The 57671-nt window shown below is 66.0% G+C and carries 40 protein-coding genes, 1 other RNA gene and 1 pseudogene (1 of these 42 running past the window's edge); 20 read left to right on the top strand and 22 right to left on the bottom strand.

What is annotated here, in order from left to right; genetic code table 11:
- Nucleotides 1–10 precede the first annotated feature (10 nt).
- The 9 genes from ACO0LU_RS11725 to ACO0LU_RS11765 all read right to left on the bottom strand — a co-directional run bounded on the left by ACO0LU_RS11725 (nucleotide 11) and on the right by ACO0LU_RS11765 (nucleotide 12298).
- Complete coding sequence (locus ACO0LU_RS11725) at nucleotides 11–1681, bottom strand: dipeptide ABC transporter ATP-binding protein (RefSeq protein ID WP_424791542.1); 1671 nt, start codon at nucleotides 1679–1681, stop codon at nucleotides 11–13.
- Nucleotides 1678–2520 carry an ABC transporter permease gene (locus ACO0LU_RS11730; protein ID WP_424791845.1) on the bottom strand — a complete coding sequence of 281 codons (843 nt, stop codon included), beginning with the start codon at nucleotides 2518–2520 and terminating at the stop codon, nucleotides 1678–1680. The genes ACO0LU_RS11725 and ACO0LU_RS11730 overlap by 4 nt, the downstream gene beginning before the upstream one ends.
- Nucleotides 2492–3550, bottom strand: coding sequence for an ABC transporter permease (locus tag ACO0LU_RS11735; RefSeq protein WP_424791543.1), 1059 nt, complete (start codon nucleotides 3548–3550; stop codon nucleotides 2492–2494). The genes ACO0LU_RS11730 and ACO0LU_RS11735 overlap by 29 nt, the downstream gene beginning before the upstream one ends.
- Before the next feature lie 82 nt (nucleotides 3551–3632).
- The gene (locus tag ACO0LU_RS11740; RefSeq protein ID WP_424791544.1) at nucleotides 3633–5450 is read right to left on the bottom strand and encodes a peptide ABC transporter substrate-binding protein; all 1818 of its coding nucleotides are present in this window, start codon (nucleotides 5448–5450) and stop codon (nucleotides 3633–3635) included.
- Between the two features lie 103 nt (nucleotides 5451–5553).
- A complete protein-coding gene (locus tag ACO0LU_RS11745; protein ID WP_424791545.1) occupies nucleotides 5554–6855 on the bottom strand; it encodes a neutral/alkaline non-lysosomal ceramidase N-terminal domain-containing protein in 1302 nt (433 codons plus the stop codon).
- Nucleotides 6852–8606 (bottom strand): hypothetical protein, encoded by a 1755-nt coding sequence (locus tag ACO0LU_RS11750; RefSeq protein ID WP_424791546.1) that lies wholly within the window; start codon nucleotides 8604–8606, stop codon nucleotides 6852–6854. The genes ACO0LU_RS11745 and ACO0LU_RS11750 overlap by 4 nt, the downstream gene beginning before the upstream one ends.
- A gap of 70 nt (nucleotides 8607–8676) precedes the next feature.
- Entirely contained in the window at nucleotides 8677–10008 is a 1332-nt protein-coding gene (locus tag ACO0LU_RS11755; RefSeq protein WP_424791547.1) for a hypothetical protein, read from the bottom strand.
- A gap of 194 nt (nucleotides 10009–10202) precedes the next feature.
- On the bottom strand, nucleotides 10203–11240 hold the full coding sequence (locus ACO0LU_RS11760) for a dihydrodipicolinate synthase family protein (RefSeq protein ID WP_424791548.1): 1038 nt from the start codon (nucleotides 11238–11240) through the stop codon (nucleotides 10203–10205).
- The gene (locus ACO0LU_RS11765) at nucleotides 11240–12298 is read right to left on the bottom strand and encodes an NAD-dependent epimerase/dehydratase family protein (protein WP_424791549.1); all 1059 of its coding nucleotides are present in this window, start codon (nucleotides 12296–12298) and stop codon (nucleotides 11240–11242) included. The genes ACO0LU_RS11760 and ACO0LU_RS11765 overlap by 1 nt, the downstream gene beginning before the upstream one ends.
- A 264-nt stretch (nucleotides 12299–12562) precedes the next feature.
- On the opposite strand from ACO0LU_RS11765, the gene ACO0LU_RS11770 reads away from it, so the two are divergent.
- On the top strand, nucleotides 12563–14908 hold the full coding sequence (locus ACO0LU_RS11770; RefSeq protein WP_424791550.1) for a hypothetical protein: 2346 nt from the start codon (nucleotides 12563–12565) through the stop codon (nucleotides 14906–14908).
- 281 nt (nucleotides 14909–15189) lie between these two features.
- Here ACO0LU_RS11770 and ACO0LU_RS11775 read toward each other — a convergent pair.
- Nucleotides 15190–15351, bottom strand: a pseudogene (locus tag ACO0LU_RS11775) (IS1634 family transposase); the annotation flags it as partial.
- Between the two features lie 376 nt (nucleotides 15352–15727).
- Here ACO0LU_RS11775 and ACO0LU_RS11780 point away from each other — a divergent pair.
- Nucleotides 15728–16750: a LacI family DNA-binding transcriptional regulator gene (locus ACO0LU_RS11780; RefSeq protein WP_424791551.1), complete on the top strand. Its 1023-nt coding sequence runs from the start codon at nucleotides 15728–15730 to the stop codon at nucleotides 16748–16750.
- Nucleotides 16751–16843: 93 nt separating this feature from the next.
- Here the strand turns inward: ACO0LU_RS11780 and ACO0LU_RS11785 are convergent, their stop codons facing one another.
- Both ACO0LU_RS11785 and ACO0LU_RS11790 read right to left on the bottom strand, forming a co-directional pair.
- Entirely contained in the window at nucleotides 16844–17890 is a 1047-nt protein-coding gene (locus ACO0LU_RS11785) for a Gfo/Idh/MocA family protein (RefSeq protein ID WP_424791552.1), read from the bottom strand.
- The gene (locus tag ACO0LU_RS11790) at nucleotides 17887–18750 is read right to left on the bottom strand and encodes a Gfo/Idh/MocA family protein (protein WP_424791553.1); all 864 of its coding nucleotides are present in this window, start codon (nucleotides 18748–18750) and stop codon (nucleotides 17887–17889) included. The genes ACO0LU_RS11785 and ACO0LU_RS11790 overlap by 4 nt, the downstream gene beginning before the upstream one ends.
- 483 nt (nucleotides 18751–19233) lie before the next feature.
- On the opposite strand from ACO0LU_RS11790, the gene ACO0LU_RS11795 reads away from it, so the two are divergent.
- The 3 genes from ACO0LU_RS11795 (at nucleotide 19234) to ACO0LU_RS11805 (ending at nucleotide 22694) form a co-directional block, all read left to right on the top strand.
- On the top strand, nucleotides 19234–20241 hold the full coding sequence (locus tag ACO0LU_RS11795) for a hydroxyacid dehydrogenase (protein WP_424791554.1): 1008 nt from the start codon (nucleotides 19234–19236) through the stop codon (nucleotides 20239–20241).
- On the top strand, nucleotides 20241–21569 hold the full coding sequence (locus ACO0LU_RS11800; protein WP_424791555.1) for an enolase C-terminal domain-like protein: 1329 nt from the start codon (nucleotides 20241–20243) through the stop codon (nucleotides 21567–21569). Before ACO0LU_RS11795 ends, ACO0LU_RS11800 begins: the two co-directional genes overlap by 1 nt.
- A 177-nt stretch (nucleotides 21570–21746) precedes the next feature.
- Complete coding sequence (locus ACO0LU_RS11805) at nucleotides 21747–22694, top strand: nuclease-related domain-containing protein (protein WP_424791556.1); 948 nt, start codon at nucleotides 21747–21749, stop codon at nucleotides 22692–22694.
- 26 nt (nucleotides 22695–22720) lie between these two features.
- Here the strand turns inward: ACO0LU_RS11805 and ACO0LU_RS11810 are convergent, their stop codons facing one another.
- From ACO0LU_RS11810 to ACO0LU_RS11820, 3 genes are all read right to left on the bottom strand, one after another.
- Nucleotides 22721–24100 carry an FAD-dependent oxidoreductase gene (locus ACO0LU_RS11810; RefSeq protein WP_424791557.1) on the bottom strand — a complete coding sequence of 460 codons (1380 nt, stop codon included), beginning with the start codon at nucleotides 24098–24100 and terminating at the stop codon, nucleotides 22721–22723.
- Between the two features lie 282 nt (nucleotides 24101–24382).
- On the bottom strand, nucleotides 24383–26809 hold the full coding sequence (locus ACO0LU_RS11815; RefSeq protein ID WP_424791558.1) for a hypothetical protein: 2427 nt from the start codon (nucleotides 26807–26809) through the stop codon (nucleotides 24383–24385).
- A 100-nt stretch (nucleotides 26810–26909) separates the two neighbouring features.
- Nucleotides 26910–29684 (bottom strand): FIMAH domain-containing protein, encoded by a 2775-nt coding sequence (locus ACO0LU_RS11820; protein ID WP_424791559.1) that lies wholly within the window; start codon nucleotides 29682–29684, stop codon nucleotides 26910–26912.
- Between the two features lie 419 nt (nucleotides 29685–30103).
- Between ACO0LU_RS11820 and ACO0LU_RS11825 the strand changes: the two genes are divergently transcribed.
- On the top strand, nucleotides 30104–32527 hold the full coding sequence (locus tag ACO0LU_RS11825; protein WP_424791560.1) for a hypothetical protein: 2424 nt from the start codon (nucleotides 30104–30106) through the stop codon (nucleotides 32525–32527).
- A gap of 107 nt (nucleotides 32528–32634) precedes the next feature.
- On the opposite strand, the gene ACO0LU_RS11830 is transcribed toward ACO0LU_RS11825, so the two are convergent.
- Nucleotides 32635–32865, bottom strand: coding sequence for a hypothetical protein (locus tag ACO0LU_RS11830; protein WP_424791561.1), 231 nt, complete (start codon nucleotides 32863–32865; stop codon nucleotides 32635–32637).
- Between the two features lie 9 nt (nucleotides 32866–32874).
- Here ACO0LU_RS11830 and ACO0LU_RS11835 point away from each other — a divergent pair, with 9 nt between their 5' ends.
- On the top strand, nucleotides 32875–35553 hold the full coding sequence (locus tag ACO0LU_RS11835; protein ID WP_424791562.1) for a hypothetical protein: 2679 nt from the start codon (nucleotides 32875–32877) through the stop codon (nucleotides 35551–35553).
- A 298-nt stretch (nucleotides 35554–35851) separates the two neighbouring features.
- On the opposite strand, the gene ACO0LU_RS11840 is transcribed toward ACO0LU_RS11835, so the two are convergent.
- From ACO0LU_RS11840 to ACO0LU_RS11855, 4 genes are all read right to left on the bottom strand, one after another.
- Nucleotides 35852–36784, bottom strand: coding sequence for a hypothetical protein (locus ACO0LU_RS11840; protein WP_424791563.1), 933 nt, complete (start codon nucleotides 36782–36784; stop codon nucleotides 35852–35854).
- Nucleotide 36785: 1 nt separating this feature from the next.
- On the bottom strand, nucleotides 36786–37652 hold the full coding sequence (locus ACO0LU_RS11845) for a carbohydrate ABC transporter permease (RefSeq protein WP_424791564.1): 867 nt from the start codon (nucleotides 37650–37652) through the stop codon (nucleotides 36786–36788).
- Nucleotides 37652–38581 (bottom strand): carbohydrate ABC transporter permease, encoded by a 930-nt coding sequence (locus tag ACO0LU_RS11850; protein ID WP_424791565.1) that lies wholly within the window; start codon nucleotides 38579–38581, stop codon nucleotides 37652–37654. Before ACO0LU_RS11850 ends, ACO0LU_RS11845 begins: the two co-directional genes overlap by 1 nt.
- Before the next feature lie 88 nt (nucleotides 38582–38669).
- Nucleotides 38670–39944, bottom strand: a complete 1275-nt coding sequence (locus tag ACO0LU_RS11855; protein ID WP_424791566.1) for an ABC transporter substrate-binding protein — start codon at nucleotides 39942–39944, stop codon at nucleotides 38670–38672.
- A gap of 458 nt (nucleotides 39945–40402) precedes the next feature.
- On the opposite strand from ACO0LU_RS11855, the gene ACO0LU_RS11860 reads away from it, so the two are divergent.
- Complete coding sequence (locus ACO0LU_RS11860) at nucleotides 40403–41383, top strand: LacI family DNA-binding transcriptional regulator (protein ID WP_424791567.1); 981 nt, start codon at nucleotides 40403–40405, stop codon at nucleotides 41381–41383.
- 27 nt (nucleotides 41384–41410) lie between these two features.
- On the opposite strand, the gene ACO0LU_RS11865 is transcribed toward ACO0LU_RS11860, so the two are convergent.
- Nucleotides 41411–42637, bottom strand: a complete 1227-nt coding sequence (locus ACO0LU_RS11865) for an AGE family epimerase/isomerase (protein WP_424791568.1) — start codon at nucleotides 42635–42637, stop codon at nucleotides 41411–41413.
- Nucleotides 42638–42797: 160 nt separating this feature from the next.
- Between ACO0LU_RS11865 and ACO0LU_RS11870 the strand changes: the two genes are divergently transcribed.
- Both ACO0LU_RS11870 and ACO0LU_RS11875 read left to right on the top strand, forming a co-directional pair.
- Nucleotides 42798–43592, top strand: coding sequence for a 6-phosphogluconolactonase (locus ACO0LU_RS11870; RefSeq protein ID WP_424791569.1), 795 nt, complete (start codon nucleotides 42798–42800; stop codon nucleotides 43590–43592).
- Nucleotides 43593–43620: 28 nt separating this feature from the next.
- On the top strand, nucleotides 43621–44643 hold the full coding sequence (locus ACO0LU_RS11875; RefSeq protein WP_424791570.1) for an N-acetylglucosamine-6-phosphate deacetylase: 1023 nt from the start codon (nucleotides 43621–43623) through the stop codon (nucleotides 44641–44643).
- 126 nt (nucleotides 44644–44769) lie between these two features.
- On the opposite strand, the gene ACO0LU_RS11880 is transcribed toward ACO0LU_RS11875, so the two are convergent.
- A complete protein-coding gene (locus tag ACO0LU_RS11880) occupies nucleotides 44770–45543 on the bottom strand; it encodes an SDR family NAD(P)-dependent oxidoreductase (RefSeq protein ID WP_424791571.1) in 774 nt (257 codons plus the stop codon).
- Nucleotides 45544–45670: 127 nt separating this feature from the next.
- Between ACO0LU_RS11880 and ACO0LU_RS11885 the strand changes: the two genes are divergently transcribed.
- From ACO0LU_RS11885 to ACO0LU_RS11930, 10 genes are all read left to right on the top strand, one after another.
- Complete coding sequence (locus ACO0LU_RS11885) at nucleotides 45671–47164, top strand: aldehyde dehydrogenase family protein (RefSeq protein WP_424791572.1); 1494 nt, start codon at nucleotides 45671–45673, stop codon at nucleotides 47162–47164.
- Between the two features lie 78 nt (nucleotides 47165–47242).
- The gene (locus ACO0LU_RS11890) at nucleotides 47243–48970 is read left to right on the top strand and encodes a DUF4091 domain-containing protein (RefSeq protein WP_424791573.1); all 1728 of its coding nucleotides are present in this window, start codon (nucleotides 47243–47245) and stop codon (nucleotides 48968–48970) included.
- Nucleotides 48971–49060: 90 nt separating this feature from the next.
- Entirely contained in the window at nucleotides 49061–50191 is a 1131-nt protein-coding gene (prfB, locus tag ACO0LU_RS11895) for a peptide chain release factor 2 (protein WP_424791574.1), read from the top strand.
- Between the two features lie 362 nt (nucleotides 50192–50553).
- Nucleotides 50554–51243, top strand: coding sequence for a cell division ATP-binding protein FtsE (ftsE, locus tag ACO0LU_RS11900; RefSeq protein WP_424791575.1), 690 nt, complete (start codon nucleotides 50554–50556; stop codon nucleotides 51241–51243).
- Nucleotides 51244–52158 (top strand): permease-like cell division protein FtsX, encoded by a 915-nt coding sequence (ftsX, locus tag ACO0LU_RS11905; protein ID WP_424791576.1) that lies wholly within the window; start codon nucleotides 51244–51246, stop codon nucleotides 52156–52158.
- 1 nt (nucleotide 52159) lies between these two features.
- Nucleotides 52160–53782, top strand: coding sequence for a peptidoglycan DD-metalloendopeptidase family protein (locus ACO0LU_RS11910; RefSeq protein ID WP_424791577.1), 1623 nt, complete (start codon nucleotides 52160–52162; stop codon nucleotides 53780–53782).
- A gap of 293 nt (nucleotides 53783–54075) precedes the next feature.
- Complete coding sequence (gene smpB, locus ACO0LU_RS11915; RefSeq protein ID WP_424791578.1) at nucleotides 54076–54582, top strand: SsrA-binding protein SmpB; 507 nt, start codon at nucleotides 54076–54078, stop codon at nucleotides 54580–54582.
- Between the two features lie 73 nt (nucleotides 54583–54655).
- Complete coding sequence (locus ACO0LU_RS11920; protein WP_424791579.1) at nucleotides 54656–56602, top strand: DUF2207 domain-containing protein; 1947 nt, start codon at nucleotides 54656–54658, stop codon at nucleotides 56600–56602.
- Between the two features lie 110 nt (nucleotides 56603–56712).
- Nucleotides 56713–57080, top strand: a transfer-messenger RNA (tmRNA) gene (ssrA, locus tag ACO0LU_RS11925).
- A 135-nt stretch (nucleotides 57081–57215) separates the two neighbouring features.
- Nucleotides 57216–57671, top strand: the 5' end (the start) of a protein-coding gene (locus tag ACO0LU_RS11930) for a glycosyltransferase (RefSeq protein ID WP_424791580.1). It continues 753 nt past the right edge of the window; the window shows 456 of its 1209 coding nt (coding positions 1–456); its start codon is at nucleotides 57216–57218; its stop codon lies beyond the right edge, outside the window.

Raw genomic sequence — 57671 nt, forward strand, 5'->3', positions numbered from 1 at the left:
GGGGGGGACGTCAGGCGGCCATCGCTCTGACGGGCAGGATGGCATCGAGCAACTGCTGGGTGTAGGGGTGTTCGGGATTGGTGAAGATGGACTCTCGATCGCCGTACTCGACGATCTCTCCCTTTCGCATGACCGCGACGGCGTCGGACATCTTCTCCACGACGGCCAGGTTGTGGGAGATGAGCAGATATGCCACGCCCAGGCGCTCCTGGATCTCGTTCAGCAACTCCAGAATCTGGGCCTGGATGGACACATCCAGGGACGACGTCGGTTCATCGCAGATCAACACGTCCGGGTTCGGGGCCAACGCCCGGGCGATTGCGATCCGTTGCTGCTGTCCACCGCTGAACTGCTGGGGGTAGCGCTGCGCGTCGTCAGGGGAGAGTCCGACCAGTCGCAGCAACTCGGCCGCGCGGTCATCACGTTCGTCCTTGGTGCCGATCTTCTGCAGTCGCAGGGCCTCGGTGATGTTGGTGCCGGCGGTGTACTGCGGGATGAGGGAGCCGTAGGGATTCTGGAACACCATCTGCATCCGGTTGCGCAACGTGTGTGACTCCTTGGAGTGCACATTCACCCCGTCGAGGGAGACCTTGCCCTCATCCAGACCGTGCAGGCCCATCACGAGGCGGGCTACGGTGGACTTCCCGCTGCCGCTCTCCCCGACCAACCCCAGAGTGCGCCCGGGCCTGATCTGGAAACTGACGTCCTGCACGGCCGGGACATCCCCACCGGCGGTATGGAACGTCTTGTGCATATGCTCGGCGACGATGATCGGTTCGGATTGTGCGGTGGCGTCCCCGGTCGCCTCGGTGGAGTCCGCCGGCGTGATGGAGCCGGTGGTGCGGGAGGTGTTCCGGGCGGTGCCCACCTCCAGCGTCGCCGAGAGCAGCATCTTGGTGTAGGAGTCCTGCGGATCATCCAGGACCTGTGCGATGGTGCCCTTCTCGACGACCTCCCCCTGGTTCATCACCAGGACGTCGTCACAGAACCGCCGGGCCACGCCGAGGTCGTGGGTCACCATGATCATCCCCGTGCCACCCTCCTTGATCTGTGCCAGCAGGTCCAACACCTGGGCCTGCACGGTCACGTCCAGAGCGGTGGTGGGCTCGTCGGCGATGAGAAGTTTGGGGGAGGAGATGATGGCCATGGCGATCATCGCGCGTTGACGCATGCCGCCGGAGAACTGGAAGGGATACATCGAGGCCCGATGTTCCGGTTCGGGGATGCCCACATCCCGCAGGGCCTCGATCGCCCGGGACCGGGCCTGCCGTCTAGAGCAGAGTTTGTGCCATGTGAGCGCCTCGGCGAGTTGCTTGCCCACCCCGATGGTTGGGTTCAGCGCCTCCATGGCGTTCTGAAAGACCATCCCGATCTCCCGCCCGCGCACCTTGCGAAGGGCGCCGGGAGACATGGTGAGCAGATCGGTACCGCGGTAGCGGACCTCGCCGTCGAGGATCTTTGCCGTCTTGGGCAGCAGCCGCAGGAGCGAGCGCACGGAGACACTCTTTCCGCTTCCGGACTCCCCCACGATCGCCAGGGCGCGCCCTTCTTCCAGGGTGAAGTCCACGCCGTCGGCGGCCACGAACGTGCTGCCGTCGGGCCGGCGGAACCCAGTCCGCAAGCCTTTGACCTCCAGCAGCGGGCTGACCGGTTCCTGGGCATTCTGAGGGCGTGTGTTCACCCTTCCTCCTGTGTGACGTCGAAGGCATCGCGGACACCGTCACCGATCCAGGTGAAGGCCAGCAACGTGACGGCGAACGCCAATGCGGGGGAGAGGACCATGTGCGGCATCGACGTGGCGTAGCGGACCCCCTCGTTGATCATCGCCCCCCACGAGGGCATGTTGGCGATCCCCAGACCGAGCAGCGATAGACCCGCCTCGGTGGTGATCGCGGCCGGTACGGCGAAACTTGTCGTGACCAGCAGCGGACCCAAGGCGTTCGGCAAGATGTACCGGGTGGCGATCGTGGGGCCTTTCGCCCCCATGCCCTTGGCTGCCTCAACGAACTCACGCTTCTTGATCGTCATCACCTGGGCACGCATCAACCGGGCCTGGGTGACCCACCCGGCGACCGCGATCGCGGCCATCACCGCCCAGAAACTGCGGCCGAAGACCGTCACCAGCAGCACTGCGAACAGGTACCCCGGGAAGGCGTACATCACGTCGGTGATGGCCATCAGGAGCGACTCGATCTTGCCCCCGCGATACCCGGCGGTGACACCGATGAGCAGGGCTGCCACGACCGAGATGATCTCGGCCACCACGGCGACCATCAATGCGGTGCGGAATCCGAAGATCATCCGGGACAGGATGTCCCGCCCGAGCACGTCGGTGCCCAGCGGATGCCCGGGGGTACCGATCCCGGCGAGGGTCTGGCCGTAATTCGTCGTGGAGTGGTGGTAGGGAGCCAGCACCGGAGCGAAGATTGCCACCAGTGCGATGACCACCACAACCCACAGGCTGATGAAGGCCAGCCGGTTGCGACGGTACCTAGCCCAGGCTCTTGACCACGGTCCTATTCCCTTGACCTTCGTCTGCTTCGGGGTCGGAGATGGCTGTTTTTCTGCGGTTTCGACTGCCACGGAGCTTACGCCCACTTTCTGCGCGTACGCGCGGGTCGAGAAGGCCGTACACGAGGTCGACGATCAGGTTGGTGACCATCAGGATGATGGCAAAGAACAGGGTGGTGCCCATCAGCAAGGGCATATCCCGGCTGGTCGCGGCCTGGGTGAAGGCCAGACCCAGCCCGGGGATGCGGAACATGGTCTCGATGAAGACGGTGCCGGTCATCAACGCGGCCAGCATCGGACCGCTCACCGTCACCAGGGGAATCAAGGAGTTCCGTAGGACGTGCTTGATGATCACGACCCGGTACTTGCCCCCCTTGGCCAGGGCTGCGGTGACATACTCCTCCCGCAGGGTGTCCAGCACTGAGGAGCGAACATAGCGGGCCAGGACGGCCAGTGGGCCCACGGCCAGGGCAAGGACCGGTAACACCAGGTGTTCCGGCCTCGACCATCCGGCCGCCGGCAACACCCGCAACCAGCCGGAGAAGATCAGGATCAGGAACACCCCGACCAGGTAACTCGGGAGCGCGTTGCCCATGGTCAGCACGAACATCGAACCGGTGTCCCACAAGGACCGCTGACGCAGTGCCGCGAGCACCCCGATCGGGATGGAGATGGCCAGGGCCAACGCCGTGGCCAGCACGGCGAGGGCACCGGACACCGGGAACCCCTGGGCGATCAGTTCCTCCACGTTCTGCGCCGGGTACCGGTAGGAGGGACCCAGGTTCCACGTCAGCGCCCCGCGCATGAAGATGAGGTACTGCTGCCAGGCCGGGACGTCCTCGCCGTAGCGGGTGGCGAACTCACCGGCCACGGCCTGCATCTGCTCCCCGGCCATACCGGTCGCCCCGGAACTGGCTCGTTGGATGTCCGCGAAGTTGCCCGGGGCCATCTGCAACAGCGTGAAGGCCAGCATCGACACCGCGATCAGCGACAGGAACATGCGGACCAGCCGGCGACCGATGAATCCGATCATTCCCATGGGCACCCCTGCTTCCTCATCGTCGGCCGCTGGTCAGCCGGGCGGGGCCGCCCGGCTGACCAGGATGTCGCGGACAGGAGTATCACTCCGCATCCTCATCAACCGACAGGTCCTTGAAGTAGTAACTATCAGCCTGAGCGCGGAGTTCCAGGCCCTGGACGTGGGGTTGGGCGATGACCACCGAGGAGTTCCAGACCACCGGGATGAAGATCTCCGCTTCCTCTCGCAGCCCGGCAGCCTCCTTCAGAATCTCCTGCTGCTCGGCCTCATCGACCGTCGCCCCGGCATCCTCGACGCGTTCGGCGTAAGCCTGTGCGCTCGGGTCCGACATCGTTGCCAGGGTGTTCTCGGTCTGCTCGTTGCGTTCCGTTGCGGACAGGTCGGGGTCCTCGTTGATCTCGTAGAACTGCTCGTAGCCCTCATCGGTCAGGGCGAACTGCCGCGTGAAGTTCGGGTCCCACAGTTGCTGGACCTGGTAGGGCCAGGTGCTCACCCCGGAGAACGAGCCGTACCAGAAGCCGAGGTAGTCCTCATCGTGCAGTTCGGCCCGTCGCTCGACGTAGACGCCGACCTCAACCACGTCCTTGACGACGTCGATCCCTAGGTTGGTCTGCCAGGTGTCGATGATCGCGTCCAGTTGGGCGAAGTCGGATCCGGCGAGAAGGTGCAGGGTGGGGAATCCCTCCCCGTCGGGGTAGCCGGCGTCGGCCAGCAGTCGCTGGGCTTCCTCGACTGCCTCATCCCCCCACATCGGATCGTGGGCGGCGATGTCCTCGCTCCAGTCCGGCACGATCGGGCTGACCAGCGTCGATGCGGGTTCGGTGGTCTCGGAGATCCCCGCGATCTCATCCCGGCCTATGCCCAGACTCAGCGCGGAGCGAATCTGGGGGTCTTCCAGCAGCGTGTTCCTGCTGTGCAGCCGGGCAAGGTAGGTGGTTCCGGAATTCTCCAGCAGGTTGACGTGCTCGCTCAGTTCCGGGTCGTTCATGAAACGCGCGATGTCGGCGGGCTCCCCGAGTCCCTGGATGTCTACCTCGCCGCTCTCGTAAGGGACTGTGGTGGTGATCGAGCCCTGTTCGATGAGTTGGACGTCGATGCTGTCCAGGGCGACGTTCTCGTTGTCCCAGTACTCGGGGTTACGCTCCAGGCGCATCGAGGAGTTCGAGACCCAGTCCACCAGGTTGTAGGGGCCGTTGCCGCGCCAGTTCTCCGGCTGCTGCCAGTTCTCGTCGCCGTCGATGGCTTCCGGATGCAGCGGCAACATGGAGGGGTGGGTCAGACCCATCACGAAGCCGGGGTTAGGTGCTTCCAGGGTAAATTCCAGCGTGGACTCGTCCAGAGCCTCGATGCCGACCTCCTCGAAGTCCTCCACGGCGCCGGAACTGTATCCGGTGGCGTTGAGGATGCCGAGGGTGGCCTGGTAGGAGGATGCTTCGGTGGTGACCCCGCCCGGTCCACGGTCGGGATCGAGGAGTCGCTCATAGGTGCGCACGAAGTCCTCGGCGGTGATCGGGTCGCCGTTGGACCAGTTGGCGTCCCGCAGGTGGAAGGTGTGGGTCAGTCCGTCCTCGCTGACCTCCCAATCCTCGGCCACAGCCGGGCGCACATCGGTGCCATCAGGGGTCTGCAGCACCAGGCCCTCCAGCAGACCCTTCTGAACCAGCCACATGCCGAACGTGATCGACTGGGGGTCGATGTGGGCGAAGTTGGTGGCGTGGACCGTGATATGACCGCCCTGCTCAGCCGACTCTCCGTTGTCACCGCCGCCCTCATCGATACCCGAGCCGCCGTTGCCGAACAGGTTGCATCCGGCCAGTACCAGCGCGGCGGCACTGGTGGCCGCAACGGTGCCGACAGTCCGGCGCACCGAGCGCTTTGTGGTGGTGGGTGGGGGTTGCATCGTTATCCTCCTTGATACGATCCCAAGATAATTGGGACTGTCCGAAACTGCTTTAGGGAACCGACACTATGTCGGCTAGTCCGAGGGGTCAAGATCTTGTTGGTCACGAGTTGGTGACGGATTGCGGAGCAGCAGGGCGCTGCAGTGCCGGTCCGGCCACCATGTCGGTGATCGCCTCGAGCACAACGCTCTCCACCGACGGGGCCAGGGCTGCCGGCATGCCCATGTAGAACGGGGCCTCCTCGGGCTCATAGCCGCCTTCTGCGTGCTCACCCGCGCCCATCAGGTAGGTCGTCATCCCGTCGGTGTAGCCCATCGGGAGGCAGGTGTGTCCGCTGACCCTCTTGGCATGGAGCCCGAAGAGGCTGAATGGCTCAGCCGGCATCGCCAGCAATCGCAGGCGCTCGCTGAGGTCTACCCGGACCATGTCGAGGAAGGGTGTACGCGTGTACCGGTCGGGGTGGTCCAACATCAACCGGGCCCACTCACCGATGTAGTCATCGTTTGCGGCCAGGCGCCGCAAACCACTCACCGCGATGCGGTCCTGGAGGGGCAGGTCCACCTGCGCTCGGCTCAAATTGACCCGTGGGCGTCCGGCATCCTGTGCTGCTCCGAAGGCGAGCCGAGCCGTGCCGGCCAGGTCCTGGCCCATCCGGTCGATCTCGGGTTGCCCCCCGTCGTGGAACGACCCAGCGGGACCGTACCGGTCGGGGTTGACGTCGCCGCAGCAGCCCTGCAGATACATCACCACCGGTGCGATGTCGGACTCCAGTTCGGTGGTGAGTGCACCGGGAAAGTCCGAACTGAATGCGTGCCCGTGATGCACCACGGGATGGCAGGCGAAGTGCACGAACGCTGCTACGCTCTGCCCGGCCTCGTCGACGAACCGCACCGCAGTCAGTTCCCGATCGATCGGTGTGCTCGGCAACTGCCCGGCCGTGCGTGCCCAGCGTCTGTTCACGCTCACGTCTGCCATGGCACGCCCGATCTCGATGCGTACAGGTGTGCGTTCGCCCAGAGCTGCTTCGATACTGGCCAGGGTTGTCCGGCGGAGGTGATCGACGTAGTTCGGATCCACCGTCCCGAGGGAGGGCGTCATGTACCGGCACGTCTGCGGCCCGGAGTGGGTGTGTGTTGCGTGTAGCACCAGGTTCTGCTCGGGGATGTCGAAGTGGGCGCGGACCTGCGTGCGCAGCGTCCGGACCAGTTCGTCGCTCCACCACAGCAGGTCGGCCCCGACGATCACCACGGGTGACTCGTTGCGCGCGCCCAGGACGAAGGTTCGCAACTGCAACGGGCTCAGTACCGTCTCGGCCGGCCCGAGCGCCGCTCGGCTCGCGTACCCGGCCAAGGACGTGGGTCCGGGTGGCGTGATATCGGCCCGGTGGGTCCCCAGCAGAGTCATGAGCGCAGCAGCCAGGAACTGTGGCCCACGGGTAGGTCGACGCCCAACTCCACGAACTGGTGGCCGTGCCGCTGCACAGTCCGCACCCGCACATCCTCGGTGTCGGGTTGTACGCCTTCGGGTAGGGCCAGAATGAGCGCGGCACCGGGAACGGCGCTGGGCGTGTGGGCGCGCACCTGCCAACCCTGGTGGACGCGCTCGACGTGCACGCGCACGTCACGGCGGGTGCGCTCCCAGGTGTTGATCTCCTCGGCCGTCCACCATGGCATCCCGCGCTCGCGTGCCGCCTCGGCGACCTCGACACAGGCTTGCGTGGTCAATGGGCGTTTGCGCAGGTGCGGCCCGTGGAACAGGAAGTGGGCCACGCCGTGCTGGTCCTGCGCACCATCGAGAATGACATCTCGGACCGAGATGTGGCCCGCCCACGCGAGATCCTGGGTGTGCAAGGGAAGGTTCAGCACGTCATGGAACGCCTCATCGTGGCCTGCCGGCCGCAGCGGGAAGGACACATGGGCGGTGCCGAACGGGAAGCCGATGGTGCCCTGCTTGCTGGGCCCGCGGGAGGAATCGATCTGAATCCCCACCCGCTCGCACCACGTGTAGAACTCCGTCCAGCCCTCCCAGCGGGTGTAATGGTTCTTGTTGGACACGATGTCTTCGCGTCCGCTGATCGCCTGTGCCCAGGCGTACTGGGCGCGTAGTTGCGGCCACCCCCAGTGGGCCAGGTCGGAGTCCGCCATCGCGTTGTAGTGCAGGGACTGCTCATGTCCGGCGTCGGTGATGTCGGTGAGCACCTCCTGGCCATAGCCGCCCGGGTAGACCTGGTGCCACGTCACTTTGACGCCGGCGGCGGCGAACGCCTCGAGTGCGGCGCGCCCGTCGGCCGGGTCATTGCCATCGGCGTCGTGTGACATGTGTGCGATCGCGTCGATGCCGGCCGGCCAGTAGTCGAGCCACGCCAGGCCCGCCCCGGTGTGCGCCGTGCCTTGCCACAGCGCTTGGAGCAGCAGGGATCGCCACCAGTCCGCATGCGGCTGGTCGAAGATCGGGACGGCCGACGGCGGGGGATAGGTATGGGTGTAGTCCGAGGGTAGGCCCGGCTCACCGGGGGGCATGGCACGATCCTCTTCGAGGTCCAGGGCCAGACCGTCCTCGGCCTTGAGGATGTCGTCGTCGATGGGCGCGGTGCCATCGGAGGAGGGGGCCCCGTCTCCCCTCACCGGGTAGCCCTGCTGGATCCGGCAGATGGAGTACCACAGGTCCACCCCGAAGGTGAGGACCATTCCCGCACCGGCGGTGGACCGCGTGATCGCCGCGCTGCCATCTTCGAACGTCGCCAGCACCTCGGCGTGCTCGTCCGGGTGCAGGGCGTGCCCGCGCAATGCTCGCACCGGGCGCGGGGGGCGCTGGGCCCAGCCTTGGCCACAGGTGACCAGTCCCGGCGCTGCGGGTACTGCGCGGGCCACCCCGGCGACGTTGGCCAGATCGCCGGGCTCGCCGGTGATGACCATTGCTCCTCCGTCCCGCACCCAGGTCGCCAGTGCCCGGGCGGGCTCACCGTGAACCGGTTCGGTGACGAGCACCACGCCTCCTGGGCGTAAGGCATCGGGAGAATCGGCGAGTCCGTAACTCATGCCGGCGTGGGACAGAACCTCGCGGGCATAGGCGGCCCAGGGTACGTCCTCACCGTTCGACTGGCTGTGGCTCAACAGGGTCAAGGCTGGTGCGTCATTGCGATCTTCTGAGGTCACAGGGCATAGCCTGCACGATCAGAGGCTATTTAGGCAAGTCCGAATCAAGAGTTTCGGAGACGCTCAATAATCAGGACTCGAGCCGCTCATCCAGAAGTTGATACCGCACCGGGGGTCGGCCCACCTTCTGTTGCCGCGCTGGGGGCATCGGCCAGGCGAGGCCGGCGTCGACCAGAGTGTGCAGGGTGCGGCGTGCGGTGCGGAGCGTGACCCCCTGGAGTTTGGCGATCCGCTCGGCGTCCACGACGCGATTGGCGTCGCCCTGAGCATCCAGGGCTTGCACGATGCTGCGCAGCGTCCTGTCGTGCTGGGTGGTGGCCGGCGCCTGCTCCGGCGCCGGACCGGCCCCGGAGGCAGCTAGGGAGATCGGCCCTCCGTTCGGCCCGATGAGGAAGGCGCGATCCCCGGGTTGTTCGGCGGAGCGGTTGACCGCGGCCTGGGCATGTTCCTCCGCCTCGACCGTGGTGCGTCCCAACCCGATCCCTACCTCGGCCTCGATACCCAGCGCGTTCGAAATGTTTGCGAGGAAGGGTGCGCGCTGCAGATCGTCGGTGCCGGCGCGGAGTGAGCCCATGGTGGTGATGATGAGGAAACTCTGCTCGTCACGTTGGAGCACGGCTGCGTCCATCCGACGGGCGTCATGGAGCAGCGTGCGGTGCAGCGAGAGTTTGAGTTCCTGGAACCAGAAATTGCTCGAACTCGTCCGGTTCGGCAGGGCGGAGGCGGGCAGTCGCACGATCACGATCGCGATCCGGGAGTCTTCCATCCGGGCGCCGCTGCCGAGCAGCCTGGCGGTGCGCAGGGCGTTGCGCATCGTCAACGGTGCGGGCGCCATGATGAGGTTCGGGATTCCGGCCTCGGTCAACGTTTCGGTGACCCAGGGGACGGTGGTGATCGCGCCGCTGGTGTCGCCCGCCTCGTAGCCTGCTACATGGAAATCCAGGAACTGCTCGGGTGAGACCGACTCGTGGTACTCGATGACATGTACGTTCGTCATCTCCACACCGAGTTCGGAATAGGTCTCGCGGACCTCCCGAGTGGTCACCGAGTCGATGCTGACGCGGGCGGTGTCGACCGTTCCGCTCAGGGCGCCACGCAGCAAGGCGGTCGGCAGCGCGACGCCACCGGTGGGGATGAAGGTCGCCGGGACCGGCAATGACCCGCCCGAGGTGGCGAGGTCGTAGGGCAATGGCCCGGAGAACAGCAGCACATCGACGTTCTCGGCGATTCGTAGCGCTTCCCCTCGCACACCGGCACCCGTGTTGTCGGAGGCCGCCATGAGTCGATAGGGGGCGCGGGCCTCGGTGCGCGCGACAGCGGAGATGCGGTTGATGAAATTCTCCGCGCCGATCACCCCTATCGTGACATCTTCGAACGCCGGTCCAGTTTCTCGGTCCTTCATTTGCCCCTCCTACTCCCGTCCGCTCGAGGGTAGCGCTTCCGAGCGAGGCAATGAGAATTGCAGCGAAGTGATAAAGCGTGAACTGGTCGACCCGAATTGCGCTGACGTCGGGCCGAATCGACGCTCCTGGTGGTTGCGCCACTGGCGAGGATTACGGGTCGGTTCGGAGCAGGTGTGCATGCTGGTCGTGGTGTTTAGGCTAGCCAGGCGTCCCGGTTGGTGGCGATGAAGTTCTCGTCGAGCAGGTCCGGGTAGCGTTGTCGGACGTGGGTGATCTTCTCGGTTTGCCCGGGGGAGAGTGTGTCGGTGCCCAGGGTGGTGGTGGTGGGGATCAGGCCTTGTTGGTGTAGTACTTCGTTGACGCCGGGGACGCATCCGGCGAAGTTGTGGTCGACGTCGAAGACGGCGTGGTTGATCTCGACCATGTCTGATGCTTCAGCGAGCAGTTCCAGGGGCACTTGGCCGGCGGTGACGGCTTGGTTGGCTTTGGTGACCTGGTGGGCTGCGGCGCGGGTTCCCACGGCCCATTGGCCGAGTAGGCCGCCGGTGGCGCGGATTTGGCGTTGTTGTCCATTGATGGTGCGCTGGTAGGGGGTGATCAGGTCATGCACGATCGCGTCGTCGTTGCCGGTCAGAAGCGCTATCTGGTCCCAGCGGTCATGCTCCAGGAGGGTTTGGGCAACATCGCCGGTGCAGTACCGGTTGAACGGGGCGGTCTTGACTCCCACGACCGCTTCGATGTCGAACAGGGCGCGCCAGTAATCCCGGCTCAGCAGGGCCCCGCCCACTGCGGGTTGGAGGTAGAAGCCGATCACCGGCATCACCTCAGCGACGGCGGCGGCTCGTTCCAGCAGGGTCTGTTCACTGGTGTTGCTCATGCCCCACGGGCTGAGCAGGGCCGCGTGGTAGCCCAGGTCCTTGGCGATTTGTGCTTCGGCGACTGCTGCCGGGGTGTCTCCGGTGAGGCCGGCGACCATGATCGGTTCGGAGGGGTGGTTCGCGGCGGTCTCGGCGGCCAGGTGCCACACCTGTGTGAGCATGGCGGGGTCGTGGTGCAGTTCGAACTGGGTGGTGTGTACCGCCACGGCCAGGCCGTGGGCGCCGGCATCGAGGTAATACCTGGTCAGGGCGCGCTGGGCGGTCAGGTCGAGGCTGCCGGATTCGTCCAGGGCCAACGGGTGGGCTGGGATGACCACCCCGGAGCCCAGTCGTGCGGCCAGGTCGGTGCTCATCAGAATTTGCCCTCTCGCTGCTGGAACTTGGTGGCCTTGCCCAGTTGCCGCCCGCCCTCGGTCACCCACCGGGCCACCATCTCCACCACGCGGCGCATCGGGACCGTGGGGTAGCCGTACAGATCGTGGCAGTGACTGGCGTCGGAGAGCAGGGCATCGGTGGACTCGGTTCCGGTGAACTGCACCTCGGTGCCCATTGCGGCGGCCAGCCAGGTAGCCAGGCGGCGCACCGAGACGGTCTCGGGGCCGGTGGCGTTGAGGATGTGCGGGGGAGTGCCGGCCAGTTCCACCGACCGTAGCGCCCAGGCGGTGGCATCTTGCTGCCAGACCACGTTGACCGCGGGCATGGTGACGTCGATGGGCTCACCATCGGCGATCTGGGTGGCGAGGTCGGCGATGACGCCGTAGCGCAACTCGCAGGCATAGTTGAGCCGGAAGATGGTCACCGGGGTGTTCCAGGTGTGCGCGGCGTGGGAGAAGATGCGCTCACGAGCCAGGCAGGACTGGGCGTACTCACCCACCGGTTCGGGGGCGTCGTCCTCGGTGGACCCACCGGCAGATAACGGACGCAGCGGGTAGACGTTGCCGGTGGAGTAGACCACCGAGGGCACCCCCCGGTAGCGGTCGGCTACCAAGGCGGGCATCGCCGCGTTGGACCACCACGTCTGGTGCTCGGCGCCGGTGGTGCCGAACTTCATCGCCGCCAGATAGATCATCGCCGCGGCATCGGGCAGGGCCGCGTAGTTCTCCGGTTCGGACAGGTCCGCGGACTGCACCACGATGCCGGCCTCGCTCAGCCGCTGGCGCACCTCGGGATCGGAAAACCGGGAAACCGCGACCACCCGGGCATCCGAGCCCACCTCATCCAGGGCACGCCGGGCCATCATCGCCATCGTCGGCCCGATCTTGCCACCGGCACCCAACAACACCACGTCACCGCCGGTGGCCTGCAGCGCCTCGCCCACCCCGGGCAGCGGGGTGGACAGATAGTCCTCCAACTCGGCCTCAGTGGCGGGGTGGATCTCCGTGGCCGGACCGGCATGTGGTGGAGTGGTCACCATTGCTCCTTCGTTGAGATAACTGCGGCGCGAAACACTCAGCAGAAAAGGCTTTCTCAGCCTAATGGGGTGACCGCACGATGGTCAACATTTCGACGAGACTCCATGTCCCGCTAAAACCTTGACTTTGGAAGGGGGATCTCCTAACCTGCCATGCAACCGATTGCAAACAAGGACACGGACGTCCTTGGGAGGAGAGCCATGAGATACGGCCGTATTGAAGGCACAGTGTCGCATAGCACAAATGCTCGATCCACAACGTGGATGGGGCTGTCTGTCCTGTCGCTGGCGGTTGCTCTGGTAGCCGGCGGGGCGGCGTCGGTTGGCGCTGCGCCGATTGACGAGTATACGGAGGTAAGCCTCGGCACGCCTATCGAGGGTGTGACGTCGCCGATGGTGAGTTTTACAACCGCTCCGGATGACAGGCCGGAAGCCGTCTATGTAGCTAACGGTGAACCAGCGATGGCCTCGGTGGTGGACGTGCGCACTGGTCAGCGGCGTTTCAGTCAGCCTTTAGATGGGGTCACCGCATCTTGGGGTTCGAAGGTCGCGCCCAACGGTGATGTCTACATCGGTACCCAACGGACGTCCGGGGAACTCTATCGGTATCGCCCTGGGACGGACGAGGTGGTGTCTCTGGGAACTGCCATTCCTGGCGAAACTCATCTTTTCGGCGTCGATGTTGATGACAATGGTCACGTGTTTGGAGGCACCTACCCGGGCGGGCGGGTGTTTGAATACGACCCGGAGGCTGATCAGTTCGCGGACCACGGTCAGGCGGTGGAAGGCGTGGGTTATGTCCGTGATGTGGCCGCGAGCGAGGCACACATCTATGCGGGCACCTCGCCACAGGCGCACTTGGTGCAGTTCGACCGCGAGACAGGGATCAGTCTCGATGTGGAATTGGACCAACTTGGCGGGCAGGACGAGATTTACAACGTCAGTTACGAGAATGGATTGGTGTTCGCGCGGGTGAACCCGGCCGGAGTGACGCTGGTGGTCGACCCATACGATGGTTTTGAAGTGGTCCATGAGATCACCGGCTCTGCCGCATTCCAAGTGTCTCCACCTGACGAGGACGGTGTGGTCTATTTCGCCGGTCAAGGAGGGATAATCGCTTATGACACCATCGCACGCGACTATCAGGTGATTGAGGATGTGGCGTTCGACAACCGCGGTACCGAATGGCTCGAATTGGGCGTGGATGGATTCCCTGGCCATAGCCTCGTATCCTCGCACTTCCGCGGTGACATGTACCTCTACAATCCCGAGACGGGTGAGAACACGCACGTGCGGGCTGACGCCGCCGGCGTGCCGATCGAGTTGCGTGCACTTGGATCCGGTCCGCTTGGTGACGTTTATGCCGGCGGGTACCTGTCACCGCCTGGTATGGCCCGCGTCGATGTCGACACCGGCGAAACCGAGTTGCTGCCCGGGATGAGTCAGATCGAAGGCATGGGCATTCATGGTGATGAATTGATCTTGGGTCTATACCCGAACGCACGGATGTATCGCGTCGACCCCTCGGAGCCGTGGAACTCGCCGGGTAACCCCTCGAGTCCGGTGCCGATCGGCAACCGGCAGGATCGCCCGGTCGCGATAGCGAGCATCGACGAGACCACGGTGGCGGTCGGCACTGTGGCCGTGTCCGGTCAACTGGAAGGCGCCTTGACGATTTGGGACACCGAGACTGACGACCTTGAAGTGCACGAAGGATTGGCCGGTGCGCAAAGCCCAGTGACACTTGCGCACCAGGATGGTTATCTTTACGGTGGCACCTCAATCTTCGGCGGCCTCGGAATAGACCCTGTGACTGATTCTGGTGAACTCTTCATGTGGGACGTTGCTGCTGGTGAAGTGGTGCACCGTGAGGTGCCCGTACCGGGTCAGCATGTGGTGTCGAAACTCGCTTTCGACGCGGACGGCACGTTGTGGGGCTTAACCGCTGACCACTTGTTCACTTTTGACCCCGAAAGTCGCGAAATTACGAGGGTCGAGGAGTTGTTCAATGGCAATCAGGGCAGCGCATACTGGGTTGGGCGCGGCCTTACCTTTGTCGAAGACCGGCTTTACGTGGTGACCGGGGGCGCCTTGCACGAGGTGAATACTGAGGATTGGAGCGTGAACCAACTCGCCTCCGGTGGTATCTCGCACTTGGCAACTGACCGCTATGGCTCTCTGTATTACACCCGCGGCGCCGAGTTGTTCCGAATGGACCTCCTCGGCGAAGAGTCTGCTGAATTGGGTGTGACCGTACAAGGGCGGTCCCCGTCCGGGATGGGTGGTCCCCCGGTAACCTTCACGGTGGAAGTCACCAGCGATCTGGACGTCGAAGACGTCACGGTGATCCACGACCTCGAAGAGCCCGCGGGGGTCGAACTACTTGATGTACGTGCGCCATCCGGCACGAGTTTTGATGAGCAGGCGCTGACATGGACAATCCCAGTCTTGCAAGCAAATGAAACTCTGACATTGCAGATCCGATTTGCGACTCAGCCGAATACGGACGGCGACGTGACCCTGGAGTCAACAGTCGAGGCATCAGTCGCGGATGCCGCCCACGACAGTGCCACCGTCACCGTCCGGTCGGTGCAAGGGACACAGAATTAGGTGAAATACGACGGACGGTGGCGAGGGTCGGCATCAGCCGTGGTTTCCTCCCCACCGTCCTTCGTACCAGGTCCCGTGGCACCGAAGTGAAAGTCCACTGAGCCCAAATACCAGTTACGTCACTCGAGTTAGACGTCGGCAAGGGCGTCTAACTCGAGTTGGCTCATTTCGTTAGTGCGTGATTCGAGTGCGAAAAGGTCGCGAGCACCGCACTGAGCATCCAGAAGATGATCCACCAACTCCGTACTCTGCGCTCAGCGATTCCGGGTGCTCCTCCCGGTCCAGGTCGGCTCAGTGCGCACGTTGGTGTCGTTTTCGCTGCTGCGGCCGCTGCGTGGGGTGAGGGTGTCGATGACCTGCCCGTCGGTGAAGGCGTCCCCGTGCCAGCGAAAGTGGAAGGAGGTCCAACCGCGCGCCTTGACCATCCGCGACCCGACGATAAACCCCCGAAACGCCCCGACGGAAGATCCGACCTGCTTGCTTGGCCGCTTGGTGCAGGACTGCGATCTTGGCTTCCTCCTCGGTATGCTCGCGCCCCAAGAGCCCAAGACCTTCGCGCAGCACGTCACTGGCGTTCAGCAGTGACTCAACGAAGTTGTGCTGATGCTCACTCAGAACGACATTTCTCGTCGGCACGGCGACCATGTCCGTTGGCATCGGATGCCACCAGTCTTCGTCGTTTGACTAGCCGAGCGATGAGGTCGGTAAGAGTCATGCGGCAGTAGCGCGGCCCCGCGTCCCGCTGGCGTGATTTTCTTTGTTTAGCGGCTGGTGCTCACGACTACTTCCCGGGTGTCTATTGCGGATTAGAATCCCTGCATGTCCGTAAACCTCAAGGATGTCGCCAAACGGGCGGGCGTCTCGGTTCCCACGGCATCCCGAGTCCTGTCCGGCAGCACCTATCCGGTCCTGCCGGAGTTACGGCGGCGGGTCGAAGTCGCTGCCGCCGAACTCGACTACGTCCCCAACGCCCAGGCTCAAGGCCTGTTGCGTGGCAATACCGGGATGATCGGGGTGCTCGCCGGAGACGTCGGTGACCCCTACTTCTCGCAGATGATCAACGGTATTCATGAAGTGGCGACGCGCAGGCAACTGCTAGTGGCGATCTGCCAGACCGAGCGTGACGTGGAACAGGAACTGGCCTACTTCAAGATGCTGCAGGCACACCGGGCCGCGGTGGTCATCCTGGCGGGGTCGGGATTGGCCGATGAGGACTACCGCCGCCGGGTGTCGGCGCGGGCCTCCTCTTACCTGGCCAGCGGCGGTCGGGTGGTCTCGATCGGTACTCCGATCGCCAATGTGGACAACGTGCGAGTGGACAATACTGCCGGTGCCCGTGCCCTGGCCGAGCATCTGGTGGATCTTGGACACCGCCACGTGGGGGTCCTGGCTGGTCCGGCCAACGTCGGCTCCACAGTGGAACGGCTCGATGGGTTACGGCACGTCGTCGAAAGCGCTGGTGGCGCCCTGACCGTGCGGCACGGGGCGGCCACCCGCGACGACGCCTACGGCGGGGCGGGTGAACTGCTGGCCGACCATCCGGCGATCACGGCGCTGGTCGGTTCGGCTGACCAGATGGCCATGGGTGCGATGGCCTGGCTACGCGACCACGGCAAGGACGTGCCCGGCGATGTTTCCGTGGCTGGGTTCAACGACATCGATGTGGCCCGGGATCTGACCCCGGCGCTGACCACGGTGCGGCTGCCGTTGCGCAAGATGGGTGAGTCGGCGCTGACGATCGCCCTGGCGGAACCGGATCCGAACGCCAGCAGCGGAGTGCGGTGGTTGAGCACCGAACTGCTGGTCCGCAAGTCCACGGGCCCGGCCCCCGCCGCTTCCTGACCGGGTTGGCTGGAAACGATGAGCCGGTAACGGCACTGCCCGGGCTCCTGCGGCAGGGAGCCCGGGCAGCACGATGAGCGCAGAGAGCGCGAATTACTGCGGCAGCGGCGCCGGCCGGACTGGCTGTCCGGTGCGCCCGGATTCGTACACCGCCTCGATGAAGGCCACGGCGTTGCGGGCCTGCTCCGGGGTGACCAGCGCGGGTGCGTCATTGCGGACCGCTTGGACGAAGTCCAGCAGTTGGCGGTGCTGCAGGTGCTCGGTTTCGGACAGTTCGCTCTCCTCCAGCGGCAGCACTTCCAGGTCGGGTTCCTGGGCGCCGTCGACGGTCTGGAAATGGGTGACCTCCTCCTTGACCGTCACGATCGTGCCACGGTCACCCATGATGTTGACCCGGATCTGCGGCGGTGAGTGCGCCGCAGTCGTGGCCAGGAACGTCATGAACGCTCCGCTCTGCAACCGGGCGGTGATGGTCACGGTGTCCTCGACCTCGATCCGCTCGTGGGCGAGCAGCCCGGTGTGGGCGTAGACCTCCTCAACGTCTCCTAGCAGCCACAGCGCCAGGTCCACCAGGTGCACCCCCTGGTTCATCAGAGCCCCGCCGCCATCCATCGCCCAGGTGCCGCGCCAACCGGCGGAGTCGTAGTACTCCTGGGTGCGCCACAGCGGCACCTCGATGGCCGCCGAGGTGATGCGTCCCAGCCCGCCGTCGTCGATGAGTTGTTTGATGTACTGGTTGGCCGGGGCGAACCGGCGCTGGCTGACCACTGAGAGCACCTTGCCCGAGGTGCGGGCGGCCTGCAGGATCTCATCGGCCGCCGCCACGGAGATGTCGATCGGCTTCTCCAACAGCACGTGTTTGCCGGCTTGTAGGGCGGCGATAGTCAGGTCGCGGTGCAGACCCGACGGGACCGCGATCACCACTGCATCCATGTCCTCCAGGGCGAGGAGTTCCTCCACGCTGCTCACCCCGGGCACGTCGTGGGTCCGGGCGAACTCCTGGACCAGGGCTGCGTTGGTGTCAAAGACGCCAGCGAGGGACACCGGGGTATCGGCAGCCGTGAATCGTTCCACGTGTTGGCGGCCGATGATGCCTAGGCCGATCACGCCGATAGCGAGGTTGTCGGAGCCGGTGCTCATCGGGCGCCCTCCAGGGCCTCGTTGATAGCGGTCAGGACGACGACGGGGGACAGAAGTTGCTCGGCGCTCAACGTGGGTTGGCCTGCCTGGGCCGCCTCGACGAACGAATCCAGCGCCGGGGCGTTGTAGTCCGGTCCCAAACTGAGTTCGCTGGCGATCACGCCGCGGGTGTGGATGGCGGTGGCGTGGAAGGGCACGCGGCCATCGTCCTGCGGCACCACGAACGTGAAGGTCACGACGGTGCGACCGATGGTCGTGCTGGCCCAGACGGTGTCACCCTCGCGACTGGCCTGCACCCTCAGGTCGCCGGGTCGTAGCACCGGGTTGCCCAGGATCTCACACGCGGTTTCGACGTGGTGGATGCCGTAGAAGAACAGGCCGGCGTATTCGCTGTCCGGGTCGGCCGGGCCTACGACGTGCACATGGCGCAGCGGGCCATGCTCGGCGTGGTCGGTGGTGAACTGGGAAATTTCCGGAACGAACCGCAGCGCCGAAGCGGAGACCAGGGTGCTGCCGCTGTCCTGAGCAACGTCCAGCAGCGCTGCGGCATCCTCGATCGTCGTGGCCAGCGGCTTGTCCACCAGCACCGGTAGCCCGGCGCGTAGCAGAGGCTCGGCGGCGCTGCGGTGCAGGCCACCGTCCCGGTTGCACACGATGGCGGCATCGACGTGACCGAGCAGGTCGGTGGGCTCCTCGACGATGACGTCCAGACCGCCGTACTCGGCAAGTTTGATGTTGTGCTCGCTGCGGCCACCGGCCAAGGCCACAGCGCGGTGACCGGGGTGACGGTCCTCGAGGTTGAGCAAACGGATGAAGTGCTTGACGTGGGAGTTCTCGGTGCCGACGAAGCCGACGCGCATGACCTTAATCCTTGACAGGGGGAAGAAGTACGAGGTCCAGTGTTGCCTGCAAGCGCTTGCACGTCAAGAAGGCCGACTGCGATCTGCGGGTTGGCAGGCACGGCTGCTTCACCCTGGCTCATGGCCATGGCTGCTCCTTGCTCGGCCACCATGTCCACCCCGCCCTGAACGCCAGGCTGGCGTGCAGTTCCATCGCAGCCAGGTTCACCACGTGGTTGTACAGGCGTCGCTGGGTCAGGTCCGTCAGGGGGCTCGGCGGGCCCTCGCGCGTGCGGCTGCCACCACCTCGCCGTCGGCCTCCGCGCGCCTGCGCTCGTCCCAGCGCGTTGACCAGGGGCTGATGCCCTCATGGTGCCCAGTACCCCGGGCTCCTGCGCACGGTGTCCAGGCCTCGATGGTTCCAGGGATTCTCGCGAGTCGAGTGCAAGCGCTTGCACGGATCGGGTTAGGCTGGTGGAGTCCACGACCACCGGAAGAGGAGTCATGCCCAACGATCCTCAGATCTACGTCGCCATCCGACCCGACGAGTACGCCAAACTCTTCGACATCGCCACCACAGACGCGCTCAAACGACTTGGAACGGTGAGGTTCGCCGAGGGCGAGGGGAAGATGGCGCTGCCCAGCGACGTGGCCGACACCACCGACGTACTGGTCACCTCCTGGAGCACTGAGCCCTTCGACCCCGCACTGGTACACGGGTCCCGGCTGCGTCTGGCCGTGCACACCGCCGGCACCATCCGAGGACTGTTCCCCAAGTCCGTGTTGGACAGCGGGCTGCGGGTGGCCCAGGGCGGGGCCGCGGCGATGGCGCTTCCGGTCGCCGAGATGGCACTGACCTTGACCCTCGCGCTGCTGCGGAACCTGCACACCCATGACCGCGGCCTGCAGACCACCCGCGACTGGGTCACCGGTGGCACCGGCATGCTGGGCAGGAGCATCCAGGCCCAGCACATCGGCATCGTGGGGCTGAGCCGCACCGGACGCCATTACGCCCGGATGCTCCGGGGCCTGGGAGTGCAGCGCATCAGTGCCTATGACCCCTATGTCTCCGCCGAGGACGCCCAGGCCCTGGGCGTGCAGTTGGTGGAGCTGGACGAGTTATTCGCCACCAGCGACGTGGTCGCGGCACACGCCCCGGTCACTCCCCAGACCCGCGGCCTGATCGGCGCCGAGACCCTCCGACTCTTGCGCGATGGTGCCACCTTCATCAACACCGCACGCTCGGCCATCACTGATGAGGCGGCCCTGATCGCAGAACTTACCTCCGGACGGATCAATGCGGGCCTGGACGTCTTCGATGCCGAGCCGCTGCCCTCTGACAGCCCGTTGTTCGGACTGCCCAACGTGCTGCTCACCCCCCATGTGGCCGGCGGAACCATTGAGGCCCGGTTCGCCCAGGGAGCCACCGTGGTCGCCGAGATCGAACGGTTCCTGCGGGGCGACCAACTCCAGCACGAGGTGACCGCCGAGATCTACGATCGGCTCTCCTGATGGGACAGGCCCGCGCGAGCGACGTCCGCCCGGTGGACTTCCGGGTGGAGTTCGTCGATGTGGCGCTCGATCCGCCGTTCGTCATCTCCGGGCGACCGATGACCCACTTCACCGCCGCGGCGGTGCACCTGGATGTCCAGACGCGGGACGGGCGCGCAGCCACCGGGCTCGGGGCGAGCATGCTCTCGGTGCCCTGGGCATGGCCGAGTAGGGGAGCCGAAGTCCCCGGTCCCGACATCGAGGCACGCGACGACGTTCTGCGAGGGCTGGTGCACACCTTCGCCGACCAGGTACTGGCCGGAGTGGGCGGCGACCCCTTCGACATCTGGCGCCCGATCTATCACCGCCTGGATGAGACACTGACGCTGGCCGCACGCTCCGCCGGATCGCCTCCGATACCGCGATTGGCCGGACTGCTGGCCCTGGCGGCGGTCGACAACGCGGTTCACGATGCCTGGTCCCGAGCGGCCGGACGGTCCGTCTACGAGATGTATTCTGATGAGTACCTGAACGAGGACCTGGGTTGGGCAGGGCTGCCCGGTACCTACCCGGGAGACCACTTGGGCCAGCCGCGGAATGCCATTCCGGTGCAGCACGTCCTTGGGGTCGGGGACCCATTGACCGATGCCGCGGCCGGGGCCGAGCCAGGCGCGCGCAGCCTCAACTCCTGGATGGCGGCGGAGGGCATCAAGGATCTGAAACTCAAGTTGCAGGGGTCCCCGTCGGCCGATGCTGAGCGGATCGCAGCGGTGTACCGAGTCGGGAGCGCGGCCAGGGATGATGTGACCCTGTCCATCGACCCCAACGAGGCCTACGGCACCGTCGCTGAACTGGATCAGATGCTCGATGAGCTCGAGACCCTGGCTCCCCGGGCTGCCGCCGCGGTCACCTACCTCGAGCAGCCCTTCCCTCGCGATGTCGCCCCCGACGCGGAGCAGATGAAGGCGCTGGCCAGGCGGACCCCGCTTCTGATGGATGAGGGGTATTCCCGGCTGAGCCAACTCGATGACCTGGTGGACCGGGGATGGTCGGGTGTGGTGATCAAGGCCTCCAAGGGGCAGAGCCACGCGATGGCGACCTACGCCATCGCCCGATCGCGCGGGTTGCAGGTCGTCATCCAGGACCTGACCACCACCGGCGCGGCTCTCGAGCACTCCATCGGCCTGGCCAGCGCGCTGCAGGTGACCTGGCCGCACCTGGAGTACAACAGCCGGCAATACGCCCCCGGCGCAAACGAGGAGTTGGCGGCCCGCTCACCCGGCCTGGTGACCGTGCGGGACGGACAGGTGCGGTTTACCCGGGCGGCCTCCGGACTGTACGGGGCGTGAGAGTGGCTGCGATCGCGTAGCAGTGCACCTCGAGTTGCCGAAACGGCCTTCGCGGCCCGATCGGACAGTAATCTACGCATGACGAAGAGTGCCTCTTGTCCGTGTAAGGACGATGACGACGCCGCAGAATGCCCGGGTCGCCATGGCGCTGCGCTGTCGCTGGCGGGGGAAGGGTACATGACGAAGTGGATCGTCCGGCGGTGGGCTCGCTATGGCCATGACCGTCTCTACGTCGCTACGCCGGACGGTGCAGACCTCGGGTATCTCGACCTGAACACGGGCAGATATCACTCCGATACGCTGGCCGATCTGACGTTGCTCAAGGCGGCACTCGCAGAGCACCAGGGGCGGAGCGCTCAGGCCGCGGTGCCGATCTCACAGCCCGTGCGGCGGGAGCCCTATCCGCCCGCGCCTGCGCCATTGTCATCTGTGCCAACCTGGGACCCATATCCGGCAAGTGCGGCGATCGTCGCGTCAGCCCACTACTCGGCACCGCCGCCCGGGTGGGACCTCAGCGCCAACCAGCCCGGAGCCGCAGCCCGAGAGTGCGCTCTTGCCGAGCGCGAGGCGCAGGGTCGCGTGCGGCATTGGCTTGCCCGCTTCGTGGGAGCGAAAACGCAGGAAAGGTCTTGGCGTATCGGCGCCGACGGCGAACAAGCCGTAGCCGAGCAACTTTCCCTGCTCGGCGGGCAGTGGCGTGTCCTTCACGCCGTGCCTGTCGGGGAGCGCGGCTCGGACATCGACCATGTCGTGATCGGCCCGACCGGCGTGTTCACAGTCAACACGAAGAACCATCCGCACGCCTCGGTCTGGGTGGGCGGCAACACGTTCATGGTCAACGGGCAACGTGTGCCCTACATCCGCAACAGCCGCCACGAGGCGCGGCGAGCGGCACGGCTGCTGAGCGAGCAAGTCGGGTTCCCTGTCGATGCCGTGGGAGTCGTTGCCGTTGTAGGCGCGCGGCGGGGCCTGACCGTGAAGCGTCAGCCCGTGGACGGCCGCGTCGTCGTGGTGCCCCGCAGGCGCATCAGCCGGTACCTGGCGGGTCTACCGGCACGCTTCAACGCACGCGAGGTTGAGGCGGTTTTCCAGGTCGCCCGCCGCTCGACCACTTGGCGACCATGACGGATCAGCCGCACCCGTGGCGTTGGTCAGAGCCGCTCGGCAACGCGCCGGGCAGCGACTGAGAGCACTTCCCACGCAGTGGCGAAGGGAGGCGCGTAGGCCAGGTCCATCCATGCCAGATCGTCGACGGTGCCACCCAACCAGAGCGTGGCGGCTGCCGCATCGATGCGTTTACCCGCCCCGTGGCCGCCCACGATCTGGGCGCCGAGCAACCGCCGCGTGCTGCGTTCCGCCACCACCTTGATCGCGATCGGCTCGGCCTCCGGCATGTAGCCCGACGCCGTAGTGCCCTCGAGCGTGGCGGCGAGGACATCCAGCCCCGCCTCGCCCGCAACCTCCTCGGTCAGGCCCGTCATCGCAATCTCGAGGTACTGGTCACCGCCGACGAAGCGGGTAATCGCTGTGCCGAGGGCTCCATCGAAGGTGAGCCGGCTGTCAGGGTCAGCGAGGTTGTCCCCCAGCGCCCGGCCCAATTTGTTGGCATGCGTGCCCAGTGGCAAGAAGTGGGGTTCGTCCAGGAGCCGGTGGTGCACCTCGCAGCAGTCGCCGGCAGCCCACACCCCGCGCGCAGGGTCGACGCGGCCCCGAGAGTCGGGCAGCAGCCCACCCCGACGGCCCAGCGGCACCTGCCCGGAGACCAGTTCGGTTCGGGGAGACAGGCCCATCGCAAGCACCACCAGTTCGCCCGGCACATGCTGCCCGTCGGCGGTCCGCGCTCCGGTGACGCGGCCGGCCTCAACGTCCAGTCCGGTCACCTCGGCCCCCTCGCGGACGTCCGCCCCTGCCTTGCGCATGGTATCGACGAGCCGTTGGCGCATTTCCGAGTCGAGAGTGTGCATGAACCGACCGCGAGTCAGGAGTGTGCACCGGTGTCCGCGCGCCAGCGCTGCCTCGACCATCTCCAGGCCGATGTAGCCACCGCCGGCAACGATCACGTCACCGCCCGCCGCCATCCGGTCCAGCCACTCCCGGCCATCGTCGAGCGTGGACACCGCGCCCGTCCCCGGCAGCGGGTCGCCGTCCTCATCCTGAGCCCAGTCCGGCACGACCGGTGCAGCGCCCGTGGCGATGACGAGATCGTCGTAGCCGGTCTCCTCAACTCCGTGGTGGCCTTGCACCGTCAGGGTCCGTGCATCGAGGTCGACGGCGGTCACCCGCGTGCCCATCCGCAGGTCGATCCCGGCCGCGCGGTGCTGCTCTGCGGTCCGCGCGACCAGCGCGTCCTGGGAGTCCACTTGCCCGGCCACCAAGTAGGGCAGGCCGCATGCGCTGTAGGAGGTGTGCGATGTGGCCTCGTAGGCCACGATCGAGACCTCGCGGCCGGTCCGCCGGGCCGCTCGCAACGCCTGGTGAGCTGCGGCCATACCGGCAGCGTCGGCTCCTATCACCACGATCCTGTGCGTCATGGCCTCGACTTTCCCACACCGCCGGGCGCCGGACACCCGCATCTGCAACCCGGTGTGCGCGGGCGCTGGAAACGGTCACGGGATGCCCGAGCCGCTGAATACCCGGGCCGCAGTGGGCCCTGCCATCCCGGCGCCGCTTCGGCCTCAAGCACCGGCACGGCCTCGCGTGAGAGCTTCGGCCCGACGCGGCGTGAGAGGTCTGCGGGCGTCAAGGAGCCCGCAGCCCATCGGGGCTGAGCCGAAGCCTGGCCCGGCTCAGCCCCGATCCGGCCCACTCGGGCTTCAGTCCAACACGCTCGCGCACTGACCGGAGACCGGCCCCTGCACCTGATTCTGGCCACCCACGGGCGTCTCGTCGTTTCCGGAACAGTTCAGCGGCCCGGCGATCTGATTGCCTTCCAGTCGGACCCCACCGGTGGAGCCGGTGATGTGCACGCCGCCGGCGATGTCGTTGCCCCGAAGGTGCACGTCAACTGCTCCGGCGCTGCGCAGCGGGCCCCGAGTGGTGGAGTCGGTCAGGACGACAGAGGCGCCCTCGGCCACGGTGATCGGGCCGGCAAGGTCGGCATCGGTGATGCAGGTGGTGCCCTCCCGTAATTGCAGCGCTCCGCGGTGCGTGCCTTCGATGGTCTGATCGCACACCGGTTCATCCGCTGTGAGGTGGTAGCGGAAGACGTTGGTGTCATTGGCGTAGAACACATCGGAATCGGCAACCGTGGAGCGTTGGACGCCGGAGGAGACCAGCACTTCCACCTGACCCCGAGCAGGGTCGAACTGGAAGAGCCGACCACCGGCATTGCCGTAGATGTGACCGTCTGCGGCGTTGTGGGTGAGAGCGCCCGCAGTTCCCCAGATGTTGGAGTGGGCGATCCCGGAGTCGATCACGGCGGTGATCTCGTGTTCGACGGTGTCGTACTCAACAAGGTCCCCGGCGTCCGTCATGGCCCACAGCCGGCCATCGCCGTCGAACTCGATGCTGTGCACGACTTCGGCTCCGGGAACCGCGCTCGAGGAGATCAGGCCGTCCTGCACGTCCCACGCGAAGATCTCTGCGGCCTCCTGCGTGGGTGTCGAGTCAAGTCCACCGTGGATCGACGTGCCGCCGTAGACAACACCATCGGCGTAAGCAAGGTCGGTGACGCTCTGGTCCTCGACTACGTCACGGTGGGTCTCGGACTCTCCGGTCACCGGGTCGAACAAGGTGAGCGCTCCGCCCAACTCGCCGTAATTGGGGATTGTGCCGGCAGCGACAACGTCGCCCGCGCTGATCATGTGCCGCGGGCGGTCCTGGCCGGTTGCGTCCCGGCCGAGTGTGAGGACATGGCGCGGGTTCGTGCCCCACTCCCAGGTCTCGCCGGCCTCGGCGGTGTAGAACTCGGCGTTCGGGTAGGTCCCGATGACCGTGAGGTCGTCATGGGCGGTGATCGAGTCCGCCTGCTCCGGTCCGTCCAACTGGGTGACGGTGTTGGTCCCGGGGTCGATGCTGGCCATCACGCCCGGGCTCAGGTAGGCACCGACGTAGACCTGGCCATCGCCACCGGGGGCGAGGGACATGATCGTCACCGGTGCGCCCTCGGCGTCGGAGGCCACGACATCGCCGTGTCCGGTCTCCACGTTGTAGCGCCAGATCTGACCGTCGGCGCGTACACCGATCAGGGTGCTGCCGGGGAACTCCGCCAGGCCGAGGTCGGCCAGGAAGACCTGGCTGGTCTGCCCGATCTCCTCGGCGATCGCAGAATCCTGCAGTCCGATGTCGAATGCTTCACGCGCGTCGATGTCGTAACCCCAGGCAACGTCGTCGCTGTCGAGGTAGTAGAACGCGCCGTCAGCGGTCTCCGTGGTGTAGTGCCACATCCCGGCAACAGGCAGGGAGTCGATCCACTCCTCACCGTCGTGAACGTGGGCGGTGGCGCCATTCACGACGCGGTGGGAGATGAGCCGGAGGTCCTCGTAGCGCTCGACGCGCTGAATGAACTCGCCGCTTTGGGCGACCGGCTCGGGGAGATCGATCGTCGTGGTCTCCCCTCCGGCGGGGTCGATCGAGATGAGTTGCGCCGGCGTGCCGCCACCGACCCACACCTCATCGTCGTCGGCGTGTAGCCCCCAGGCATAGTCTCCCTCGGGGATGGTGCGCCCGAACTCGGTGATCTCATCGGTGTCCCGGTCCAGGGCGAAGAGGTTCGCGTTCGGGTAGGTGGCCCCGTAAAGGGTGGAACCGTGGGAGTCGAGTGTGCGGAGCATCTGCTCACCGGCGACACCGGAGGCGAGTTCGGTCAACTCCCCGGTCTCGGGCGCATAACGCCACAAGGTGCCGTCGTTGGGTCCACGGACGCTGAGATGCACTGTGCCATCCTCGGCCACATCAATTGCTGAGGCCACGGAGTACGGCTCCATGTAGTGCCGGTCCAACAGTTCCCCATCACGCAGGTCCACCATGTTGAAACTGACCGGCTCACCGTCGGAGAACAGATAGCCCACCGGCGTGCCGTCGGCGAGTTCGCCGACTCCGGACAGCCGCACGTTGACCGAGTGCATCGCCACCCCCAGGTCGGTGGTCTGACCCCCTGAGGTGCTGGCCCCGGCTGAGCCAGGGGTGGCGGAGGCTGGTGCGAACGCCAGGCCCACGGCCAGTGCCGTGCCGGCGGTAGCGACCAATCCGCGGCGCACGGGGCGCGGGATTCGGTGCGCAGTGCTGTCTTGCCATGACATGCGATCTCCTGTCATCGAAATCGGATCTGCGCGTGGTGGCGCGCACCGCTCCGGCTCGCGCCACCACGCTTCATGCGGTCAAGCCCTGTATTCCGATCGATCACCCCACCTGATCCAGCACCGACAGGACCTGGACGAGCAGGTCGGTTTGAGCCTGCTCGCTGAGGGTGTCAGGTTCCTTAGGGTTCTCTAGATGTTGGGTGACCCGCTCCAGCGTCTGCGCGGCAGGGTCGGGGCGGTCTCCCTCCAGGTGCTGCGCGGCCTGGTCCAAGGCGTTGGACAGTTGATGGGCGATCGGCCCGGCAATGTCGCCGGCTTCGATGTAGGCGGCCAGATCGGTCTGTACGATCTGCACCTGCTGCACCGGTGTACTCGTACCGCCACCACCGCCGTCGGGCACCCACCGGTACAGCGAACCACCGCGGTTATAGTAGTAGCTTCCGTTCCGGTCGATCGCGAGGTTCTGCAGGCCGGTCTGCACGGTCGTGAGCCGCCAGGTTTCCGGGTCGAGTTCGAAGAGTCTGCCAGCGGTGACGCCCACCAGGGTGCCGTCGTTCCAGAACAGGTCCCTCGTGGTCCAGTACGCTGCGGAGTCGTCGGCGTTGAAGTAGCGCTGGCTGCGGACCACCTCCATCGTGGCGACATCGACTTGGAAGATCGTGTTGGCGGTCATGCCCCACAAGTAGCCCTCGTCGTCGAACGTCAGACCGGAAACGTTCTGCTCGCCCGGTACGGGTACCCCGTAGTCAATGACTTCATGACTCTGAGGGTCGAACGTGAACAACCGTCCCTCCGAGGTCGTCGGTTCAACACCCAGGCCACCCCAGATGCCGGTTCCGCCGTAGAACATTCCGTCCCGATAGGCCAGATTGAGCACACTCTGGTCCTCGATCGGCTCTTCAATGACCTCAAAGTCGCCGGTATCCGGGTTGAGGATGGAAAGTCCGCCACCGAGGTGGCCATAGTCCGGTACCGACCCGACCACGACCACCTCGCCGGACGAGGCGTAACCAACCGGCCTGTCCTGTCCGTGGCCGATCACGACCCCGTCATCCGGATTGGAACCGAAGTCCCAGTCCTCACCGGTGTCATACGTGCGCAGTCGCGCACCGGGATAGGTGCCGATCACGAGGTAGTCGTTGTGGGCGATCATTCCCTCGACCTGACCGGACATCGGCAGTTGTTCGTGTTCGCCGGTGTCGGCATCGACCCTGCTGACACCGGGGGGAGAAGCGTAGCCGCCCACCCACACGTCCCCCTCCGGGCCCGTGGCAAGGGAACGGATCTGGAATGGAGTGCCGACGGCATCACTGGCTGTGCTTCTGGTCTCTCCGGTTTCAGGGTTCCAGACGTGGAATTCCGCGCTACTGGTGGCGGTCACGAGGGACTCACCAGGAAACCCGTCCAGGTCGACCTCTTGGATCGCCCAGCCCCGGGTCGATGCGCCGCCAAGATCCATCGAGATGTCGCGCCGTTCCTGTGTCTGCAGGTCGTAAGCGATCATGCCGCCACCGACGAACGGGATGAGCACCTCGGTGCGCTCCACCCCGGAGTCGGTCGTCGACACGGGAGGTGAGGCGGCCAGGCCGACACCGTTCTCGATGGTGTCGATCCACTCCTCGGTCTGCAGGTCGTAGACCAGGATGTCGTTCGAGGGCGTGATCCTGACGAGAAGTTTGTCCTGCGCCAGGTCGACGTCGTAGGCAAACTCTTGGTCGTTGTAACCCGCCGGCAACGCCATCTCGGTCGCATCACCGCTCGCGATATCGAGCCTGGTCAAGGCCGGCGTAGTTCCACCACCAGCGAAGATCTCACCATCGCCCACCGCGATGCTACGCACGTAAGAGTTGTCTTCAACCTGCTGGCCGAAGTCCTGCCATTCATCCGATGCGGGGTCGTAGGAGAGCACCTTTCCACCTGGGTAGGTCCCGAAGTAGACGGTCCCGTCCTCGTCGGTGTCGGCATCCCAGAAGTACGTCTCTCCCAGGGGTTGTGCGGCGAACTGCTCGAAACTCAGGTCATCGGGATCGAAGACGTAGACCTGTCCGGAGGAGGTGGCGATGTACACCCTGCGATCGGGCGCGGTGGCGTAGGCCCAGGTGAGAGTGCTGCCCTCGACCACCTCGGTGGTCAGGAGTTCACCTGTGAGAATGTCGACCGCGCTGAACTGCGAAGGTGAGCCTCCGGCGACGACGAGGCCGATGTTGCGCCCGTTCGCGTCCTGGGTGAATCCGGCTCCGGCATTGGTCACGCCTAGAATCGGCTCGCCCAGTGGCTCTTCGACCCCGGCGGTCTCATCGCTTTCGCTGGGCCTGAAAGAGACGTTGTCCACCCAGCCATCAGAAACCCCGCCAATGGTGGTGTCGATCAGTACCTGCCCCTGGGTGGCACCTTCGGGGGCTGCGACGTCAACGTAGTAGCGCGCCCACGAGCCAGGCGTGGGAGACACGTGTTCGTATTCAAGTGAGAGGCGCTCGCCGTCGTCGTCGAGGAAGATGACCGACGGCTGGAGTGTGCCGGAGTTGACGTACACGTCCAGGGCCAGTTCATAGGTTTCGCCCTCCTGGACGTCGATAGAGTCCGAGCGCAGCGCATACCCGCGTTCGGTGCTCTCATCCAACACCCGCATGCTCCACGACCCATCGCTGGCCCGGGTGTCATCTGCCCAGAACGCCTCGACCGAGGTAGCCCACATAGGATGCCAGTTCGACGGCCAACCCTCATCGTCGCGTTCCTCGAAACTGTGGTTGGCCACCAGGTTCTCGCTGGTCTCATCAAGGAGTTGATCGGGGCCGGCCACATCGGCGCCTGCCGCCGGCGCCAAGAGCCCCAGGGCGGCAATAGCCGCCACGGATGTCAGGATGCGTCGTCGCATGGTTTCTCCATTCCGCGTTCACCGCCGTGGTGAAGCAGATCGCGCCGATGACATCGTCGACGGCTGGACCTGCTCGCTTGCAATCGCTTGCAAATGGAAACCTACCGATGGTCGCGATCGGCTGTCAACCGACCGATGGCCGATCAGAAACCGCGCGTAGGCCGGCACCTTGCCTCGGCCGGGACCCGGTGGGCCCTCGGTTCCGGTGACGCGGGGGGTTTGACGTGCAAGCGATTGCATGGAAAGGTGCTGGACCACTGTCAGTGCTCGTACCGTTGGACCGGGCCCGTGTTTGGGGTTCCGGGTCCGGGTTTCGGCTGGAGGTCGGGCCCGGTGGGTGGGTCGCTGGCGTTCAGGGCGTAGGGCTCTGTGTGGTGGCTCGTGCGATGACAGCCGGGCGCGATGAGGTAGGAGGCTCAATGACGAAATCGATCCTTCCGGTCCCGGGCCCGACGCGGCGTCGGCTCGTTGCAGCCGGGGCCTCGGTAGGCCTGTTGGCTACGTTGATGGGCGGGATGGCCCATGCCGACCCACTGCGGGCGGAACTAACTGATCATCCGGACTTCGAGGTCGAGGAGGTGGGGCCGGCCATCTTCACCACGAACGTCCGTAGCGGTGAGTTCGGTGTGGACAGCGATGGGGCCGAGGTGGTGTATGCGCTTTCGAACGGTGAGCCGGCCACCTTTAGCGTGGTGGATCCCAATACCGGGGAGCGGTTGCATGCCCAGACGCTGGAGGATTACGAACTCGGTGGGTTCTTGACCCAGGCTGATGATGGGCAGGTCTACTTCACTGCCCGCACCGGTTCCTATGCGGGGCTGTTCCAGTTCGATCCGGAGTCCGAGGAGATCACGAATCTGGATGTCGATCTGCAAGGTCAGCGGGTGCTGTACGACGGGGCGATCGATGAGAAGGGCGTGCTGTATTTCGGCACGTACCCCGATGCCATGGTGATGGGGTATGACACCAACACCGGTGAACTGCACGATTACGGCAGCCTGACCGATGATGCCGCCTATGTGTTCTCCCTGGGACTGGTCGATGGCGAGGTCTGGGCCGGCACCGGCCCCGTGCCACATCTGTTCCGTCTGGACCCCGACACCGGGGAGACCACCGAGATGTTCCCCCCGGACCACGTCATGGACAACGCCGACTGGTTCATCGGTCTGGAACACCGCGATGACCATGTGTTCGTGCGGTTGTCCCCGCGCGGCGGGTTTGACATGGCCGTATATCACCTAGAGGAGGAGCGGTGGCTCGATGAGGTCATCGAGGGGACTTTCGATACGCCGGTTTCCGACGTGATCGACGGCAAGGTGTACTTCTTGGTCGATGATGTGCTGACCGGATTCGATGTGGAGAGCGAGACCACGTTCTCCACCGGGTTCGAGGATTCCTGGCTGTGGCAGGAGATGTCCGAGGCCGTGGGCACCTATGCCCTGACCGCAGTCGACGGCGAGGACGGGCCGATCGTGACCGGAATCAACACCGATGGTGAGGTGTGGCACTACCACGTGGAGTCCCAGGAGGGTGAACTGGTCCATGCTGATGTGCTGGGGTCCCCGGCCGGGGCACACTCGATGGGTGTGGGCCCCGACGGGGCGGTCTACATGGGTGCCTACCTCAGCAGCGGTGCGATGAGCCGGATCGATCCGCAGACGGGGGAGATCGACCACATCCGCGGGCCCAAACAAGGTGATGCGATCATCACCCACGACGATCAACTCGTGGTCAGTTCCTACCCGGGTGCAGGTGTGCACATCGGCCCGGTCGCCGATGGTTGGCAGTGGGGGCAGGCGCAAGAAGTGCTGCACCTGGACCGCGGCGCCCCGTACTACCAGGACCGCATCTTCGCCATGGCCTCCATGGACGAGCAGATCGCGGTGGGCAGCGTGCCCGACTACGGCCAGGTTGGCGGTGCACTCACGGTCGTGGACCCGCGCACCGGCGACTACGATTTCCATCGCGACGTCGTTGAAGGTCAGTCGATCGTTTCGCTGGCCCACCACGACGGTGTGCTGTACGGGGGCACCTCGATCCACGGGGGTATCGACAGTTCGCCGGTGGCCGATGCAGCAGAGTTCTTCCTGTGGGATGTCGACAGCGCCGCATTGATCTCCAGTGAGGTCATCGATGAGGACGTCAGCATCATCAACCAAGTCACCGTCGACTCCTCGGGGCTGGTCTGGGCATTGACCAATACAGGCCTGGTCTTCACTGCCGACCCAGAAACCGGTGAAGTGCTCGACCGTATCGAGACCGGACTGGCCACGGGTAACAACTGGGGCAGGACCACCTCGCTCTACGAGCACGACGGCTGGGTGTACGGCAATGCCGGTTCCTCACTGTTCCGGATCAACCCGGACGACCACGAGGTCGAGACGATCGTCGACGGCGGTGTGCGAGAGTCCGCAGTCGACGGGACCGGCCAGATCTACTTCGCAGGCAGCACTAACGTCTACGCACTCAACGCTACGGCGCCTGCCTGTGATGAGACCATCACAGGCACGCACAACGGCCCGTTGACGTTGGACGAGGACACCACGTGCATCGTTGATGCCACGCTGCGGGGACCACTCACAGTGGATGACGGTGCCTCGGTGTACATGGAGAACTCATCGCTGAACGGGCCGTTCAACGCCTCCGGCGCTCAAGACGTCGTGATCGAGGACTCGACCTTCAACGGTCCGGTCAAGATTCAGGAGAGCACCGGCACCGTGGCGTTGGAGGGCAATGAGATCTCCGGCCCGCTTTCCTGCACGGAGAACGCGCGAACGCCCCAGGGCGGACAGAACACCGTGAGTGGGCCGACCGGCGGCCAGTGCGCGGAGTTGGTCGAATGACCATCGCCCGGCCCCCGCGCAGCGGAGGAACGCTTCAACCGAAAGACTCCTCAAGAACGGACGTGACAACGGCGATGCAGCCGAGAAGCCAACGAACCAAGGTCAGATCACGTGCGGCCATCGCGCTCGGTGCCGCGGTGATGCTCGCAGTGCCCGTGGCGTCTGCTGGGGCACTCGCCCCTACTCAAGGGCTCCCGGGCGAGGAACTCCAGGTCACGAATCACAGTTTCGAAGACCCGGTGCTCGACGGTGATATCCCAGGATGGGAAATGCGGTTCGGTGCCGCTGGAGACGGCGAAGGCAGGGTGGTTGACGACGTTGCCTACGACGGCGAGCACAGTTTCTGGATGGACAGTCCTGAGGACGATGTTGCGTACGGCCTGCTCAGTGACCCGATCGACATCACCGGCGGGGAGGAGTATGAGGCGTCCTACCACGTCTGGGTCGAATACGGCACTCCGTCGATGTACTTGTACTTCTACGATGCAGACGGTGAGCAGGTAGCCCAGAGCAGTGATCATTTCCGAGACCTGCCAGCAGAGGAGTGGGTCCGGGTTTCCCTGAACGGCACCGCACCGGAGGAGGCCGTAAGCGCCGGGATCCTCATCTATTCACTCCAGAACTCGGTCTCCAGTTTCTACACCGACCAGGTTGAGTTGACACACCAGGTCCCACTGGACATCACCGACCACGGTGTAGCGATGCATACCCCGAACGTGCGGATGGCTGAGGCCACCGTCCTCGACGATGGAACTCCCGTGGGATTCCTGTTCAACGACGGGAACCCGGTGAGTCTGAGCATGGTCGACCTGGGCACCGGAGAGGCGCTGGACCGCCACGAGTTCTCCGAATACGCCATGGCGTCCGCGATCGCCATCGACGACAGCGACGATATGGTCTACCTCAGCGTGCGCTCACCGAATGACGGGACGCTGTGGAGTTACGACCCGCACACCGGTGACCTTACCGAGTTGGCCACCCGGGTGGTCGGTGAGGAGATGCTGCGTTCGCTGCTCATCCATGACGGAATGCTCTACGGCTCCACCTACCCGGACGCCAAGGTCTACTCGTACGACCTGGATAGCGGCGACATCCATGACTACGGAACGGTCGATGAGGAATCGTCCTACGCCTGGGGCTTTGAGGAGGTTGGCGGCAACCTCTGGGTCGGTACGGGGACAAACCCCACGCTGAACGAGGTCGACGTCGACACCGGGGAGATCTCCCGTTTGGACCTTCCTGCCGACATCACCGACAACGCCGATTTCCTCAACCGCATGGTCCGCCATGACGATCTCGTATTCGTGGGGTACTCGCCCGGTGGGGACTCGAGTATGGCGGTCTATGACCTGGAAGCCGGAGAATGGTGCTGCACCGACGTCGACAGCCTGGGCACCTGGACCGAGGACAACCACGATGGTGCGTTCTATTACATCGACGGCTCCGAGGTGCGCGGCTTCGACATCGACTCCCGTTCCGACTTCTCCATCGGCTGGGGCGAGTCGGAGTTGAGCGGCGAACTCACCGATACTCGCTCCTTGCATCTGCTGGAGTTGGACAGGCCCGAATATCCCGGGACCTCGCTCCTGGGCATCCGTGAGGACGGGGCGGTTTGGGTGTTCAACCTGGAGGACCAGCACGGTGAGGTCGTCGAATCCGATATCCAAGGAGCGCCCGCCACTATCCAATCGATGGATATCGGCCCAGACGGTAACCCCTACACCGGTGCCTACCTCAGTTCCGGAGTGATGGCCCGCGTCGATCACGCCACCGGTGCGATGGAACCTCTCAACGGACCCGGGCAGGCCGACGCACTCGCGACGGTGGGTGACTCACTCGTTGTGGGAGCCTATCCCGGCGCTTCCTACTACACCGGGGACGCGTTCTCGGAGTGGGACTGGGGTACTAACCCTGCACATCTGTTCACTGTCGGTCGTACGGCAGGACAGGATCGCACCTCCGCCCTCATCGCCGCCGGTGACCTGGCGGCCGCCGGAACCGTTCCCAATTACGGTGAGCTCGGAGGAGCCTTGGTGCTGTTCGACCCCGACGGCGGTGAGCAGCAGATACACGAGGACGTTGTACCAGATCACAGCGTCACGGCCTTGGCCTACCGTGATGGGCTCGTCTACGGCGGGACCGGAGTGCACGGTGGCCTGGACAGCGACCCGGCTGATGGCCCCGCCGAATTGTTCGTGTGGGACGTAGAAGCGCAGGACCTGCTGGTCTCAACACCTGTCGACGGGGCCGAGTACCTCCACAGCCTCGCCTTCGACGCCGACGGCCAACTCTGGGCGATGGCCGATACCGGCGCGCTGTTGGAGTACGACCCGGATGGACATGATCTCGTCAGAAGTGTCGCAACAGGGCTATCCGGCTCGAATATCTGGGGACGGATCAGTGAGATGAACCTGCACCCCGGTAACGCCATGATGTATGGCAACGCCGGTGGCCGCTTGTACACCTTCGACCCCGCCGACGGTGAGTTCAGGACCTTTGGGCCTACGGGGATCCGGTACTCGGCCATCACCGAGGACGGGACGCTGTACTTTGCCGACCAGACCAACGTGTACAGCATGGTCATCGACGGGGCGGAACCCGGCTGTGAGGAAACGATCAGCGGCACCCGCGATGGTGGGTTGGTCATCGATAGTGGCACTGTTTGCCTCGAGGACGCGACCATAAACGGGGGCATGCAGGTCACAGCCGAAGCGGCGGTGATCATGTCCGACTCCATTGTCCGCGGGCCGGTGGAAGTGTCCGGTGCCGATCAGGTGCAGGTCGTTGACAGTGACCTGCGAGGCCCGGTCACCATCCAGGACGTCGCCGGAGGAGTCAGGATCTCCGACAATGAGATCCGCGGCCCGGTGGAACTGACTGGGGGTGAGCACCCCGAACCAGCGATCGTCAGCGGCAATCGGATCCGCGGACCACTGGCCTGCCAGGACAACGCCGCAGTTCCGATCGACGGAGGAACAGTCAACGACGTCGACGGGCCCACCACGGGACAATGCGCCGACTTCTGAGACGGATGCCGCGGTAACGACGAGGCCTGGCTGATCCTCAAAGTCAGGCCAGGGCTCACTCAATTCAGCAGTCGTACGCAACTAAGACGAAGCAGGGGGAGCGGGTTGCACCCATCGTGGTGTAACACGGCCCTACGACTCCCTTCTCCCGAAGGTGGGCGACGTCGTCGACCTGGTGGCCGTCGTCTTTACCGTCGGACCGGCGTCGGCGAGGGGCAGTGGGCGAGCGGCAAGCCACCGCCTAGTGGTGACAACGGCCACGGCCTGCGCCCAGGGCCGCGCGTCGGGAGAGGTGTCCTTAGGGGCGAGTGAGGCGCTCGTGTAGCCATGCCGTGCACGCCGCCAGCACATGGGCTGGCATGATGTGGCCGTTGTTGTGGAACAGCAGTTGGGGCTCGGGTCCCTCCGGCCAGGCTCCAGTCGCACCCTCGACCAGGTGATAGTTGTGCTCGCCATCGGAGTCGCCCCCGCCGATCAGGAGCAGTGGGCGAGGGGCAACAAGCCCGACGATCTGGTCCTGATCGCGGTTCTCAGGGATCTCGGCGCCCAGGTACCACGGGTCGCTCCAGTTGGAGAAGGCGAAGCCGAGGCCCGGTTCGTGGCAGGCGACCGCGTCAACTTGCGGGTCAAGGGCACCAAGATGCAGGGCCAGTTTGCCGCCCAACGAGTGGCCGAACACGCCCAACCGGTCAGGGTCGGCCAGGCCCTCCCGGAGGACGGCGTGCACGGCGAGCATGAGGTCACCGATGCTGCGTCCCAAGGCGGTCATCGGCAGCGCCCGGGCGTGCCGGGCAGCCGGGGGACCATAGCGCTCGGCGAGGCTCGTCGCGGCAGCAGCCGCGTCGTCGTCGGCCGCGTCGGTCTCGAACCACCACGGCACGGCGAGCACCGACAACCCTGCTCGTGCCAGGGCCGGGCCCAAGGGATAGCGCGGAAGTCTCCCGCTCCTGCGGGTGCGCGCCGACTCGAAGCCGAACACCGAGGGTGTGTCGTAGAACGGCACGATAACAACCGCGCCCTCTGCGCCGCCCTCGGGTTGGAAGAGTTCGCAGTCGAGTGTGCTGCCGTGAGAGCGAAGCGACAGTGTCCGGAACGTTCCGGGCACCCCGAGGCCGGGGCGCCCAGGGTGCTCCGTGGTGCGCCAGTGGCCATGTGGGTCGGGTTGGGCACCTAGGTGGCGGCGCCACCAGCCTCGAAGTTCCTCGTTGCCCGCCGGGGCGATCTTGTTCACGTCACTTGATGCCGGACATCATCACGCCACGCACGAAGTAGCGCTGCAGGAAGATGAACACCAACAGTGCGGGGATGAATGTCACGACTGCCGAGGCCATCAGCGTCGCCAGCGGCACCTGCTGCTCTTGAAGCGTGTTCAGCCCGACGGTGAGCACGTAATTGCCCGGGGACTGCTGGGACACCAGCGGCCAGAGAAAGTCGTTCCAGTGCCACAAGAATACGAAGGTACCGAGAGTGGCGAGGATCGGTTTGGTCTGCGGCATGACAACCGACCAGTAGATACGAAACTCACCGGCCCCATCGATCCGCGCGGCGTCAATGATCTCATCCGGGACGTCCTTGATGAACTGCCGCATGAGGAACATTGCTTGGGCATTGGCGATCGTGGGAACGATCATGCCCCACATCGTGTTCAGCCCGCCCAGTTCTCCGACGATGATGTACTGCGGAATGATTGTCAGGTGGTAGGGGATCATCAACATCGCGATGAAGACCCAGAAGATCATTTCGCGGCCCAGGAACCGCTTCTTTGCGAAGGCGTACCCGGCCATCGAGGCAAAGAGCAGCACCAGAACCACGGAGACGACCGAATAGACGGCCGAGTTCCACGCCCACTGCGGGATGCTCTGGCTGTTCAGCGCCTCGCGATACGAATCCAGCGACACCGATGCCGGGAACAACGAGTCCGGGATGCTGATCGGAACGCCGGGTTGGAGCGAGATGATCACCATCGCATAGAACGGGAAGACGGTGATCAGCGCGGCCAGCGCGAGCACCACATAGGTGCCGCGACCGGAAGGTTTGCGGCGCAACTTCCGTTCGGCGCGGACATCCGTCACGGTGGGCTGCGTCAATGTTCCAGCCATCAGTTGTCCCTCCCGAGGATGCGCCGTTGGATGAGAGAGAAGATCAAGGTGATGATCAGCAACACCACGCCCACGGCACTGGCGTATCCGAAGTCGAAGTATCCGAAGCCCTGGTCGAAGATCATGTAGGTCAGCGTGTAACTGGCGCGGACCGGGCCGCCTCCGGTCATCACATAAATCGTGTCGAAAGCCTGGAAGGACTTCACCGTCTCCAGGATCAGCACGAAGAACAGGGCGGGTTTGAGCAGGGGCAGAGTAATCTTGCGGAATCGTTGCCAGGCTGAGGCTCCATCGAGTTCGGCTGCCTCGTAGTAGTCCCCTGGAATGGCCAGCATTCCGGCCAGCAGGATCAGCATGTTGTAGCCGAAGTTCAGCCAGGCGCTGACCAGTGCCAGGGCCGGGAGAACCAGAGCGCTGCTCTGCAGCCAATTGCCCACGTTGAGCCCGAAAACGCTGAGCCCGGAGTTGATCGGGCCACCGCCGCTGAAGATCCAGATGAACACGATCCCGGCCAACACCGGGGAGGTGACCACGGGCAGGAAGAAGATCGACCGGAAGAATGACATTCCACGCAACACGCGGTTACACAGTTGCGCCATTGCAAGTGAGATTGCGACGGTGACCGGGATCGCGATTGCTGCATAGATTCCCGTGACCCGCAGCGCGTTCCAGAACAGGGAGTCAGCGAATAGCCGTCGGTAGTTGTCCAGGCCCTCCAAAGTGAAAGCCCCGGAAAGGCTGTAGTCACCGAAACTCAATACCGTGCCGTAAACGGCAGGGGCAATCCTGAAAACGGTGAAGAAGAGAACGTACGGAAGAATGAAGACATACGCGACCATGGCGCCCTTGGACCGCCACAGCGGGATCCGCTTGCGCTGCGGGGGGTCGGTGGTTGGCCGTTGGTCCACTGCGGAGACGATTGCTGCCATATCAGGAATGCCTTTCACATCAGCACCGCGTGGTTCGGGGTCAACTGGTCAGCCAGCGATCCCGAACCACGCGACACATGACTGGTTGTCAGCCGGCCCGCTCCAGCAGGGCGTTGACCTCCTGCTCGGCGGCGTCCAGCGCATCCTGCGGATCGGCTCCCTGCAGGAGCACCGACTGGATGTGCGGGCGGATGGTGTCAATCATCTCGCGTGCCTGCGGGTGCATCACACCGGTGCGGACCGTATCGAGGTACTGCGCACCCTCGGCGGTCTGGGGGTCGTCGGCGAAGATCGCATCGGCATCCACGTCCTCGCGCGGCGGCAGGAATCCGGAGTCGGAGATGAACTCCGCAATGAACTCCTCGTCGGACAGGAAGTGCACGAACGCCTGAGCGGCTTCGGGGGAGTCGGTGGTGTTGAAGATCGACCATGCTCCCACCGAACCGGAGGCGACCTGTTCCACGTGGCTCATGGGCGGAACAATCTCCTTGATCTCGGAGTCCAGCGTGGTGCGGTGCTCACCGAGGTTCGCGCCCATGATGTAGCCGACGTTGCCCTGACCGGCTTCGCTCTGTTCGAAGGTTTCGCTGACGCTCAGCGGTTCGGCCGGGAGCCAGCCCTCATCAGCCATTTCCTTGAGGAATTCCAGCGCTTCGAGGCCCTCGGGGCTGTTGAACGCTGCTGCCGTGAGATCCTCGTTGAGGACCTCGCCGCCGGCCTGCCACAGGTACAAGTAGTAGGAGTGGTTCAGAGTGCCCGTCCCGGCGTAGTGGGTGGGGTAGTAACCGGCGTCGTGGATCTGAGGTGCTGCGTCGCGGAGTTCATCCCACGTGGTGGGGCAGGTCTCCACGCCGGCTTCGTCCATCACCTCGGTGTTGCAGTACGAGGTCATGATCTGCATCAGCAAGGGCGCACCGTAGAGCGTGTCATCCCACGTCATGGCCTCCAAGGAGGAGTCGATGAAGGCGCTGTCCCAGTCATCGCGCAGGTCATCCAGGGGTAGCAGCAGATCTTCTTCGGCGTACTGCGGGATGAAGTCGGGGTTGAAGTAGACCACGTCCGGGGCGTTGTTCCCCGCGATCGCGGTGACCAGGGCTTCCTCACGGTTCTGGAAGGCCTGCATGACGATCTCGACCTCGACATCGGGGTACTGCTCGTTGAAGGTCTCGACGTGGGGCTCCCACCAGCCGAGGGAGTCCACCGTGCTCAGCGGATAGGTCCACACGGTGATGCTGCCGGAGACGTCCTCCGGGTCATCGGGCACACCTACGGGAGTATCGTCCCCGCCACTTCCGCATGCGGCGAGGAGCAGTGCGGCGCCTCCCAGGGCGGCAGTGGCGGTAATGAACTTCGAACGCTTCATGGGTCCTCCATCATTGGCTGAACGTGTCGAATAGCGCGGCATGCAACCGGTTGCGTTTACCTTATCGAGGAAGCCGGTTGCCAGGCAACAAATCGGCGTAACAGTTTGGTCTCAACAGGGCGGTAAATGGGCCTCTCCCGGGTGGCGGAATGGGTTCAAGGCAGGGAGAAGAATGCGCTCACGATATCTCGCCAATGGAATCACAGTGATTTTTCGCGAACGGTATTCGGCATCCGTGGTCGGCGTCCGTTCCGACCCCTGGTGGGTTGGACGACGGGTATCCCGCAGTTACAGAAAGCCTTTTCCGGTCGAGTATGGGGTCGCTGTAGGCCCTTGTCAACCGACCGGAAGGCAGCAGTCGGCGTCCTACCTGGCGCGTGAGCATCGATTGCCCCCTCACCATGCGGCAGAGGCGCTAACGTGTGCCCTCGGGAAGGCAGCGGATGAGGAGGCGTGTGATGAGGCGGGTGACGATCTATTCGATCGCCGCAGAACTGGGCATCTCGGCGTCGACCGTCTCGCGCGCGTTCTCACGCCCGGACCTGGTCAAGACGAGTGTGCGCGAGCAGGTGCTCGCCAAAGCCAAGGAACTGGGTTACGCGCCCAACCGGGCAGCCCGCGGGCTGGCGACCGGGCGTACGGGTCTCTTCGGCTTGCTGGTTCCGGACATTACCAACCCGTTCTTTCCACCCCTGGTGCGCGCAGTCCAGCATGCCGCGGCCGAGCATGACGCAGAGGTCATTCTGATCGACTCCGAGCGCAGTGCCACTGCCGAGGAGGATCTGGTCAGCAGGATTCGTCCCCAGGTCGACGGGCTGATCGTCGCTTCGCCGCGACTGCCGACGAATCGACTTCGCTCGATGCTCGCTGGGATTCCCAGCGTGGTGGTCAACCGGCTGGTTCGGGGCCTTCCATCGGTCGTCTGCGACAACACCGATGCGCTGCATGAGGCTGCCAACCATCTCCGCGACGTGGGTCACCACCGATTTGCGCTGGTGTTGGGTCCCGTCGGTTCGTGGGCGGCAGACCGCCGGGCTGAGGCGGTGCGCTCCTGGGCTCACCACGAGGATGTGGCCCTGGTGGAAGTGGGTCCGCTGGAGGCCCAGTTCCGGGATGGTCGTGCCGCGGCCCGGGAGTTAATCGATTCCGGGGCGACAGCGATCATCGCCTTCGATGACTTGATGGCGGCCGGCATCATCGCCGGTCTCAACGACGAGGGGGAGCGGGTTCCGCATGACCGCAGCATTGTCGGATGTGACGATGTCCTGTTAGCCCAGACGATGACCCCGTCCCTGACCACGGTCGCGGCTCCGATGGTGGAGTTGGGCGCCCAGGCCGTGGCGTTGCTGAACCGGGTCGTCGCCGGAGAGCGTGCCCGCAGCATTACCCTCAAAGGCGAACTGCAGCGGCGCGGCACCGTGGCGGCGCCCCCGGGGTGAGGTCGTGGCAGCGCCCCGGTGTGAGGTTCAGCCCACCTGCATGATCTGCATCAGGTTCCGGGTGATGTGGAAAGGGTCCTTCACCGGTAGCGCCACCACCTGGTCCATCGGCAACCCGGCGCGATCGCGGATCTGGATCCATTCCGCACCCTCCGCTCCGCCGGGGAAGGTGTTCATCGTGTAGTCCCAGATCCGATCGAACCAGGGACGAGCCGCCGCGTACCCGAACTGGAACGCTGCGATCGCCGTAGTGGCGGCGGCCTCGGAGTGGACCCACCACAATTTGGTCGACCACGTGCTGCGGACCAACTCCTCATAAGCGCTACCACCGGCACTCCCCGTGGGCTTGCTCGGCCCGGTCGCATCGGTGTAGCGCAAGATCCCGCCATGCTGGGGGTCCCAGCCCAACTCGCACATCGCCACGACCGATTGGAGCAAGGGCCCGCGGTCCCGACCGTCCTCCAGCAGGTCCAACGACTCAAGCAGTACCCAAATGCCCTCGATGGCGTGTCCGGGGACCCGGTGACGGGTCACTAGGCCCTCAGGGTCCGGCCCCGGCATCTCGGTAAAGATGCCGTCGTCGAGCCGGTGCCACAGCACGTCCTGGATTGCTGCGGCCAGGTACTCGCGCAGATGGTCGTGAATACCCAGCGCCGCGGCTGCCTGGGCGGCGACGAGCAACGTATTGGCCAGGATCATCCGCGGGCCGTAGGCGCTGTGGCCGGCCGGAACCTCATACGGAGGAGTGGGTGCGGTACCGGAAAAGTGATCCGATCGGGACCGCTCCAACACCGGCAGTGCCCGATCCAGCCAACGCCGGTCACCGGTCTGGGCCGCTAGTTCGGACAGGCCCATCACGACGAACCAGTCGGCGTAGACGCTGCGTTCGGGCTGATCCGGCGACTGTGCGGGGCCCCCGTCCCGCCCGACCACGAAGTGTGTGGTTCCCTCAGGCAACACAGCATGATCGAGAAGGAACTGCGCACCGCGCTCAGCGTGGCCGAGGAGGTCAGCGGGATCGGCATCCAGCATGCCGCGGTGCGCCAACCCCGCTGCACGCGCGAGTAGCCACACGAACCGACCCTGGGACCAGGTGAACTTGTCCGTGGAGACCCGCTGGCGGCCCCGGTTGTCGAAACAGGTGAAGAAACCACCGAGTTCCTCATCGATTCCGTGAGAGAGCCAGTACGGCAGGATCAATGTCTGCAGGTGGGTACGGGCTTGCTCGGCTGCGTGTCGTGCTGCCTCGGACATGACGGGTGCCTCACCTTCGTTGCTGGGGGCGTGACGGTGCACGGGCTGGTTTGTGGTGACGATCAACGGTTGTCACCGTTGGTGTTTGCCTAACCGGCCTTGAGTTGGCTACATTGATGCAATCGCTTGCAGAACTATCCTACCGAAGAGAGACCAAGGCATGTCCGCCAGTGTGAATGTTCCCACCGAGATCAATGTCGGTATCGCGCCCACTGCCGAGCAGGCCGGTGCCCACGCTGGGCAGGTCGCGGCCGAGGTGTTGCGCGAGGCGCTGGCAAAGCGTGGCCGGGCCAGGGTGATATTCGCCAGCGCCCCGTCCCAGGAGGCGACCATCGCCACCCTGGGTGCATCCGAAGGGATCGACTGGTCGAAGGTGACCTCGATGCACCTGGATGACTACCTGGGCTTGGACCCGCATCACCCGGCCGCCTTTGGCCAGTGGCTCGCCGATCGGCTGCCGGAGCAGGCCCAGCCCGGCCTGGACCGCATCCGTACCGATGGCGAAGCGGCGGCCGAGATCGAGCGTTACACCCAGGCACTCGAGGCAGGCCCGATCGACCTGGTCTGCCTGGGCATCGGCGTGAACGGCCATCTGGCGTTCAACGAGCCCGGTGACACCGACTTCAACGACCCGACGCTGGTCCGCGAGATCGCCCTGGCGCACGCCTCCCGTCAGCAGCAGGTCGATGAGGGACTCTTCGCCACCCTCGATGAGGTCCCCACCCATGCGCTGACCCTGACGGTACCGGCGATCATGCACGGTGGCGTCATCGTAGGCACCGTACTGGGCGAGCCCAAGGCCGCTTCGGTCGCCGCTGCGCTCACCGGCCCCATCACGCCCGCACTGCCGGCCAGCGCGCTGCGCACCCACGCCAGCGCCCATCTGTTCCTGGACGAGGACGCAGCGGGCTCCTTGCCTGCTGATTTCCCGGCCCAGCGCGTCGGGACGAACTGACGGCGCAGTGCCCGCTCACACTGAGCCCATGCCGCCCACCGAACGCACCGCCGGCCTGATCGATCTGCAGATCAACGGGTACGCCGGCCATGACGTGAACGCCGACGACGTCACGCCCCAGACGATCGTCGACCTCACCCGGGCGCTGTGGACGCAGGGGGTCACCACCTATCTGCCCACGGTGATCACCGCCGGTGCGGACAAGATCGAGCATTGCCTGGCCCAGATCGCCGCTGCCCGGAGAACCGATCCGCTGATTGCCCACAGCATCGCCGGGGTGCACGTCGAAGGCCCGTACCTGGCACCCGATGACGGACCCCGGGGAGCGCACGACGCTGACAATCTGCGCGACCCGGACCTGGGTGAACTGGACCGTTGGCAACAGGTGGCGCGGGGCCTGGTGCGGATCGTCACGCTCGCCCCCGAGCGCACCGGAACTCTGGACTACATCGCCGGGGCCATCGAGCGCGGAGTGCGTGTGTCTCTAGGGCACAGCGCCGCCGAACCCGTGGACATTCACGACGCCGCACGGGCCGGCGCCACCCTGAGCACCCATCTGGGCAACGGCACCTACCCGGTGTTGCCGCGCCACCCGAACCACATCTGGGCCCAGCTTGCCCAGGACCGGCTCATCGCGATGGTGATCCCGGACGGACATCACCTGCCCACCGACACTCTCACCGCGTTCATCCGCGCCAAGGGACTCGAGCGCACGGTCCTCACCTCCGACTCGGTCGCCCTGGCCGGAGTCGCTCCCGGGGCCTATCGGACCCCGGTGGGCGGGAACGTCACCGTGCACGACGACGGTCGCCTGACCTTGGCCGGAACGCACCTGCTGGCCGGATCGGGGCATTCCCTGCGGCACGGTGTGGCCTGGATGCGTCGGCACCTGCCCTTCGAACGCGGTGACATCCTGCGCATGGCCACCACCAACCCCGCCACGATCCTCGGCCTGGCTGAACGGGCCACTCGCGGCGCCGACACCATCGAGTGGGACGGTGATGAGGTGGTGGCGACCCGTGTGGCCGGGGTCGAGGTCTACCGCGCCTGACCGTGGAGCAGCCCGAGGAGTGGAGCGGCCCCAGGACAGGTGAACCGGCCGCGATGGCGCTGTGTCGTCGTCGGCCGCTGCCGGAGTGCCCGGCCACGATCACAAGGCCCTCTGCGGGCCGCATCGTCAACGAACGGAGGCTTGACCGCCGTCGACCGGGATGAGTTGGCCGGTGATGAACCGGGAGCCGTCGGAGGCCAGGAACACCATCACCGGCCCGAGGTCCTCCTTGGGATCGCCGTACTTCTGGCCCAGGGCGATGGATTCCTCGTTCTGCCAATAGTGCGCGGTGCGCCCGTCATGATCGAGCCGGGCAATCGCCTCGTCGTACATCGGGGTGGCGATCGCGGGCAGGATGGCGTTCACCCGGATGTTGTCCTTGCCCCACGATCCGGCGGCGGTGCGGGTCCAGGAGTGCACTGCGCCCTTCGACGCGGAGTAGGCCGGGGCCGAGATCTCCGCACGCAGGCCCGAGATCGACCCGAAGTTGATGATTGATCCGCCGGTGCCCTTCATGTGCCGGTGCGCTGCGGCGTTGGTGAGCATCGTCCCGCGCACGTTCACCGCGAACATCAGATCCCAGTCCGACACCGGCGTGTTCTCCGCGGTCGCCGAGCGCTGGATCGCGGCCGGGTGGGCCAGCACGTCCAACCCGCCCATCTGCTCGACCGCCTCGGCGAACACGATGTCCACCCTGCCCTTGTTCGACACATCGAGGTTCCGGTAACTCGCCGAGCCGGGGCCGGTCTGGGTGGCGGACTCGGCGACCGCGTGGCCCTCGTCGTCGAGCACGTCCATCGCCACGACGGTGGCGCCCGCCTCCACGTAGGCGGCGACGGTGGCCGCACCCATGCCCCGGGCGCCCCCGGTCACGATGATCTTCTTGCCGGTCAGGTCCATGATGCTCCTTTCCTTGCTGGACACAATCGGCCCCCAGTATTCCTCGCCGAGGCATGGCCCGCCCGGTGGGCCTACTGCCTGCCGGGCGCCATTGGCACTTCGCCGCCGAAAGAGGCAGGCTGGGACGATGAGCGCCACCACTACCTCTCACCCGATGTCGGAGGTGCTACGCCTGCAGCGAAAGGCCTTCCACCGTGACGGTCCCCCCGATGCGGCCACCCGGCGAGAGCGGATCGACCGGTTCGCCCGCGCTGTGGTCTCCCACTCCGACGAACTCGCCGAGGCGATCTCGGCCGACTTCGGCAACCGGCCCCCGATCCTGTCGCTGGTGGCCGACGTCACCGCCTTCGCCATGGAGGCTGAGACGCTGCGCGCGGGCCTGGGGCGGTGGATGCGCCGGCGCCCGGCTGGCAGCCGGGTGGGCTCGGCCGCGCTGCGCCTGGCCGGGATGCCCGCCTGGATCCAACCCTCCCCGCTGGGCGTGGTGGGGGTCATGGGGGTGTGGAACTACCCGATCAACTTCTCCGCGGTTCCCGCAGTCAGCGCGCTGGCGGCGGGCAACCGGGTGATGATCAAAATGTCGGAGGAGGTGCCCCAGACCGCCGGGGTGTTCGCCAACGCAATCCATGACGCTTTCGACGTCGAGGAGGTCGCGGTGCTCACCGGGGACGTCCAGGTCTCCAAGGACTTCGCCGCTCTGGACCTGGACCACCTGCTGTTCACGGGTTCGGCGGCCACCGGCGCGCAGGTGATGGCTGCGGCCGCGGCGAACCTGACCCCGGTCACGCTGGAGTTGGGCGGGAAGAACCCGGTGGTGATCTCCGAGCACACCGCCGCCGACCGCAAGCGACTGCGCCGCGCCGCCGAGCGGGTGGCCCGCGCCCGCCTGATCAACGGCGGACAGACCTGCCTGTGTCCGGAGCGGGTGTACGTGCCGGAGGAGGCCACCCGGACGTTCGTGCAGGAGGTGTTCAACACCTGGGGCCGGGACCTGCCGGAATTGTTCGAGCGGGGGGAGGTCACCACGATCATCAACGAGGAGTCACATGAGCGGATCGAGGACCTGCTGGCCGACGCCGAGAACCACGGCGCCCAGGTGATCGGATCGGTGCGATCCGACGCCGAGGGCACCGACGCGATGCGCGCGGCCCGGCTGATCTCACCCACCGTGGTGCTGAACGTGACCCAGAAGATGCGCATCGACACCGAAGAGGTCTTCGGTCCGGTGCTGCAGGTTCAGCCCTACCGGGACCTGGACCGGGTCCTGGATGACCTTGCCGAGCGGCCGGCGCCCTTGGTGGCGACGTGGTTCGGTCCGGACGACGGCGACTTCCGCACCTTCGTAGCCCGCACTCGTTCCGGAGGCGTGGCCCGCAACGACTTCGCCCTCACCAATGTGGTGCCGGGCACCCCGTTCGGTGGTGTGGGTGCCTCCGGAATCGGTCACCATCACGGCAAGTTCGGGTTCGACCGGTTCTCCCACCTGCGCACCGTCGGTGGGTCCAACCTGCCGGTCTCGGTGGCACGACTGCTCGGCGGGCCCGGGGACACCCGGGTGAGCAAGGTGGTGCGCGGCGGTCTGGACGCCTACAGCCGCGTGCTGGGGCGCCGGCTGCGCTGAGGCTGGGATCCGGGGCGACGCCCCGCCGCACGGGCCGGTTGTCGCCGCTTCCTTTTGCGAGCCCATACGGTGGCAGTTATGACCGAGGCAGATAGGACCGAGGCAGCGATGACCGGGTCGATCCGGCGCACCCACCCCTACCCCAGACCGGACTGGACCTTCGTCCGCGCCGATGCGTTGACCAAGGTGTTCCCCGACGACGTGCCACCGGCTGCCGCGCAGGACGAACTATGCGGGTTCCTCGGGGAGACCCTCTCGTTCCAAGTGGCCTACCTTCCGCCCGCCCATGGCAGTGGTGGCGGGGACCGCATCCGGGTCGAGGTGGACGACGCGTCCGCTCCGTTCACCGTTGTGAGCACGGTCGAGCTGGTCCCGGTGACGTTGGCGGCCTTCGACGGACACGATGCCGGGTACCTGCGAGACGCGCCGGGGTTGTACCCGGACCTGCTCAAGCCACTTCCGGACGGTGCCCTGGTGCGGCCGTTGACCGCGTCCTGGGGTGCCCTCTGGTTCGACGTCCGCATCGACGAGGCCGAGCACGCAGGTTCGCGCACCGTGGGCGTGCGGATCGTGCGGGAGTCCGACTCCCAGGTGCTGTACCAGGTCGATGTGCCCGTGCAGGTGCACCCGGTGGACCTACCGGCCTTGGACATCATCAACACCCATTGGCTCCATGCTGATTGCCTGGCCGACTACTACGGGGTCGAGGCCTTCGGTGCCGAGCACTGGGAGCGCCTGGAGGCGTTCATCGGCGCCGCTGCACGGATGCGCGTGACCTCCCTGCTCACTCCGACCTGGACGCCGCCCCTGGACACGGCCGTGGGTGGCACCCGGACTCCGGTGCAACTCGTCGGTATCGCCGACGACGGCAACGGGTACGCCTTCGACTTCTCCCGTCTGGGTCGGTGGCTGGCGTTGTGTCGCAAGCACGGCATCACCACCGTCGAGATCGCGCATCTGTTCACCCAGTGGGGGGCGAAGGCGACTCCGGCGATCTACGTGGACACCCCCAGTGGTCGGGAGCACCGTTTCGGCTGGCACGTGCCGGCCACCGACCCGCGGTACCGAGGTCTGCTGGAGCAACTGCTGCCGGCGCTGCGCGCCTACCTGGACCAGGAGTGGCCGGAGGGATCAGTGCTGTGGCACATCAGCGATGAGCCGCACCCGGCAGACCGCGACACTTACCTCGCGGCCCGGGAGGTGGTCCACGACCTGCTCGCCGGTGCGGACGTGGCCGACGCCCTCAGCGACTTCGACTTCGTCGATGCCGTCGCCATCCCGATCGTGGCCACCGATTCCGTGGAACCGTTTCGCGCCGCGGGGATGAACCCCTTCGTCTACTACTGCGTCTCCCAGCACACCGACGTGGCCAACCGGTTCATCGCGATGCCCTCGGTGCGCAACCGGGTCCTCGGCCGGCAGTTGTTCGTGAACCGGGCGCCCGGTTTCCTGCACTGGGGCTTCAACTTCTGGAACACCCAGTTCTCGCTCGGTTCCCTCGATCCGTTCGCCGACACCTGCGCGGGCGGGGCGTTCCCCGGTGGGGACGCCTCCATCGTGTACCCGGCGCCGGACGGGACGGCCTGGCCGTCGGTGCGGTACCGGGTGTTCACCCAGGGGATGGATGACCATCGGGCCCTGCAGTTGCTGCGCGACCTCACCGATCACGACACGGCGGCGAGTTACGTGGACCAAGGTGGTGAACTCAGTTACTCCCGGTTCGACTACGACCGGCGCGCGCACCTGAACGCACGGCGAGCAGTCGACGAGCGGATCCTGGCCGAACTAGCGGCACCGTCGAAGTAGCCGCACGGCCGAACCCGCCGGCCGCGTCCGCCGGGGTGAACCTGCGGTGGGATGGGTGCCGCGGGGGTGCTGATCGCGTAACCTCGAGGTGTGGCCACTGACTTTCCCAGCGAGATCGCCGACCTCCGCTCTACGCTCGCCTCGATCGAGGCGGTGAGCGATCCGGACGCCCTGCGCGCCCGGATCGCCGACTTGTCCGAGCAGGCCACGGCCCCGGACCTGTGGGACGACCAGGACAAGGCCCAGGCCGTGACCAGTCAGCTCTCCTACGCCCAGGGGGAACTGGAGCGGATGACCAAGTTGGAGACCCGGATCGACGACCTGGGGGCTTTGGTGGAACTGGCCGAGGAGGAGGCCGACGCCGACACCCTCGCCGAGGCCGAGGCCGAACTGACCGCGATCAGAGACACGCTGTCCGAGCTCGAGATCCGCACACTGTTGTCCGGGGAGTACGACCAGCGCGAAGCGGTCATCACCATCCGCGCCGGGGCCGGCGGTGTGGACGCGGCCGATTTCGCCGAGATGCTCATGCGCATGTACCTGCGCTGGGCCGAACGCAAGGGTTATCCCACTGCGGTGCTGGACACCTCCTACGCCGAGGAGGCGGGGCTGAAGTCGGCCACTTTCGAGGTGAAGGTTCCCTACGCCTACGGCACCTTGTCGGTGGAAGCAGGCACCCACCGGCTGGTCCGGATCTCCCCGTTCGACAACCAGGGACGACGCCAGACCTCCTTCGCCGCGGTCGAAGTGATCCCGCTGATCGAGAAGACCGACCACATCGATATCCCCGAGAACGAGATCAAGGTGGACGTCTACCGCTCCTCCGGCCCGGGTGGGCAGAGCGTGAACACCACCGACTCCGCGGTCCGGATGACGCACATCCCCACCGGGATCGTGGTGTCGATGCAGAACGAGAAGTCCCAGATCCAGAACCGGGCCGCGGCGCTGCGGGTGCTGCAGTCCCGGCTGTTGCTGCAGCGTCAGCAGGAGGAGAACGCCGCCCAGAAGGCGATGGCCGGGGACGTCAAGGCCTCCTGGGGGGATCAGATGCGCTCCTACGTGCTGCAGCCGTACCAGATGGTCAAGGATCTGCGCACCGAGCACGAGGCGGGCAACCCGTCATCGGTGTTTGACGGCGACATCGACGGATTCATCGACGCCGGCATCCGCTGGCGCAAGAACACCCAAACGGCAGCCGCGGCCTCCGCCGCCAACGCCTGAGTTAACGGCCCACCCCCACCCCCCGGCCCCACCGGCCTCACCCTCACCCCCACCCCCCTGCCCCCCCGCCCCCCCCGGCCCGTCGAAGCCAGCATTGTTCGGCTCAACCGGCTGCCTCGGCCGACTAATGCTGACTTCGGCGGCTTGAGTTGCGACGTCGGCTACGGCTGGGGGTGAGGTGCCTCACGCCGTCGAGCGTTTTCGCTGATCGGAGGCCATCTACGGCCCGGAGTGGGGCATTGCTGGGGCCAGCCCGGCGTGTCATCCGTCGATGTGGCGCGGGCCCTTCCTATGGTGCCAATGGCCAGGTATAACGCTTCCCCCGGTTTGCCCTACTGTCGAGACTGGCCGGAATTGCCCTCGTGATCCGTTTCCAGAAGGTCTCCAAGGTTTACGCCCGCGGGGCTCGGCCTGCACTGGACCGAATCGAACTGGAGGTCGAGCGCGGGGAGTTCCTGTTCCTCGTGGGTGCCTCCGGCTCGGGCAAGTCGACGTTCCTACGCCTGGTGCTGCGCGAGGAACGCCCCACCAACGGCAAGGTATTCGTCGCAGGCAGGGACCTGTCCAAGATCTCCCAATGGAAGGTCCCGCACCTGCGCCGCACCATCGGCACGGTCTTCCAGGACTTCCGGTTGCTGCAGTCCAAGACCGTGTTCGAGAACGTGGCGCTGGCGCTGCAGGTGATCGGTAAACCCCGTCACCACGTGATGTCCACGGTGCCCGAAACCCTCGAACTGGTCGGCCTGGCCGGCAAGGAACGACGTCTGCCGACCGAGTTGTCCGGTGGGGAGCAGCAGCGGGTGGCGATCGCGCGGGCGTTCGTGAACCGGCCGGCGATCCTGCTGGCCGACGAGCCGACCGGGAATCTGGACCCCTCCACCTCGGTGGGGATCATGCGGCTGCTGGACCGGATCAACCGGACCGGCACCACGATCGTGATGGCCACCCACGACGACGAGATCGTGGACCAGATGCGTAAACGAGTCGTGGAACTGGTCGATGGGCAGATGGTGCGCGACCAGGCCAGAGGCGTCTACGGGGCGGAGCGTTAAATGAGACTCCGATTCGTTCTCTCCCAGTGTTTCCAGGGTCTGCGCGCGAACCTGGCGATGGCCGTGTCGGTGATGCTGGTGACCTTCGTGTCACTGACCTTCGTGGGCGCGGCCGTGCTGTTGCAGATGCAGATCGCCAACATGAAGGACGACTGGTACGACGCCGTAGAGGTCTCGGTGTTCCTGTGCCCGGAGTCCTCCTCGGTGCCTACCTGCGCCTCCGGCGAGGTGTCCGATGAGCAGGCCGACGAGGTCCTCGGCGTGTTGGAGTCGGAGGCGTTGAGCCCGTACGTGCAGGAGGTGTACACCGAGACCAAGGAGGAGGCCCACGAGGCCTTCCAGGATCAGTTCGGTGAGCAGGACTGGGCCAGCCGCGTCTCGGCGGACCAGATGCAGATGTCCTACCGGGTGTCCCTGCATGACCCGGAGCAGTACCAGGTGGTGGCCGATGAGGTCTCGGGCCGGGCCGGGGTGGAGTCGGTGGTGGATCAGCGCGCCATCCTGGAGCCGCTGTTCCTGGTCCTGAACCGGGTCACCGCCCTGGCCGCCGGGCTTGCCGGCGTCATGACGCTGACCGCGGTGCTGCTGATCACCACCACGATCCGGCTCTCGGCGATGAGCAGGTCCAAGGAGACCTCGATCATGCGCCTGGTGGGCGCCTCGAACTTCTTCATCCAACTGCCTTTCATGCTCGAAGGCGCCATCGCCGCACTGGCTGGGGCAGCGCTGGCGATCAGTGGGTTGTGGCTGGGCGCGAACTACCTGATCGAGGGGTGGTTGGCCGAGTCGTTCGTCTGGGTGAACTTCGTGGGTACTCCGGATGTGTGGACGATCGCGCCGTTGCTGGTTGGGATCGGGATTCTCCTTGCCGCCGTCAGTTCACTGGTCAGCCTGAACCGATACACGAAGGTGTGAGATGTCTGCGCAGTTGAGTTCTCCCGTTCCGAAGACCTCGAAAGCGGATACCCCGAGCCCGAGCGGCTCGAGCCCGAGCGCCGCAGGCCCGTTGACGGCGTTCCGCGCCCGGGTAGCGCAGTGGCCCACCCGGGTGCGGGGGATCTCCGCCCGGATGCTGGCCATGTGGCTGGCTGTGGTGGTGGGGGCGCTGGCCTTCGCCGTGCCCGCCCAGGCGGACCGGCTCGGCGAACTGCGCGACTCCCGATCGGAACTGGAGCAGCAGCAGCAGGAGAACCAGCGCGAGCACGAAGAGGTCACCTCCGCCCTGGAGGGCACCAACGTGGACCTGGCCGAGACCTACCTGGAACTGGACTCGATCAACCGCCGTCTGCCCATCGCCGAAGCCGAACTGGTGCAGGCCAACGAGGAACTGGCCGCAGCCGAGCGGCACCGGGATTCGGTCCAGGGCCGCCTTGAGGTGGCCCAGGCCCAGCAGGCGGATCTGAGCGCGGAGATCGCCACGGGTGAGGAGGAGATCGTCGGCACCGAATCAGCGATGGGGGAGGTAGCCCGGTCCACCTACCGCGGCGGGCCGGGGATCAGCGCGATCACTGTGGTGCTCGATGCCTCCAGCCCCTCGGAGTTCGCCAACCAGTACTCGGTGATGAACTCGGCGATGCGTACCCAGAACCAGGCACTGGTGGACCTGGAGAACCTCTCGGCCGTGAACCGCAACCGCCAGGTCCGGCTGGAGGCGGTGGAAGCCCGGATCGACGACCTGCACGTGGAGGCCCAGGAGGCCGTGGCCGCCGCCGACGTCGCCCGCCAGGAGGCCCAGGACCTGGTGGTGGAGATCGAAGGGCTGAAGGCCGACCAGGAGGCCCGTGCGGCCGAATTGGAGGATCTGTCCGAGCAGTTCGAGTCCGAGCAGGCCAACCTGGAGGCTGAGAACGAGGCCCTGGCCTCCGAGATCGCTGAGATACAGGCTGCGGAGGCCGCCGAGCGGGAGCGGCAGCGACGGATCGAGCGAGAGCGTCAGGAGCGGGAGCGTCAGGAGCGGGAGCGGGCCGAGCGGGAGCGCCAGGAGCGTGAGCGGGCCGAGCGGGAGCGCCAGCAGCAACAATCCAGCCGCAGTTCCGGTTCGTCCGGGGGCGGTTCCGGCTCTGGTGGCTCCTCGGGCGGTTCGTCCAGTTCCGGTGGCTCGTCCAGTTCGGGTGGTTCCTCCTCGAACCAGATCTTCATCCGCCCCGTGACCGGCACGTGGCACGTGACGTCCAGTTACGGCTACCGCATCTACCCGATCACGGGCGGGCGCTTCTTCCATCGTGGCGTTGACCTGCGCTCCCACTGCGGTGAGGCACAGCGCGCGACGGCCGCCGGCACCGTGGTGGCGGTGCGGCCCGCGCGTGGCAATGGCACGCACGGCAACCAGGTGATGATCAACCATGGTGTGATCGGCGGGAACTCCTACGTGACCGTGACCAACCACCTGTCCCGATTCGCCGTCAGCCAGGGACAGCGGGTCTCCCAGGGGCAGGTCATCGGTTACACCGGGCTCACCGGGGCCGTGACCGGCTGCCACGTGCACTACGAGATCTGGCGTAACGGCTCCACCATCAACCCAATGTCGATGCTGCCCTGACCCAGGAAACCCGCCCCGCCGCTCTGCCTCGCCGACGGCCGTCGCAGACCTGGGCCGAGGCCGAGTCGCCCAGCCCAGGGCGAGTGCTGTGTGGCTCGCCCTCGGAGCGCAGGCTCGCCCTCGCCGACCGGTAGCGGCGACCGGTAGCGGCGGCGGGTGGCGGGCTGCGGCGCCGGCGACCGGTAGCGGTGGCGGGCGGTGGGCGGGCTGCGGGCCCTGTTATGGGTTTCGCACGGCGTCGGTCGGTGGACTAGCCTGACCAAGCCGGAGAAGCGGGCGGAGGTGAGGCAGCGATGAGCAGCAAGAACAAGGGCGCCAAGAAGAAGGCCAAGGACCCTGCGGACGAGCGCACCCTCATCGCCAGCAACCGCCGCGCGCGGCATGACTTCCACATCGACGAAACCTTCGAAGCAGGCATTGCCCTGACCGGCACCGAGGTCAAGGCGCTGCGTGCCGGGCGGGCCTCGCTCACCGACGGCTGGGTGAACGTCGACCGCGGCGAGGCCTGGCTGGAGGGCGTGCACATCGCCGAGTACGCCCAAGGCACCTGGACCAACCACGCCCCTCGCCGTCGCCGGAAACTCCTGCTGCACCGCGAGCAGATCGACAAACTGGCCGCCAAGACACGGGAGAAGGGCCACACCATCGTGCCCTTGAGGCTGTACTTCCTGCGCGGCCGGGCCAAGGTCGAGATCGCCCTGGCCCGCGGAAAGCGCGAGTGGGACAAGAGGCACGCGCTCCGGGAGAAGCAGGATGCCCGCGAGGCCGAGCGTGCGATGAGTCTGCGGCAGAGCCGCTGACGTGCCCGACGCCGTGACGCGGGTTGCTCTGTCACGTGCGGCCGGCCGTGGTCCGGCGCGCGTGCGGACGCGCGTGTGGATCCTCACCCTGCTAGGCGCCGCCGTGCTGGCCATCCCGGCTCTGTTCGCCCCGCCGGCCCATGCCGCCGGGGACGAGTGGTCCATCACCCGCTACGAGGTCGATGCCCAGTTCGATGCCGACGGCGTGGCGCAGGTGCAGGTCGATCTCGAGTTCGACTTCGGTGCCGAGGAGGCCCACGGTCCCTATCTGACCTTCGTGGACCGCCAACCCATCGACGACGACCCGGACCACTACCGGGTGCTGGAGTACTCCGGCTTCGAGGCCATTTCGCCCTCGGGAGCTCCCGCCGACGTGCGGGTGGAGGACGCCGAGAACGCCGTCGCGGTCTACATCGGTGATGAGGACGTCGAGATCACCGGCCTGCAGCGCTACACGCTGACCTATCGGGTGGACGGGATCGCGGTCTCCGGAGTGGGGGACCAGGGGCAGGACGAGATCTACTGGCAGGTGATCGGCCAGGACTTCGAGGTGCCGCTCGCGCAGATCCGCATCACCGTGTCCGCCACCGAAGCGCCCGAGGAGGCGGCCTGCTGGGCCGGGGACCCTGGCTCGGACATCGAGTGCTCGGCCACGGTGGTCGGCGCCGAGGGGGCCGAGTTGCATCAGGGACTGTTGCATCCCGGTCAGCCGATGTCGGTGGCGGTGCAGTTTCCCGCCGGCACCTTCGGTGGCGCCCAGCCGATCCTGACCACCCGGCACACCTTCGCCAACACGATCGGACTGACCCGCGCCACCGGGCTGGGCGCGGCCGGGGCCACTCTGTTCGGCGTCGGCCTCGTGGTGCTCGTGGCACGCGGGCGCGGACGCGATGAGCAGTACATGGGCGTGACGCCCGGCCTCACCCCGGCACGCACGAGTGGCACCGCACGCCTGGGTGGCGATGGCGGCGATGGCGGTACCCGTGATGACGGTGCCGGCCATCACGGGGCTGCCGGGGCTGGCGCAACTGCCCCCGGCGCCACCGCAACCGAGCCCGACGACGAGGCCGTGGGTCCGCGCCGCGGCGGCCCGATCGCGGTGCAGTTCCAACCCCCGGCCGGGGTGCGCCCGGGGGAGATGGGCACACTGGCCGATGAGGTCGCCGATCCCCACGATGTCACCGCCACCATCGTGGACCTGGCTGTGCGTGGATACTTCCGGATCGAGGAGTACGCAGGCGACGACGAGGCCCAGCAGTGGCGACTGACCCGCCCCGAGCGTGCCCCCGAGTTGAACCATCCGGATCTGCTCGCCTATGAGCGCGACGTACTCACCACGCTCTTCCCCGGCCAGGAGCGCACGGTGGAGTTGCGGGAGATCGCCGGGGAGTTCTCCGCGATGCGCTCGCAGTTGCAGCAGGACCTGTATGCGGAGGTGACCGAGCGCGGCTGGTTCCGCACCTCCCCGGCCCAGGTGCGCATGCGCTGGTGGCTGGCCGCCATCGGCCTCTTCGTCGTCGGAATCGGGCTGGGCCTCGTCCTGGCATTCACCCTCGGACTGGGCGTGCTGGGGCTCCCGGTCATCGCCACTGCGGTCGCGGTGGCCGTAGCCGCCTCCTACGCCCCGGCGCGCACGGCGTCCGGAACCGCGGTGCTGGTGCAGTCGCTGGGCTTCAAGAAGTACCTGGAGACCGCGGAGGCGAACCAGTTGCGGTTCGAGGAGGACGAGGACATCTTCTCCCGCTACCTGCCCTTCGCGATCGCCTTCGAGGTGACCGACCGCTGGGCAAAGGTCTTTGAGGACATCGCCCGCAGCGGCGGGCCGGTGCCCGAGCCGGATTGGTACTCCGGGCCGGCTCTGGGCTCGGCGTCCTGGGCCGGTGCCCTCGGTGCGTCGATGGCCTCCTTCTCCTCGGCCGCCGACGCGGCCGTGGTCTCCGCCGGCACCGGTGGTTCCGCCATCTCCGGCGGAGGCTTCGCCGGTGGCGGCGCCGGCGGCGGTGGTGGCGGGGGTTGGTAGTCCCGCCAGGGCCCGCGCGCGGGAATAGGTTCGCCGCCCCCGTGGTTATCCCTCTAGACTGGTGCCGCTGGCCCGCGCTTGCGCACTGGTCGGTGCAGAACAATTCCACAGGGGGTGATCGGTTTCGACGACGGTTGTCGTTCCAGGGGAAGCGAGTCGAGGATGCAAGGTCATCTCGTCAACGCTCCTTGCAAACCAATAGGTGCTGATTCCAAGCGCACCGACTTCGCACTCGCCGCCTGAGCGAGTCCTGAAGTCCGTCAGCCCGGGCTAGCTCTCGTCCCGGATCCTGGCGTCGACTAGAGAGCCACTGCTGGTAGTCCTCGTCACCGGGGCTACTGGGACACTCAGGTGACTGGGCCTGTCAGCGACTTGTCTGCGTGAGCGCTGGGGCCGAGAAAATCGATAGCAGACTGCACTCGGAGAAGCCCTGGGTCCTCACTGTCGGACGCGGGTTCAATTCCCGCCACCTCCACCCCTCGAGAAGGCCGGATCCACCTGGATCCGGCCTTCTTGTTCTGCTCCCACGTGGACCCGCCCGGAGGTCTCCCGGAGGTCTGTGGAACCGCCCCGATTGGGCCGAAGCCGTGGTGGGCAGGCATAATCTGAACACATGCCGTCCGGAGCGCTGCGGCTTGCGCTGATCAGCCTGCACACCTCGCCGTTGGCCGACGTCGGGTCCGGCGACGCCGGGGGCATGAACGTGATGCTGCGGCACAGCGCCGACGCGCTCGCGGGCCTGGGACACCAGGTGGAGATCTTCACCCGACGGGCCGCCGCGGATCTGCCGGACCGCCTCGAGTTGCCCAGCGGCGTGGTGGTCCATCACCTCACCGCCGGCCCGCCCGCCCCGGCCGGCAAACGTGAGCACGAGGACTTCATCGCCCCTTTCGGTGCGGCGCTGGCCGCGCAGTGGAGCGACTGGGACATCGTGCACTCCCACCACTGGTTCTCCGGGATGGCCGCCCAGCCCCTCGCCGTCGACCATGGCCGCCCGCACGTGCAGACCTACCACTCCATTGCCGCGCCCAACGGGCGCCCGCTCGGCGAGGGTGAACCACCGGAGGGT

Source organism: Pseudactinotalea sp. Z1748, assembly GCF_049725185.1.
Lineage (GTDB): Bacteria > Actinomycetota > Actinomycetes > Actinomycetales > Beutenbergiaceae > CALKWS01.

What these genes read in the sequence shown, in the direction of transcription:
- ACO0LU_RS11735 (WP_424791543.1), bottom strand. Translation starts at nt 3,550, where the DNA reads ATGGGAATGATCGGATTCATCGGTCGCCGGCTGGTCCGCATGTTCCTG.
- ACO0LU_RS11740 (WP_424791544.1), bottom strand. Translation starts at nt 5,450, where the DNA reads ATGCAACCCCCACCCACCACCACAAAGCGCTCGGTGCGCCGGACTGTC.
- ACO0LU_RS11745 (WP_424791545.1), bottom strand. Translation starts at nt 6,855, where the DNA reads ATGACTCTGCTGGGGACCCACCGGGCCGATATCACGCCACCCGGACCC.
- ACO0LU_RS11755 (WP_424791547.1), bottom strand. Translation starts at nt 10,008, where the DNA reads ATGAAGGACCGAGAAACTGGACCGGCGTTCGAAGATGTCACGATAGGG.
- ACO0LU_RS11760 (WP_424791548.1), bottom strand. Translation starts at nt 11,240, where the DNA reads ATGAGCACCGACCTGGCCGCACGACTGGGCTCCGGGGTGGTCATCCCA.
- ACO0LU_RS11770 (WP_424791550.1), top strand. Translation starts at nt 12,563, where the DNA reads ATGGGGCTGTCTGTCCTGTCGCTGGCGGTTGCTCTGGTAGCCGGCGGG.
- ACO0LU_RS11780 (WP_424791551.1), top strand. Translation starts at nt 15,728, where the DNA reads ATGTCCGTAAACCTCAAGGATGTCGCCAAACGGGCGGGCGTCTCGGTT.
- ACO0LU_RS11785 (WP_424791552.1), bottom strand. Translation starts at nt 17,890, where the DNA reads ATGAGCACCGGCTCCGACAACCTCGCTATCGGCGTGATCGGCCTAGGC.
- ACO0LU_RS11790 (WP_424791553.1), bottom strand. Translation starts at nt 18,750, where the DNA reads ATGCGCGTCGGCTTCGTCGGCACCGAGAACTCCCACGTCAAGCACTTC.
- ACO0LU_RS11795 (WP_424791554.1), top strand. Translation starts at nt 19,234, where the DNA reads ATGCCCAACGATCCTCAGATCTACGTCGCCATCCGACCCGACGAGTAC.
- ACO0LU_RS11800 (WP_424791555.1), top strand. Translation starts at nt 20,241, where the DNA reads ATGGGACAGGCCCGCGCGAGCGACGTCCGCCCGGTGGACTTCCGGGTG.
- ACO0LU_RS11805 (WP_424791556.1), top strand. Translation starts at nt 21,747, where the DNA reads ATGACGAAGTGGATCGTCCGGCGGTGGGCTCGCTATGGCCATGACCGT.
- ACO0LU_RS11810 (WP_424791557.1), bottom strand. Translation starts at nt 24,100, where the DNA reads ATGACGCACAGGATCGTGGTGATAGGAGCCGACGCTGCCGGTATGGCC.
- ACO0LU_RS11815 (WP_424791558.1), bottom strand. Translation starts at nt 26,809, where the DNA reads ATGTCATGGCAAGACAGCACTGCGCACCGAATCCCGCGCCCCGTGCGC.
- ACO0LU_RS11820 (WP_424791559.1), bottom strand. Translation starts at nt 29,684, where the DNA reads ATGCGACGACGCATCCTGACATCCGTGGCGGCTATTGCCGCCCTGGGG.
- ACO0LU_RS11825 (WP_424791560.1), top strand. Translation starts at nt 30,104, where the DNA reads ATGACGAAATCGATCCTTCCGGTCCCGGGCCCGACGCGGCGTCGGCTC.
- ACO0LU_RS11835 (WP_424791562.1), top strand. Translation starts at nt 32,875, where the DNA reads ATGGACAGTCCTGAGGACGATGTTGCGTACGGCCTGCTCAGTGACCCG.
- ACO0LU_RS11845 (WP_424791564.1), bottom strand. Translation starts at nt 37,652, where the DNA reads ATGGCTGGAACATTGACGCAGCCCACCGTGACGGATGTCCGCGCCGAA.
- ACO0LU_RS11850 (WP_424791565.1), bottom strand. Translation starts at nt 38,581, where the DNA reads ATGGCAGCAATCGTCTCCGCAGTGGACCAACGGCCAACCACCGACCCC.
- ACO0LU_RS11855 (WP_424791566.1), bottom strand. Translation starts at nt 39,944, where the DNA reads ATGAAGCGTTCGAAGTTCATTACCGCCACTGCCGCCCTGGGAGGCGCC.
- ACO0LU_RS11860 (WP_424791567.1), top strand. Translation starts at nt 40,403, where the DNA reads ATGAGGCGGGTGACGATCTATTCGATCGCCGCAGAACTGGGCATCTCG.
- ACO0LU_RS11865 (WP_424791568.1), bottom strand. Translation starts at nt 42,637, where the DNA reads ATGTCCGAGGCAGCACGACACGCAGCCGAGCAAGCCCGTACCCACCTG.
- ACO0LU_RS11870 (WP_424791569.1), top strand. Translation starts at nt 42,798, where the DNA reads ATGTCCGCCAGTGTGAATGTTCCCACCGAGATCAATGTCGGTATCGCG.
- ACO0LU_RS11875 (WP_424791570.1), top strand. Translation starts at nt 43,621, where the DNA reads ATGCCGCCCACCGAACGCACCGCCGGCCTGATCGATCTGCAGATCAAC.
- ACO0LU_RS11880 (WP_424791571.1), bottom strand. Translation starts at nt 45,543, where the DNA reads ATGGACCTGACCGGCAAGAAGATCATCGTGACCGGGGGCGCCCGGGGC.
- ACO0LU_RS11885 (WP_424791572.1), top strand. Translation starts at nt 45,671, where the DNA reads ATGAGCGCCACCACTACCTCTCACCCGATGTCGGAGGTGCTACGCCTG.
- ACO0LU_RS11890 (WP_424791573.1), top strand. Translation starts at nt 47,243, where the DNA reads ATGACCGAGGCAGATAGGACCGAGGCAGCGATGACCGGGTCGATCCGG.
- ftsX (WP_424791576.1), top strand. Translation starts at nt 51,244, where the DNA reads ATGAGACTCCGATTCGTTCTCTCCCAGTGTTTCCAGGGTCTGCGCGCG.
- ACO0LU_RS11910 (WP_424791577.1), top strand. Translation starts at nt 52,160, where the DNA reads ATGTCTGCGCAGTTGAGTTCTCCCGTTCCGAAGACCTCGAAAGCGGAT.
- smpB (WP_424791578.1), top strand. Translation starts at nt 54,076, where the DNA reads ATGAGCAGCAAGAACAAGGGCGCCAAGAAGAAGGCCAAGGACCCTGCG.